The 54,470-nt window shown below is 75.6% G+C and carries 56 protein-coding genes (2 of these 56 cut by a window edge); 36 read left to right on the top strand and 20 right to left on the bottom strand.

What is annotated here, in order from left to right:
• The 6 genes from AB0I11_RS19070 to AB0I11_RS19095 form a co-directional block, all read left to right on the top strand.
• A protein-coding gene (locus AB0I11_RS19070) for a serine/threonine-protein kinase (protein ID WP_357321727.1) crosses the window boundary here: on the top strand, positions 1–821 show its end. Its footprint begins 847 nt before the window's first position; 821 of the gene's 1,668 nt are visible here — the last part of the coding sequence; its start codon lies off the left edge, out of view; it ends in the stop codon at positions 819–821.
• Between the two features lie 54 nt (positions 822–875).
• Positions 876–2,108, top strand: a complete 1,233-nt coding sequence (locus tag AB0I11_RS19075) for a hypothetical protein (RefSeq protein ID WP_357321729.1) — start codon at positions 876–878, stop codon at positions 2,106–2,108.
• Between the two features lie 72 nt (positions 2,109–2,180).
• Positions 2,181–3,182 (top strand): hypothetical protein, encoded by a 1,002-nt coding sequence (locus AB0I11_RS19080; protein ID WP_357321733.1) that lies wholly within the window; start codon positions 2,181–2,183, stop codon positions 3,180–3,182.
• Positions 3,183–3,420: 238 nt separating this feature from the next.
• Positions 3,421–4,710 (top strand): MFS transporter, encoded by a 1,290-nt coding sequence (locus AB0I11_RS19085; protein WP_357321735.1) that lies wholly within the window; start codon positions 3,421–3,423, stop codon positions 4,708–4,710.
• A 113-nt stretch (positions 4,711–4,823) separates the two neighbouring features.
• Positions 4,824–6,677 (top strand): transketolase, encoded by a 1,854-nt coding sequence (locus AB0I11_RS19090; protein ID WP_357321921.1) that lies wholly within the window; start codon positions 4,824–4,826, stop codon positions 6,675–6,677.
• An 81-nt stretch (positions 6,678–6,758) separates the two neighbouring features.
• Positions 6,759–7,148: a DUF2267 domain-containing protein gene (locus AB0I11_RS19095; protein ID WP_357321738.1), complete on the top strand. Its 390-nt coding sequence runs from the start codon at positions 6,759–6,761 to the stop codon at positions 7,146–7,148.
• 157 nt (positions 7,149–7,305) lie between these two features.
• Here AB0I11_RS19095 and AB0I11_RS19100 read toward each other — a convergent pair whose 3' ends face one another.
• Positions 7,306–8,070, bottom strand: a complete 765-nt coding sequence (locus tag AB0I11_RS19100; protein ID WP_357321741.1) for an FCD domain-containing protein — start codon at positions 8,068–8,070, stop codon at positions 7,306–7,308.
• Positions 8,071–8,254: 184 nt separating this feature from the next.
• On the opposite strand from AB0I11_RS19100, the gene AB0I11_RS19105 reads away from it, so the two are divergent.
• The 8 genes from AB0I11_RS19105 to AB0I11_RS19140 all read left to right on the top strand — a co-directional run bounded on the left by AB0I11_RS19105 (position 8,255) and on the right by AB0I11_RS19140 (position 15,910).
• Positions 8,255–9,493 (top strand): sugar ABC transporter substrate-binding protein, encoded by a 1,239-nt coding sequence (locus AB0I11_RS19105; protein ID WP_357321744.1) that lies wholly within the window; start codon positions 8,255–8,257, stop codon positions 9,491–9,493.
• A 77-nt stretch (positions 9,494–9,570) separates the two neighbouring features.
• Complete coding sequence (locus AB0I11_RS19110; RefSeq protein ID WP_357321747.1) at positions 9,571–10,518, top strand: sugar ABC transporter permease; 948 nt, start codon at positions 9,571–9,573, stop codon at positions 10,516–10,518.
• Positions 10,515–11,330: a carbohydrate ABC transporter permease gene (locus AB0I11_RS19115; protein WP_357321750.1), complete on the top strand. Its 816-nt coding sequence runs from the start codon at positions 10,515–10,517 to the stop codon at positions 11,328–11,330. Before AB0I11_RS19110 ends, AB0I11_RS19115 begins: the two co-directional genes overlap by 4 nt.
• A 7-nt stretch (positions 11,331–11,337) precedes the next feature.
• Positions 11,338–12,486, top strand: a complete 1,149-nt coding sequence (dgoD, locus tag AB0I11_RS19120) for a galactonate dehydratase (protein WP_357321753.1) — start codon at positions 11,338–11,340, stop codon at positions 12,484–12,486.
• A gap of 4 nt (positions 12,487–12,490) precedes the next feature.
• Positions 12,491–13,114, top strand: coding sequence for a bifunctional 4-hydroxy-2-oxoglutarate aldolase/2-dehydro-3-deoxy-phosphogluconate aldolase (locus AB0I11_RS19125; protein WP_357321758.1), 624 nt, complete (start codon positions 12,491–12,493; stop codon positions 13,112–13,114).
• A gap of 52 nt (positions 13,115–13,166) precedes the next feature.
• Positions 13,167–14,120 (top strand): sugar kinase, encoded by a 954-nt coding sequence (locus AB0I11_RS19130; protein ID WP_357321760.1) that lies wholly within the window; start codon positions 13,167–13,169, stop codon positions 14,118–14,120.
• Between the two features lie 25 nt (positions 14,121–14,145).
• Positions 14,146–15,375 carry a D-mannonate dehydratase ManD gene (gene manD, locus AB0I11_RS19135; protein ID WP_357321763.1) on the top strand — a complete coding sequence of 410 codons (1,230 nt, stop codon included), beginning with the start codon at positions 14,146–14,148 and terminating at the stop codon, positions 15,373–15,375.
• On the top strand, positions 15,365–15,910 hold the full coding sequence (locus AB0I11_RS19140; RefSeq protein ID WP_357321766.1) for a gluconokinase: 546 nt from the start codon (positions 15,365–15,367) through the stop codon (positions 15,908–15,910). The genes manD and AB0I11_RS19140 overlap by 11 nt, the downstream gene beginning before the upstream one ends.
• Before the next feature lie 7 nt (positions 15,911–15,917).
• Here the strand turns inward: AB0I11_RS19140 and AB0I11_RS19145 are convergent, their stop codons facing one another.
• Positions 15,918–16,334 carry a YchJ family metal-binding protein gene (locus AB0I11_RS19145; RefSeq protein ID WP_357321769.1) on the bottom strand — a complete coding sequence of 139 codons (417 nt, stop codon included), beginning with the start codon at positions 16,332–16,334 and terminating at the stop codon, positions 15,918–15,920.
• Between the two features lie 348 nt (positions 16,335–16,682).
• Here AB0I11_RS19145 and AB0I11_RS19150 point away from each other — a divergent pair, with 348 nt between their 5' ends.
• The 4 genes from AB0I11_RS19150 to AB0I11_RS19165 all read left to right on the top strand — a co-directional run bounded on the left by AB0I11_RS19150 (position 16,683) and on the right by AB0I11_RS19165 (position 20,624).
• Positions 16,683–17,474, top strand: a complete 792-nt coding sequence (locus AB0I11_RS19150) for a hypothetical protein (protein WP_357321772.1) — start codon at positions 16,683–16,685, stop codon at positions 17,472–17,474.
• Positions 17,475–17,565: 91 nt separating this feature from the next.
• Complete coding sequence (locus tag AB0I11_RS19155; protein WP_357321774.1) at positions 17,566–18,186, top strand: disulfide bond formation protein DsbA; 621 nt, start codon at positions 17,566–17,568, stop codon at positions 18,184–18,186.
• Between the two features lie 3 nt (positions 18,187–18,189).
• Positions 18,190–19,416, top strand: coding sequence for an MFS transporter (locus AB0I11_RS19160; RefSeq protein WP_357321777.1), 1,227 nt, complete (start codon positions 18,190–18,192; stop codon positions 19,414–19,416).
• A gap of 212 nt (positions 19,417–19,628) precedes the next feature.
• Positions 19,629–20,624 (top strand): aminoglycoside phosphotransferase family protein, encoded by a 996-nt coding sequence (locus AB0I11_RS19165; RefSeq protein ID WP_357321780.1) that lies wholly within the window; start codon positions 19,629–19,631, stop codon positions 20,622–20,624.
• Positions 20,625–20,665: 41 nt separating this feature from the next.
• Here AB0I11_RS19165 and AB0I11_RS19170 read toward each other — a convergent pair whose 3' ends face one another.
• Together AB0I11_RS19170 and AB0I11_RS19175 are read right to left on the bottom strand one after the other, a co-directional pair.
• On the bottom strand, positions 20,666–21,313 hold the full coding sequence (locus tag AB0I11_RS19170; RefSeq protein WP_357321924.1) for a class F sortase: 648 nt from the start codon (positions 21,311–21,313) through the stop codon (positions 20,666–20,668).
• An 89-nt stretch (positions 21,314–21,402) separates the two neighbouring features.
• Complete coding sequence (locus tag AB0I11_RS19175; RefSeq protein WP_357321783.1) at positions 21,403–21,894, bottom strand: hypothetical protein; 492 nt, start codon at positions 21,892–21,894, stop codon at positions 21,403–21,405.
• Positions 21,895–22,339: 445 nt separating this feature from the next.
• On the opposite strand from AB0I11_RS19175, the gene aceB reads away from it, so the two are divergent.
• The 6 genes from aceB to AB0I11_RS19205 all read left to right on the top strand — a co-directional run bounded on the left by aceB (position 22,340) and on the right by AB0I11_RS19205 (position 30,500).
• The gene (aceB, locus tag AB0I11_RS19180) at positions 22,340–23,923 is read left to right on the top strand and encodes a malate synthase A (protein WP_357321786.1); all 1,584 of its coding nucleotides are present in this window, start codon (positions 22,340–22,342) and stop codon (positions 23,921–23,923) included.
• 31 nt (positions 23,924–23,954) lie between these two features.
• Positions 23,955–25,427: an FAD-linked oxidase C-terminal domain-containing protein gene (locus AB0I11_RS19185; protein WP_357321789.1), complete on the top strand. Its 1,473-nt coding sequence runs from the start codon at positions 23,955–23,957 to the stop codon at positions 25,425–25,427.
• Positions 25,427–26,752 (top strand): FAD-binding oxidoreductase, encoded by a 1,326-nt coding sequence (locus tag AB0I11_RS19190; protein WP_357321792.1) that lies wholly within the window; start codon positions 25,427–25,429, stop codon positions 26,750–26,752. Before AB0I11_RS19185 ends, AB0I11_RS19190 begins: the two co-directional genes overlap by 1 nt.
• On the top strand, positions 26,752–28,329 hold the full coding sequence (locus AB0I11_RS19195; protein ID WP_357321796.1) for a heterodisulfide reductase-related iron-sulfur binding cluster: 1,578 nt from the start codon (positions 26,752–26,754) through the stop codon (positions 28,327–28,329). Before AB0I11_RS19190 ends, AB0I11_RS19195 begins: the two co-directional genes overlap by 1 nt.
• 3 nt (positions 28,330–28,332) lie before the next feature.
• The gene (locus AB0I11_RS19200; RefSeq protein WP_357321799.1) at positions 28,333–30,204 is read left to right on the top strand and encodes an L-lactate permease; all 1,872 of its coding nucleotides are present in this window, start codon (positions 28,333–28,335) and stop codon (positions 30,202–30,204) included.
• A 92-nt stretch (positions 30,205–30,296) separates the two neighbouring features.
• Complete coding sequence (locus AB0I11_RS19205) at positions 30,297–30,500, top strand: DUF6767 domain-containing protein (protein WP_357321801.1); 204 nt, start codon at positions 30,297–30,299, stop codon at positions 30,498–30,500.
• 52 nt (positions 30,501–30,552) lie between these two features.
• Here the strand turns inward: AB0I11_RS19205 and AB0I11_RS19210 are convergent, their stop codons facing one another.
• Together AB0I11_RS19210 and AB0I11_RS19215 are read right to left on the bottom strand one after the other, a co-directional pair.
• Complete coding sequence (locus AB0I11_RS19210; RefSeq protein ID WP_357321804.1) at positions 30,553–31,221, bottom strand: response regulator transcription factor; 669 nt, start codon at positions 31,219–31,221, stop codon at positions 30,553–30,555.
• A 55-nt stretch (positions 31,222–31,276) separates the two neighbouring features.
• The gene (locus tag AB0I11_RS19215) at positions 31,277–32,380 is read right to left on the bottom strand and encodes a histidine kinase (protein ID WP_357321807.1); all 1,104 of its coding nucleotides are present in this window, start codon (positions 32,378–32,380) and stop codon (positions 31,277–31,279) included.
• Positions 32,381–32,567: 187 nt separating this feature from the next.
• Between AB0I11_RS19215 and AB0I11_RS19220 the strand changes: the two genes are divergently transcribed.
• Positions 32,568–32,999 carry a DUF6069 family protein gene (locus tag AB0I11_RS19220; RefSeq protein ID WP_357321810.1) on the top strand — a complete coding sequence of 144 codons (432 nt, stop codon included), beginning with the start codon at positions 32,568–32,570 and terminating at the stop codon, positions 32,997–32,999.
• 162 nt (positions 33,000–33,161) lie between these two features.
• On the opposite strand, the gene AB0I11_RS19225 is transcribed toward AB0I11_RS19220, so the two are convergent.
• Entirely contained in the window at positions 33,162–33,671 is a 510-nt protein-coding gene (locus AB0I11_RS19225) for a DinB family protein (protein ID WP_357321813.1), read from the bottom strand.
• Between the two features lie 29 nt (positions 33,672–33,700).
• Complete coding sequence (locus tag AB0I11_RS19230) at positions 33,701–34,210, bottom strand: pyridoxamine 5'-phosphate oxidase family protein (RefSeq protein ID WP_357321816.1); 510 nt, start codon at positions 34,208–34,210, stop codon at positions 33,701–33,703.
• Between the two features lie 99 nt (positions 34,211–34,309).
• Between AB0I11_RS19230 and AB0I11_RS19235 the strand changes: the two genes are divergently transcribed.
• Complete coding sequence (locus AB0I11_RS19235) at positions 34,310–35,578, top strand: MFS transporter (RefSeq protein WP_357321819.1); 1,269 nt, start codon at positions 34,310–34,312, stop codon at positions 35,576–35,578.
• 10 nt (positions 35,579–35,588) lie between these two features.
• Here the strand turns inward: AB0I11_RS19235 and AB0I11_RS19240 are convergent, their stop codons facing one another.
• Complete coding sequence (locus AB0I11_RS19240; RefSeq protein WP_357321822.1) at positions 35,589–36,650, bottom strand: Gfo/Idh/MocA family oxidoreductase; 1,062 nt, start codon at positions 36,648–36,650, stop codon at positions 35,589–35,591.
• 87 nt (positions 36,651–36,737) lie between these two features.
• On the opposite strand from AB0I11_RS19240, the gene AB0I11_RS19245 reads away from it, so the two are divergent.
• Positions 36,738–37,994: a lycopene cyclase family protein gene (locus AB0I11_RS19245; protein ID WP_357321825.1), complete on the top strand. Its 1,257-nt coding sequence runs from the start codon at positions 36,738–36,740 to the stop codon at positions 37,992–37,994.
• Here the strand turns inward: AB0I11_RS19245 and AB0I11_RS19250 are convergent.
• Complete coding sequence (locus tag AB0I11_RS19250; RefSeq protein WP_357321828.1) at positions 37,979–39,091, bottom strand: serine hydrolase domain-containing protein; 1,113 nt, start codon at positions 39,089–39,091, stop codon at positions 37,979–37,981. The genes AB0I11_RS19245 and AB0I11_RS19250 overlap by 16 nt on opposite strands.
• An 87-nt stretch (positions 39,092–39,178) precedes the next feature.
• Complete coding sequence (locus AB0I11_RS19255) at positions 39,179–39,976, bottom strand: inositol monophosphatase family protein (RefSeq protein ID WP_357321831.1); 798 nt, start codon at positions 39,974–39,976, stop codon at positions 39,179–39,181.
• Between the two features lie 91 nt (positions 39,977–40,067).
• Between AB0I11_RS19255 and rnhA the strand changes: the two genes are divergently transcribed.
• Positions 40,068–40,544 carry a ribonuclease HI gene (gene rnhA / locus AB0I11_RS19260; protein WP_357321834.1) on the top strand — a complete coding sequence of 159 codons (477 nt, stop codon included), beginning with the start codon at positions 40,068–40,070 and terminating at the stop codon, positions 40,542–40,544.
• Between the two features lie 20 nt (positions 40,545–40,564).
• Here rnhA and AB0I11_RS19265 read toward each other — a convergent pair whose 3' ends face one another.
• The 3 genes from AB0I11_RS19265 to AB0I11_RS19275 form a co-directional block, all read right to left on the bottom strand.
• Positions 40,565–40,825, bottom strand: a complete 261-nt coding sequence (locus tag AB0I11_RS19265) for a hypothetical protein (RefSeq protein WP_046563851.1) — start codon at positions 40,823–40,825, stop codon at positions 40,565–40,567.
• 36 nt (positions 40,826–40,861) lie between these two features.
• Positions 40,862–41,065 (bottom strand): preprotein translocase YidC, encoded by a 204-nt coding sequence (locus tag AB0I11_RS19270; protein ID WP_231605508.1) that lies wholly within the window; start codon positions 41,063–41,065, stop codon positions 40,862–40,864.
• 157 nt (positions 41,066–41,222) lie between these two features.
• Positions 41,223–42,131, bottom strand: coding sequence for a pentapeptide repeat-containing protein (locus AB0I11_RS19275; RefSeq protein ID WP_357321838.1), 909 nt, complete (start codon positions 42,129–42,131; stop codon positions 41,223–41,225).
• A 267-nt stretch (positions 42,132–42,398) separates the two neighbouring features.
• Here AB0I11_RS19275 and AB0I11_RS19280 point away from each other — a divergent pair, with 267 nt between their 5' ends.
• Positions 42,399–43,007, top strand: a complete 609-nt coding sequence (locus tag AB0I11_RS19280; protein WP_357321841.1) for a hypothetical protein — start codon at positions 42,399–42,401, stop codon at positions 43,005–43,007.
• 39 nt (positions 43,008–43,046) lie between these two features.
• Here AB0I11_RS19280 and AB0I11_RS19285 read toward each other — a convergent pair whose 3' ends face one another.
• Positions 43,047–43,853 carry an SDR family oxidoreductase gene (locus AB0I11_RS19285; RefSeq protein WP_357321844.1) on the bottom strand — a complete coding sequence of 269 codons (807 nt, stop codon included), beginning with the start codon at positions 43,851–43,853 and terminating at the stop codon, positions 43,047–43,049.
• A 76-nt stretch (positions 43,854–43,929) separates the two neighbouring features.
• Here AB0I11_RS19285 and AB0I11_RS19290 point away from each other — a divergent pair, with 76 nt between their 5' ends.
• Positions 43,930–45,348, top strand: coding sequence for an RtcB family protein (locus AB0I11_RS19290; protein ID WP_357321847.1), 1,419 nt, complete (start codon positions 43,930–43,932; stop codon positions 45,346–45,348).
• A gap of 7 nt (positions 45,349–45,355) precedes the next feature.
• Here the strand turns inward: AB0I11_RS19290 and AB0I11_RS19295 are convergent, their stop codons facing one another.
• Complete coding sequence (locus tag AB0I11_RS19295; protein ID WP_357321850.1) at positions 45,356–45,784, bottom strand: archease; 429 nt, start codon at positions 45,782–45,784, stop codon at positions 45,356–45,358.
• Positions 45,785–45,913: 129 nt separating this feature from the next.
• Between AB0I11_RS19295 and AB0I11_RS19300 the strand changes: the two genes are divergently transcribed.
• Entirely contained in the window at positions 45,914–46,516 is a 603-nt protein-coding gene (locus AB0I11_RS19300; protein ID WP_357321853.1) for an MBL fold metallo-hydrolase, read from the top strand.
• Positions 46,517–46,646: 130 nt separating this feature from the next.
• Here the strand turns inward: AB0I11_RS19300 and AB0I11_RS19305 are convergent, their stop codons facing one another.
• Together AB0I11_RS19305 and AB0I11_RS19310 are read right to left on the bottom strand one after the other, a co-directional pair.
• Positions 46,647–47,339 (bottom strand): phenylalanine--tRNA ligase beta subunit-related protein, encoded by a 693-nt coding sequence (locus AB0I11_RS19305; RefSeq protein ID WP_357321856.1) that lies wholly within the window; start codon positions 47,337–47,339, stop codon positions 46,647–46,649.
• 10 nt (positions 47,340–47,349) lie between these two features.
• The gene (locus AB0I11_RS19310; RefSeq protein WP_357321859.1) at positions 47,350–47,961 is read right to left on the bottom strand and encodes a LysE family translocator; all 612 of its coding nucleotides are present in this window, start codon (positions 47,959–47,961) and stop codon (positions 47,350–47,352) included.
• A gap of 29 nt (positions 47,962–47,990) precedes the next feature.
• On the opposite strand from AB0I11_RS19310, the gene AB0I11_RS19315 reads away from it, so the two are divergent.
• Positions 47,991–49,466, top strand: a complete 1,476-nt coding sequence (locus AB0I11_RS19315; protein WP_357321861.1) for a PLP-dependent aminotransferase family protein — start codon at positions 47,991–47,993, stop codon at positions 49,464–49,466.
• Between the two features lie 109 nt (positions 49,467–49,575).
• Positions 49,576–50,793, top strand: a complete 1,218-nt coding sequence (locus AB0I11_RS19320) for an MFS transporter (protein ID WP_357321864.1) — start codon at positions 49,576–49,578, stop codon at positions 50,791–50,793.
• On the opposite strand, the gene AB0I11_RS19325 is transcribed toward AB0I11_RS19320, so the two are convergent.
• Positions 50,766–51,755: a transcriptional regulator gene (locus AB0I11_RS19325; protein ID WP_357321867.1), complete on the bottom strand. Its 990-nt coding sequence runs from the start codon at positions 51,753–51,755 to the stop codon at positions 50,766–50,768. The two genes, AB0I11_RS19320 and AB0I11_RS19325, sit on opposite strands and share 28 nt — an antisense overlap.
• Positions 51,756–51,799: 44 nt before the next feature.
• On the opposite strand from AB0I11_RS19325, the gene AB0I11_RS19330 reads away from it, so the two are divergent.
• Together AB0I11_RS19330 and AB0I11_RS19335 are read left to right on the top strand one after the other, a co-directional pair.
• Complete coding sequence (locus AB0I11_RS19330; RefSeq protein ID WP_357321870.1) at positions 51,800–52,276, top strand: hypothetical protein; 477 nt, start codon at positions 51,800–51,802, stop codon at positions 52,274–52,276.
• A complete protein-coding gene (locus AB0I11_RS19335) occupies positions 52,276–52,731 on the top strand; it encodes a hypothetical protein (RefSeq protein WP_357321873.1) in 456 nt (151 codons plus the stop codon). The genes AB0I11_RS19330 and AB0I11_RS19335 overlap by 1 nt, the downstream gene beginning before the upstream one ends.
• A gap of 28 nt (positions 52,732–52,759) precedes the next feature.
• Here the strand turns inward: AB0I11_RS19335 and AB0I11_RS19340 are convergent, their stop codons facing one another.
• Positions 52,760–53,422, bottom strand: coding sequence for a TetR/AcrR family transcriptional regulator (locus AB0I11_RS19340; RefSeq protein ID WP_357321876.1), 663 nt, complete (start codon positions 53,420–53,422; stop codon positions 52,760–52,762).
• A gap of 114 nt (positions 53,423–53,536) precedes the next feature.
• Between AB0I11_RS19340 and AB0I11_RS19345 the strand changes: the two genes are divergently transcribed.
• A protein-coding gene (locus tag AB0I11_RS19345) for an NAD(P)/FAD-dependent oxidoreductase (protein WP_357321879.1) crosses the window boundary here: on the top strand, positions 53,537–54,470 show its 5' portion. The gene runs 557 nt beyond the window's last position; only the first 934 of its 1,491 coding nucleotides appear in the window; the start codon lies at positions 53,537–53,539; the stop codon falls past the right edge of the window.

The following is a 54,470-nucleotide window of genomic DNA, read 5'->3' on the forward strand; positions in this document are numbered from 1 at the left end:
TGCTCGCCGCGCTGTGGCCGTTCCCGGACGGCAGCGGCGGCGCCACCAGCCTGGCCAGCACCGTGCTCGGCGCGGACCCAGGCCCGGCCCCGGCGCGCCGGGGCCTGGCCCACCGTGGCCGCACGCGGACCGCGCTGGTCGGCGGCGCGCTCGTCGCGGCCCTGCTGGTCGGCGGCGCCGGCTACCGCTACGCCGCGCAGGACGACCCCGCCGGCGCGGCCGGCGCGGCCGGACCACCCGCACCGCCCGGTCCGGCCGGTCCGGCCCCGAGCGGCCCACCGGCCACCGGCCCGACCGCCGCGCCGACCTCGACCCCGGTCCCCAGCCCGTCGGCGACCGGCACCCCGCCGGCCACCTCGGGCGGCACGCCCACCCGCACCGGCTCCGCCGCACCCACCGCGTCGACGGTCCGCACCAGCGCACCCGCGCCGACCCCGACGACCAGCACCTCGCCGCCGCCCCCGCCGGACGTCACCGCACCGGTCGTCGGCGGCGTCGGCGGCGACCCCGGCGAACTGGTCCCGGACGGCTGCCCCTACGGCTACCGGACCAGCACGATCAGCGTGACGGCCACCGACGACCGCACCGGCCCGGCCGCGCTGAAGGTGACCTTCCGCTATGCCCTGGCGGGCACCAACTCGACCGTCGCGATGAGCCCGGTCGGGCGGGGGGTGTTCCAGGGGACGCTCGGGCCGCTGCCGAAACCCGCGAAGAGCAGCCGCCTCCTGATCCAGGTCACCGCCGTCGACGCCGCCGGCAACACCGCCACCTCGGCCAGCCCGGCCTACGTGACGCTCTACGCAGACTGCCCCATCGGTTAGGAGTCACGACGTGACCGATGCCCACACCGCCGCCACGGCCCGGGGACGGCTCGGGTGACCCGGCCGGACGAGCCCACCGAGGCGCTGCCCACCCGCGCGCTGCCGGTCGACCTGTCGGCGACCGTCGACCTCGACCGCACCCTGCCGGTCGGCGGCGTCGAACCCACCGCACCCCGGCCCGCCACCGACGCGACCGTGCACCTCGCCGTCGCGGCCCCCACGGTCCGTCCGGGCTCGGCCGAGCCGACCGTGCACCTTCCCGCGTCGGACGCGACCGTGCGCCTCGCGGCGTCGGATGCGACCGTGCGCCTCGCGGCGTCGGATGCGACCGTGCGCCTCGCGGCGTCGGATGTGACCGCGCGTCTCGCGGCGTCGGATGCGACCGTGCATCTCGCGGCGTCGGATGCGACCGTGCATCTCGCGGCGTCGGATGCGACCGTGCACCTCGCGGCGTCGGATGCGACCGCGCGCCTCGCGGCGTCGGATGCGACCGCGCGCCTCGCCGCGCCGGACCGGACGGTGCCGTTCGGACAGTTCGGGGCCGGCTCCGGCAGCACCGGCGGAGCGTCGGGGATCACCCTGCCCGGCGGCCGGTTCACCGGCGCGGGCACGCCCACCCGGGCCGCCGGGGCGCCGGGTGGCACCTGGCCCGCCGGCCCGGTCACCGGCGCGGGCGTGCCGACCCAGGGCACCGGGCCGGCGGCCGGCCACGGCGCGACGACCGGCGCGTACCACGGGGAAGCGGCCGGGGCCCGGACCGCGGGTGACCCGGCCCGGCCGGCGTCCGGCGGGGAACTGCGCTTCGGGCCCGGCGTGCCGGCCACGCCGCCGCCCGCCCCGCCCTGGCCGGCCGGGATCCCGGCGCGCCGGCCCCGGCCGCGGTGGCGCCGGGTGGTCTCGGTGCTGTCCAGCCTGCTCACCGCCGCGCTGCTGCTGGTGGTCGCGCTCTACCTGTGGCAGCGGCTCAGCCCGCTGGAGGTCGAGGGCGTCACGGTGGCCGTGCCGCGGCCGGCCGGCGAGCGCTGCGACGTCACCGTCGACGTGGTGGCCACGGTGCACACGAACGGCCGGGGCGGGATCATCCGCTACCAGTGGTTCCGGTCGGACGCGCCGCCGGGCGCGCTGCTCACCGAGCGGGTCGGCCGGGGCGAGCGGACGGTGACGTTGACTCTCAAGTGGACGTTCAGCGGAGTGGGGGCCACCACCGAGACCGCCACCGTCAACCTCATCGAGCCGTCCCCGTTGCAGGCCGGTACGCAGGTCGCCTACCGCTGCGCCGGTGGCTGACCGGGTTTTCCGGGCGGACGGTCCGGGTAGGTCCAGGCGGACCGACCTGAACCCCTGCGTGGAGGCCCTTCGATGAGAGACAACTTCGGCGACGCGGTGGGCGACGCGTTCCGCTCGGTGATGCTGTTCCTGCCCAAGGCGGTCGCCTTCATCGCGATCCTGGTGGTCGGCTGGCTGATCGCCAAGGCCGTACGGAAGCTGGTCGACGCGGTCCTGGAGCGGGTGCACTTCGACCGTGCCGTGGAGCGCGGCGGCATCAAGACCGCCCTGGCCCGCTCCCGGTACGACGCCAGCGACATCGTCGCCAAGCTGGCGTACTACGCCGTGCTGCTGGTCACCCTCCAGCTCGCCTTCGGCATCTGGGGCCCGAACCCGATCTCGGACCTGATCGCCGGCGTCATCGCCTGGCTGCCCCGGGCGTTCGTGGCCATCGTCATCGTGGTGGTGGCCGCGGCCATCGCCAAGGCGGTCAAGGACATCATCTCCAGCGCGCTCGGCGGCCTCTCCTACGGCCGGATCCTGGCCAACATCGCCTCCGTCTTCATCCTCGGCCTGGGCATCATCGCCGCGCTCAACCAGATCGGCGTCGCCACCGCGGTCACCACCCCGGTGCTGATCGCCGTCCTGGCCACCGTGGGCGGCATCCTGGTCGTCGGCGTCGGCGGTGGGCTGGTCCGTCCGATGCAGAGCCGCTGGGAGAACTGGCTGACCCGGGCCGAGGAGGAGTCCCGCACCATCGCCACTCACGCCCGCGCCTACCAGGCCGGCCGGCGCGACGTCGAGGCGCGGCTGAGCCGGCCCGACCCGTACGCCGGGTCGGACCTGACCCAGCCGGTGGCGCGGGACGCCGAGGCCGACCGCACCCAGCCGGTGGCGCGGGACGCCGAGGCCGACCGCACCCAGCCGGTCCCGGCGTACGGTCCGGCGGAGGCCACCCAGCCGGTCCCCCCGTACGCCGAGGCCGAGCGCACCCAGCCCACGACCGCGCCGCGCCAGCCCACCGCCGAGCAGGCGGCGGACAGCGAGGCCACCATGGTCATCCCGGCGGCGGACGTGGAGAAGTTCCGCCGCTGAGCCGCCCGGACCGACGCACCGGGGTGGGACCCGACCGGGTCCCACCCCGGTGCGCGTTCCCGGCGTCGCTCACCCTCGCCGGCCGATGCCCGGCGTCGCCGGGGCACCCGGACCGGCCGCGCGCCGGATAGCATCGGCGCATGACCTGGCGATGTTGATCCTGCCCTGACGGCCGTGCCCGCGGGCCGCCACGGACACCGCACCTCCGGTGTCCGTCGCGTCCTCGTGGGAAGGCCTCATGATCATCACTCCGGCGCGCGCGCCCGGGACCCGGCCGCTGGCGGCCGCGCTCTACGGCTACGCGTTCCTCACCGACTTCGTCCTGCTCTATCCGCTGTACGCGCTGCTGTTCGCCGACGCCGGGCTGTCGGTCGGGCAGATCTCCGCGCTCTTCGTGCTCTGGTCGGCCACCGGCCTGGCGCTCGAGGTGCCCTCCGGCGCCTGGGCCGACGCGGTGTCCCGGCGGCTGCTGCTCGCCCTGGCCCCGCTGCTGCCGGCCGTCGCGTTCGCGCTCTGGGTGCTCGCCCCCTCGTACCCGGCCTTCGCGGTCGGTTTCGTGCTCTGGGGCGCGGGCGGGGCGCTGCGCTCCGGCGCCCTGGAGGCGCTGGTCTTCACCGAACTCGACCGGCTCGGCGCCACCGACCGGTACGCCCGGCTGATCGGCCGGGCCCGCACCGCCGGGGTGGCCGCCGCGGCGGGCGCGGGCGCCCTCGCCGGTCCGGTCTTCGCCGCCGGCGGCTACCGGGCGGTCGCGCTGGCCAGCGTCGGCGCGTGCCTGCTCGCCGCCGCCGTGGCGACCCGGTTCCCGGAGCACCGCCCGCCGCCGGCCGGCGGGACCGGGACGGCGGCCGGGGAGGGTGGTCCCGGCTGGCTGGGCAGCCTGCGGGCCGGCCTGGCCGAGGCCCGGGCCGACCGGAGGGTACGCGGGGCGCTGCTGCTCGTACCGGCGGTGAGCGCGGTCTGGGGTGGCCTCGACGAGTACACCGGGCTGCTGGCCCGGGACACCGGCGTGGGCGAGGCCAGCGTGCCGCTGCTGCTCCTGCTGCTGTGGGCCGGGATGACCGTGGGCGGGCTGCTCGCGCCGGCGGGGGAGCGGCTGCGCACCGGCGGGTACGCCGGCCTGCTGGTGCTCGCCGCGGTGGCGCTGGCGGCCGGTGCCCTGGTCGGGCACCCGGCGGGCTTCCTGCCGCTCGCGGTGGCGTTCGCCGCGTTCCAACTCGCCACGGTGCTGGCCGACGTGCGGTTGCAGGCCCGGATCACCGGCACCGCGCGGGCCACCGTGACCTCGGTGGCCGGGATGGCCACCGACCTGACCGTGATCGCCTGCTACGGCGGCTACGGCCTGGTCGCCGGCGCCACCGGCAACGCGGTCGCCTTCGCGCTGGCGGCGCTGCCCTACCTGGCGGTCGCGCTGTGCCTGCTGGCCCGGTCCCGGGCGTCCGGCGGCCGGGAGTCGCGCCCCGGTGCGGTTGGCGATCCGTCCGAGGGGACAAATAGCCAGTTACCGGAGAAAACTTCCACACCCTGATTACGGTAGGTGCGCAAGGCGGTCAGCGCCGCCGCCGCTCCGGGTCGTCCACCCGGTCTGCGCGGCGGCGGTCTGGCCCGGGCCGGGCGAGGACGGAGGCGATCCCGGTGACCATGGAAGCGGAGCGCACCCTGCGCGACGAGGAACTCGCCGGGCTGGCGGAGCTCGCCGCCCAACTGCGGGTGGACGCGATCCGGTGCAGCACCCGGGCCGGGTCCGGCCACCCGACCTCCAGCCTCTCCGCGGCCGACCTGCTCGCGGTGCTGATCTCCCGCCACCTGCGCTACGACTGGTCGTTCCCGGGCAACCGCGCCAACGACCACCTGATCTTCTCGAAGGGCCACGCGTCGCCGCTGCTGTACGCGGTGTTCCGGGCGGTCGGCGCGATCAGCGAGCAGGAGCTGCTGGACACCTACCGCCAGGCCGGCTCCCGCCTGCAGGGCCACCCCACCCCGGTCCTGCCCTGGGTGGACGTGGCCACCGGCTCGCTCGGCCAGGGGCTGCCGGCCGGCGTGGGCATCGCGCTGGCCGGGCGGTACCTGGACCGGCTGCCGTTCCACGTCTGGGTGCTCTGCGGCGACAGCGAGATGGCCGAGGGCTCCATCTGGGAGGCGCTGGACAAGGCCGGCCACTACGGGCTGCGCAACCTCACGGCGATCGTCGACGTCAACCGGCTCGGCCAGCGCGGCGCGACCGAGTTGGAGTGGGACCTGGACACCTACCGGCGGCGGGTCGAGGCGTTCGGCTGCCGGGGCATCGTGGTCGACGGCCATGACCTGGGCGCCATCGACGAGGCCCTGGGGCAGGCCCGGGCGGCGAGCGGGCCGACCGTGGTGCTCGCCCGGACCGTCAAGGGCAAGGGGGTGCCCGAGATCGAGGACAGCCCGGACTGGCACGGCAAGGCGCTGCCGCCGGACCTGGCCGAGCGGGCCGTGGCCGCGCTGGGCGGGGACCGCCGGATCCGGGTTCGCGCGCCACGGCCCGAGCCGGTCCCGTCCACCGGCGCCCCCACCGCACCGGAGCCGGCCCTGCCGCAGTACGCCAAGGGGGAGAAGGTCGCGGTCCGCAACGCGTACGGCGACGCGCTGCGCGCGGTCGGCGGCCGGCCGGACGTGGTCGTCCTCGACGGCGAGGTCAGCGACTCCACCCGCGCCGACAAGTTCGGCGAGGCGTACCCGGACCGGTTCTTCGAGATGTTCATCGCCGAGCAGCAGATGGTCGCCGCCGCGGTCGGCCTCCAGGTGCGCGGCTACCGACCGTTCGCGGCGACCTTCGCCGCGTTCCTCTCCCGCGCCTACGACTTCATCCGGATGGCCGCGATCTCGCAGGCCGACATCGTGCTGGCCGGCTCGCACGCCGGGGTCGAGATCGGCCCGGACGGCCCGTCGCAGATGGGGCTGGAGGACCTCGCCGCGCTGCGCGCCGTGCCCGGCTCCACCGTGCTCTGCCCCAGCGACGCGGTCTCCTGCGTCGCGCTGGTCGCCCAGCTGCTCGACCGGGAGGGGATCAGCTACCTGCGCAGCACCCGCGGCGCGTACCCGGTGCTGTACGACAACGGCGACACCTTCCCGATCGGCGGCAGCAAACTGCTCCGCGAGGGCGGCGACGTGGCGCTCATCGGCGCCGGGGTGACCGTGCACACCTGCCTCGCCGCCGCCGAGGAGCTGGCCCGCGAGGGCATCGACGCCCGGGTCGTCGACCTGTACTCGATCAAACCGGTGGACCGGCAGCGGCTGCTCGACACCGTGCGGGCCACCGGTGGCCGGCTCGTGGTGGTCGAGGACCACTACCCCGAGGGCGGCCTCGGCTCGGCGGTGCTCGAATCGCTGGCCGACCTCGCCGAGCCGGTGCGCGTCGCCCACCTGGCGGTGCGCGGGCTGCCCGGCTCGGGGACGCCGACCCAGCAGATGGACCGGGCCGGTATCGGGGTGACCGCGATCGTCGGGGCGGCGCGCGCCCTGGCCTGAGGGCGCGCTCGGGGTGACCCGACCGTTTGCGGCCGGCCGGGGCGGGTAGCCACGCTGCCTCCCGGACGGGAAGGGACGGACATGGCGGAGTTGGAGTTCTTCGAGAAGGTGGCCGCCCGCGCGGGCGTTTCGGCGGACACCGCGCGCTCGCTGACCGAGGCCACGCTGCGCACGCTCGGCGAGCGGATCAGCGGGGGTCAGGCGGCCGACCTGGCCGACCACGTGGCGCACGAGCTGCGACCGCTGCTGTCCCGGGCCCGCACCGAGGAGCCCGAGGCGTTCGGGCCCGAGGAGTTCCTGCGGCGGGTGGCCGAGCGCGCCGGGCAGGCGCCGGAGGTGGCCGAGCGGGGCGTGCGGGCGGTGCTGCAGACCCTGCACCGGGTGGTCGGGCACCGAAAGTTCGAGGGCGCGCTGGCGCAGCTGCCGCGCGAGATCGGCGCGCTGGCCCAACCGGTGCCCCGGGAGCCCTGACCGGCCCGCCGCCGCCCGGCGGCCCTTGATCGACCCGGCCGGTCTGCCGTCGCCCGGCGGCGCCTGATCGACCGGACCGGTCTGGCCGCCGGTGCGGTCGGTCCACCGCGGCGCGGTCGCGGCGGCCCGGCGCGGCGCCGGAACCCGCCGGGGCGGGTCAGCTCACCGGGTCGGGCTCGGCCGTCTGCTCCCAGAGCGACCGCATCTCCTCGAACGCCTGCTCCATGAGCTCCACCATGGCCCGCCGGGCGCGCTCGCCGTCGTGCCGCTGGATGGCCTGGGCCACCTCGGCGTGCAGGTGCAGCGCCTGCTCGTGCGGGTGGTGCGGCATGAGGTGGTGCTTGTGCCGGCCGGTGAGCACCTCGGCGACCAAATCCTGCAGGCGGACGAACATCTCGTTGCCGGAGGCGAGCAGCACCCGCCGGTGGAATTCGATGTCCAGCCGCAGGAAGCGCTCCTCGTCGCCGGCCTTGCCGGCGGCCCACATCTTGGCCGCGAGCCCGACGAGGTCGCTGGCCTCGTCGTGGCCGGCCCGGCTGGCGGCCAGCAGGGCGGCGTGCGGCTCGATGGCGGTGCGCAGCTCGGTGATGGACCGCAGCTGGGCGAGCCGGCTCGCCGAGGCGAGCCGCCACCGGATCACCTGCGGGTCGAAGACGTTCCAGTCGTGCGCGGGCCGGATCGTCACCCCGACCCGTCGGCGGGTCTCGATGAACCCGATCGACGCCAGGACACGCAGCACCTCACGGACCACCGAGCGGGAGACCTCGTACCGGTCGACCAGGTCGTCGATGTTGAGGACCGCCCCGGGGGCGAACTCCCCGCCGCAGATGGCGGTGCCGAGGTGTTCGAGGACGCGTGCGTGCAGCCCGACCTCGGCCGGAGCGGGCTGGGTGCCGACGGCCCCGGAGGAGTACGGTTCCACGCCAAGGATCGTATCAGTTGGGTCAACCCCTTGAATAAATCAGCTTTTTCGTCCTAGCATCCCCTGCTTAAGCGGACGTTACAGCGTTGTGGCGCTCTTCCCCCGGGGCGGCGACCACGAGAAATGGAGAGATGACGTGCGACGTCGATCGATAATCGGTACGTCTCTGGCCGTGGTGGTCGCCATGGGCCTGAGCGCCTGCGGCGGCGGAGAGGACGGCGGCGGTTCGAAGACCCTGCGCGTGACGCTGGTGAACCACGTCTGGACGGAGAACATCAAGAAGGCTCTGCCGGAGTTCGAGAAGCAGACCGGCCTCAAGGTCGAGGTCACCCAGCTCGGTGAGGACCAGCTCTCCGACCAGTACAACGTCAAGCTGAACGCGGGGTCCAGCGACCTCGACGTGATGATGTACCGGCCGCTGCAGGAGGGCAAGCAGTTCGGCAAGAACAAGTACCTCGCCGACCTGACCGAGCGGTCCAAGTCGGACAGTGCCTTCGAGTTCAGCGACTTCCAAGCCGGGCCGGTGCAGGCCACCACGTACGAGGACAAGGTGGTCGGCGTGCCGATCATCACCGAGTCGGAGGTCCTGTACTACCGCAAGGACCTGCTGAAGAAGTCCGGCTTCGACGCGCCGCCGAAGAGCCTGGACGAGCTCAAGGCGCAGGCCGCGAAGGTCGAGGCCGACAACCCGGGCGTCGCGGGCTTCGTCTCCCGTACCGGCAAGGCCGCCGCCGTCACCCAGTTCTCCAGCTTCCTGTTCAGCTTCGGCGGTGACTTCGTCGACGCCAACGGCAAGGCCTCGGTCAACACCGAGCAGGCCAAGCAGGCGTACGGCTACTACGGCGGGCTGCTGCGCGAGCACGGCCCGGAGAACATCAGCACCGACATGAGCTGGTCCGAGGCGATGGCCATCTTCACCCAGGGCAAGGCGGCCTTCTACACCGAGGCCAACTCGCTCTACAAGAACGCCACCGACCCGGCCAAGTCGAAGGTCTCCGACACCGTCGGCTTCGCGCCCTTCCCGGCCGGCCCGGCCGGCTCGAAGCCCTACAACATCCCGTCCTGGGCGCTCGGCATCAACGACCAGTCGAAGAACAAGGACAACGCCTGGAAGTTCATCCAGTGGGCGGCCGGCAAGGAGCAGTCGCTGGCGCAGCAGGAGGCCGGCGTCCCCGGCGCCCGCGCCTCGGTCTGGGCCAACCCGCAGGCCATCGCGACCTACCCGAAGGACCTCGCCGAGGCCACCACGGCCAGCACCGCCAACGGCGTCGGCCACGACCGTCCGCTGGTCGTGAAGGTCGCCCAGGCGCGCGAGATCGTCGGCCAGCCGATCGTCGACGCGATCACCGGCAAGGACCCGGCCGCCTCGGCGGACGCGGCGAACGAGGCGTTCCAGAAGTTCCTCGACGACGAGGCGAAGTAACCCGACCGCGGGACGGCGGGGCCCGACCGGCCCCGCCGTCCCGCGCCGGGTCCCGGCCCTGAGCACTCGGAGACCTCATGTCAGCCGTCACCACACCAGTCACCAGATCGCCGCAGGCCGGCGCGGGCCCGGCGGAGTCGGGCTGGTCGCGCTGGGCCAACGCGCACCGCAAGTGGCTCTTCGCGGCCCCCGCCATGGCGTTCGTCGCCGTGCTGATCATCTTTCCGGTGGCGTGGACCGGATACCTCAGCCTCACCGACGCCGAGGGTTCGGTCCGCGCCGAGAGCGAGTTCATCGGGTTCCAGAACTACCTCGACGTGCTCGCCGACACCGACCGGTTCTGGCCGGCGGTGTGGCGCACCGTCCTGTTCACCGGCGTGGTGCTCGCCGTCGAGGTCGCGCTCGGCATGGCGATCGCCCTGCTGCTGTGGCGGCCGTTCCGCGGTGAGCGCTGGGTCCGGGTCGCCATCCTGCTGCCCCTGGTCGCCACCCCGGTGGCGGTCGGCATGATGTGGCGGCTGATCTTCGATCCCACCATCGGCATGGCCAACGAGGTGCTCAGCTGGGTCGGCATCGGCCCGCAGCCCTGGCTGGCCGGACAGAGCAGCGCCCTGCCGACGACGATGTTCATCGACATCTGGCAGTGGACCCCGATGGTGGTGCTGATCCTGCTCGCCGGCCTCACGTCGCTGTCCGACGAGCCGCAGGAGGCCGCCCTCATCGACGGCGCCAGCACCTGGCAGCGGTTCCGGCACGTCACCCTGCCGCTGCTGATGCCCACCGTGATCGTGGCGATCCTGCTGCGCGGCATCGACGCGCTCAAGACCTTCGACATCCTCTACGCGACCAAGGGTCGCGGCGGCGGGTCGTTCCACGAGGTCGAGACGCTCAACGTCTACGCGTACGGGCTGAGCTTCGACTACAACGCCTACGGCGTCTCATCGACCGTCCTCATCATCTTCTTCCTGATCATCATCGGGGTGATGTGGGCCCTGACCTACCGCAAGAAGGGGCTGGACCGATGAAGCCGAGCAAGCCGTTCACGGTCTTCCGGTCAGTGGCCCTGGCCGTCGTGGTGCTGGCGCTGATCGCGCCGCTGCTCTGGATGATCGCCGCGTCGTTCAAGACCAACGTCGACATCTACGACACCGGCAAGGCCTTCGTCTTCTCGCCCACCCTGGACAACTACGACAACGTGCTCCAGCGGGCCAACTACGTCCAGTTCATCGGCAACAGCCTCTGGGTGGCGTTCGCCGCCACGGTGCTCTCGCTCCTCCTCGGGGTGCCCGCGGCCTACTCGATGAGCCGGTTCAACATGAAGAAGTCCGCGCTCGTGGTGCTCATGGCCCGGATCATCCCGGGCGTGTCGCTCCTGGTGCCCTGGTACTACGTCTTCTCGAACCTGCAGCTGGTCGGCGGGTACACCGTGCTGATCCTCAGCCACATGTTCGTGTCGCTGCCGTTGATCGTCTACATCATGATGGGCTTCTTCGACAGCCTGCCGGAGGACCTGGAGGAGGCGGCGCTGGTCGACGGGCTGACCCACATCGGCGCGTTCCGGCGGATCACCCTGCCGCTGTCCGTGCCCGGCATCGCCACGGCCGGCATCCTGTCCTTCATCTTCTCCTGGAACAACTTCATGTTCGCCCTGGTGCTCTCCGGCGCGGACACGAAGACCCTGCCCGTGGCGATCTTCGACTTCGTCGGCTACGCCAGCATCGACTGGGGCGGCCTGATGGCCGCGGCCACCGTGGTCACCCTGCCGATCATGGTGATCGCCCTGTTCGTGCAGAAGTACATCGTCTCCGGGCTCACCGCCGGCGCCACGAAGGGCTGAGGACGCCATGACAACGATCGCACGGCTGGAGACGTTCCTCGTCGCACCGCGGTGGCTGTTCGTCCGGGTCGAGACGTCCTCCGGGATCGTCGGCTGGGGCGAGGCGACCTGCGAGGGCCGCTCCGAGACCGTCCGCACCGCCGTCGAGCAGCTCAGCGAGCTGCTGATCGGCCGGGACGCGCTGCGGATCGAGGACCACTGGCAGGTCATGACGAAGGCCTCGTTCTACCGGGGCGGGCCGATCCTGGCCAGCGCCGTCGCCGGGCTGGACCAGGCGCTGTGGGACATCGCCGGCAAACATTTCGGCGCCCCGGTGCACCAGCTGCTCGGCGGCCCGGTCCGCGACCGGATCCGGGTCTACGGCTGGGTCGGCGGCGACGAGCCCGCCGAGGTGCGCGACCAGATCAGCGCCGCCGTCGAGACGGGGCTGACCGCGGTGAAGATGAACGCGTCCGGGCGGATGAGCCCGGTCGCCTCGGTCGCCGAGCTCGACGGCGTGGTCCAGCGGGTGGCTGCCGCCCGCGAGGTGCTCGGCGACGAGCGGGACGTCGCGGTCGACTTCCACGGCCGGTTCAGCCTGGCCACCGCCCGCCGGGTCGCCCCGCTGCTCGAGCCGTACCGGCCGTTCTTCCTGGAGGAACCGGTGGTGCCGGAGAACTCGCACCTGATCGGCGAGTTCGTGCGCGCCACGAGCACGCCGGTGTCCACCGGGGAACGCCTCTACAACCGGCAGGAGTTCCTGCCGGTGCTGCAGGCCGGCATCGCGGTCGCCCAGCCGGACCTGTCGCACGCCGGCGGCATCACCGAGGTCCGCAAGATCGCCGCGCTGGCCGAGGTGTACGACGTCCAACTCGCCCCGCACTGCCCGCTCGGCCCGATCGCCCTGGCCTCCTGCCTGCAGGTCGGCTTCGCCACGCCCAACTACCTGATCCAGGAACAGAGCATCGGCATCCACTACAACCTCGGCGCCGAGGTGCTCGACTACTGCCTCGACAAGACCCCGCTGACCTTCGTCGACGGGTACGTCGAGCGGCTCACCGCGCCCGGGCTCGGCATCGAGATCGACGAACACGCGGTGCGCGCCGCGGACAAGCGCGGCCACGCCTGGCGCAGTCCCACCTGGCGGCACCCCGACGGCTCCTATGCGGAATGGTGATCACATGAGCGTCAATCTCGCCACCGAACTGGCCGCCGCCCGGATCCTCGCGGTCATCCGGGGCACCGACACCGCCGGCGCCATCGCCGCCGGCACCGCCCTGCTGGAGGAGGGCGTCCGGATCGTGGAGGTGGCCCTCACCACCCCGGACGCGACGCGGGCCGTCGAGGCGCTGCGCGCGGTCGCGCCGGCCGGGTCCCTGGTCGGCGCCGGCACGGTGCTCACCGTCGCCGACGTCGCCGAGGTGGCCGCCGCCGGCGCGCAGTTCGTGGTGACGCCGGCGGTGGTCGAGTCGATCGCCGAGGCGGCCCGGCTCGGGCTGCCGGTCGCCGCCGGGGCGTTCACCCCGACCGAGGCGTACACCGCGATGCGGCTGGGCGCGTCAGCGATCAAGCTGTTCCCGGCGTCGGTGGGGGGCCCGGCGTACCTGAAGGCGGTGCGCGACCCGTTCCCGGACATCCCGTTCGTCGCCGTCGGTGGCGTCGGCCTGGCCGACCTGCCCGGCTACTTCGGCGCCGGGGCGATCGCGGTCGGCGTCGGCGGCCCGCTGGTCGGCGACGCCGCCTCCGGCGGTGACCTCGACGCCCTGCGCCGGCGGGCCCGGGCCTACCTCGCGGCCGTCGCATGAGCGCCGCCGACCCCGCCGCGCCGCGCCCGCGCGCCTGCCCCGCCGCCGCGTCATGAGCGCCGTCGACCTGCTCACCTTCGGCGAAGCCCTGGTGTCGCTGCGCGCGACCGGGCCCCTCCGCACCGGTGGGGCGCTCACCCCGCACCTGGCCGGGGCGGAGGCCAACGTGGCCATCGGGGTGGCCCGGCTCGGCCACCGCGCCGCCTACGCCGGCCGGATCAGCGACGACGAACTCGGCGAGTTCCTGCTGCGCCAGTTGCGCGCCGAGGGGGTACGGGTCGGGCACGTGGTCCGCGACCCGGACCGCCCGGCCGGACTGATGTTCCTGGAACGGCGTACCGCCGACCTGACCCGGGTGATCTACCAGCGGGCCGGCTCGGCCGGCTCGGCGCTGACCGTCGAGGACCTGCGGCCCGCCCTGGCCGCCGGCGCGCGGGTGCTGCACCTGACCGGGATCACCGCGGCGCTGTCCGACAGCGCCCGGGAGGCCACCCGGTGGGCGGCCGAGACCGCCGCCCGGGCCGGAACGCTGGTCTGCCTCGACGTCAACCACCGGACGAAACTGTGGAGCCGGGAGGCGGCCCGGGCCGCGCTCGCCGCCGTCGTCGGCCACGCCTCGATCGTGGTCGCCTCCGCCGACGAACTGGACCTGGTCGGCGCGCCGGGCGCGGACGAGCAGACCGTGGTCGCCGGGCTGCTGGACCGGGGCGTGTCCACGGTGCTGGTGAAGCTCGGCGGCGACGGCGCCCGCGCGTACACCCGGGAGGGCGTGCGGCAGACGGCGGCGCTGCCCGTGACGGCGGTGGACACCGTCGGCGCGGGGGACGCCTTCACCGCCGGCTACCTCTCCGGCCAGCTCGACGGTCTCGACCTGGCCGGACGACTGCGCCGCGCGGTCACGCTCGGGGCCTTCGCCGTCGCCGGCCACGGCGACTGGGAGTCCCTGCCGCGGCGTGACGAACTGTCCCTCCTGAACGACGTGCAGCCCGGCAGCACGCTGCGCTGACATCACCCGTGAGAAAGGCATCGGCATGAAGATCGTCGCCGCGGACGTCATCGTCTCCAGCCCCGACCGGAACTTCGTCACCCTCAAAATCACCACAGACGAAGGGCTCACCGGGCTGGGCGACGGCACCCTCAACGGGCGCGAACTGGCCGTCGCGTCGTACCTGGCCGACCACGTCGTCCCGCTGCTGATCGGGCGGGACCCGCACCAGATCGAGGACGCCTGGCAGTTCCTCTACCGGTCGGCGTACTGGCGGCGGGGACCGGTCACCATGGCCGCCATCGCGGCGGTGGACGTGGCGCTCTGGGACATCAAGGCCAAGGCCGCCGGGATGCCGCTCTACCAGCTCCTCGGCGGCGCCTCCCGGACCGGCATCCTGGCCTACGGGCACGCCTCCGGGCGGGACCTGCCCGAGCTGTTCGACTCCATCCGCCACCACCTGGAGCTGGGCTTCCGGGCCATCCGGGTGCAGACCTCGGTGCCCGGCATCAACGCCGTGTACGGCGTGGCCGCCCAGGCCGGCGTCGACGGCAAGCGCTACGACTACGAGCCCGCCCAGCGCACGCCGCTGCCCGCCGAGGAGGACTGGGACACCCGCTCGTACCTGCGCCACCTGCCGGGGGTCTTCGAGGCCGTCCGCAACGAGTTCGGCCCCGAGCTGCCCCTGCTGCACGACGGCCACCACCGGATGACCCCCATCCAGGCCGCCAAGCTGGGCAAGGCGCTCGAGCCGTACGACCTGTTCTGGCTGGAGGACTGCACCCCGGCGGAGAACCAGGAGGCGTTGCGGCTGGTCCGCCAGCACACCACCACCCCGCTGGCCATCGGCGAGGTGTTCAACACCGTCTGGGACTACCAGACGCTGATCCGGGAACAGCTCATCGACTACGTGCGGTCCGCGGTCACCCACACCGGCGGCATCACCGCCATGCGGAAGCTGCTCGACTACGCCGCCCAGTACCAGATCAAGTCCGGCATCCACGGCCCGACCGACATCTCCCCGGTCGGCATGGCCGCCGCGCTCCACCTCGACCTGGCCATCCACAACTTCGGCATCCAGGAGTACATGCGGCACGGCGCGCTCACCGACGAGGTGTTCCGTCAGTCGTTCACCTTCGCCGACGGGTACCTGCACCCGGGGGAGCAGCCGGGCCTCGGCGTGGAACTCGACGAGGCGGCCGCGGCCAGGTTCCCCTACCAGCCGGCGTACCTGCCGTTCAACCGGCTCAAGGACGGCACGGTCCATGACTGGTGACCGGCCGCCCACCCGGCACGTGATCGTGATGGGCGTGTCCGGGGCGGGCAAGACGACAGTGGCGCGGGGAATCAGCGAGCTGACCGAGCTGGTGTTCGCCGAGGCGGACGAGTTCCACCCGCCGGCCAACGTGGCCCGGATGCGCGCCGGCATCCCGCTGGACGACGCGGCGCGCTGGCCCTGGCTGAGCGACCTCGCGGCGTGGATGGCCGAACGGCACGCCGAGGGGGTGTCCACCGTGCTGGCCTGCTCGGCGTTGAAGCGCGCCTACCGGGACGTGCTGCGCCAGGGGCCGCCCACGGTGGAGTTCGTGCACCTGGCCGGCACCGCGGAGCTGATCCGGGACCGGATGACCCGGCGGGTCGGGCACTACATGCCGGCCAGCCTGCTCGACTCGCAGCGGGCGACCCTGGAGGAACTGGGGTCCGACGAACCCGGCGTGGTGCTGGACGTGTCGGCGTCACCGGAGGAGCTGGTCGCCGCGGCGGTCCGCCGGCTCGGCCTGCCCCGGCGGAGGTCCGTCCGGGCCGGCTGACCCCGACTCAGTCGGGTCGGGCGTCCAGGTAGACCCAGCGGCCGTCCTCCCGGACGAAGCGGCTGTGCTCGGTGAGGCTGCCGGGCCGCCCGGCCTCCCGGTAGTGGGCCCGGAACGCGACCGTGCCGGCGGTGTCGAACAGGCCACCCCGGTCGGTCTCCAGGATCTCCAGGCCGGTCCACCGGGTGCCCGGGTCCAGCCGCAGCCGGGCCGGCCGGGTGCGCGAGTGCCAGCTGCGTAGCAGGTAGTCGGCGTCGCCCACGGCGAAGGCGCTGTACCGGGAGCGCATCAGCGCCTCGGCGGTCGCCGCCGCCGACGCGCCCCGGTGCGCGGGCGCGCAGCAGTCCGCGTACGGCAGGCCGGTGCCGCAGGGGCAGGGCTGGATCTCGTCGGCCGCGCTTCGGCGGGCACCGCGTTTCGCCACCCGACCATTCTGGCCGACGGCTCGCGGGTGCCCGCCCCGGCTACGACGTCGTCACGCCACCCGGCCGGCCCCGGGACACCCCCATTTAGCGCACAACGGCCCCTCGCGGCGGGGCGTGGCGGCTTGATCGACCCGGCATGCGGTAAAGCGGCCCTTCAACGCCGATCGACACAACGACATGCCGCAACCCGGCCGCCACGTCGTCCACGGTCGCCCGCGCGTACAACCCGAGTCGATCAAGCGAGCGCGTCCAACCGGCTCAGCAGCTCGGTGGCGAGCTGGTCCCGCTCGCGCACGGGCGTCGGATGCGCGGGGCGCCCGCCTGGACTCGCCCCGGCGGGTCAGCGGGTGCCCGTCCGGGCGGTACGCCGGTTGCCGAACGACTCCATGGTGGTGGCCTTCTTCGCCGGGGTCCGGGTCGCGGCGACGGTCCGGGACCGGGCGGTGGCCGCCGCCTTCTTCGCGGTGGGCTTGCGGGCGATGCCCTGCTTCGCCGGCGCCTTGCGGGCCGGCGCCTTCTTCGCCGTGGTCCGGCTGGCCGGCGCCTTCTTCGCCGTGACCCTGGTCGCGGGCGCCTTCTTCGCCGTGGCCCGCGTCGCGGGCGCCTTCTTCGCCGCGGTCCGGGTGGCGGCCTTCTTCGCCGCCGCCGCCTTCTTCGCCGCCGCAGTCTTCGCGGGCGCCTTCTTCGCGGCGGCCGTCGTGGCCGGCGCCTTCCGGGCGGCGGTGGCCTTCTTCGCCGGGGCCGCCTGCTTGGCGGCGGTGGCCTTCGCCGTCGGCCGCCGGGCCGGGGTGGCGGTGGTGGCCGCGGTGTCCTTCTTCCGGGCGACCCGGGCGCTGGTCGGCGTCGGCTTCCCGCCCGGGGTCCTGGCGGCGGTCGCTCCGGTCGCCCGCCGGGTGGCGGTCGCGACCTTCTTCGCCGCCGTCCTCTTCGGCATCGGGGCCTTGCGCGCCCCGGTGGCCTTGCGGGCGCTGCTCGGTCTGCTGGCCGCCTGGGCCATCGCTCCTCCTCGCGATCCGTCGCGGCCGGACCGGCGTCGGGCCGCCGTCCGGCGAGTCGGGCCGATCGGCCCGGGCGGGTCTTCCCACCGCATGGGCGGGCAAACCCGGCGGGTGCCGGGCGGCTGGGTGCGCGGAAATTGACCCAACCAATGAGGCCCGGATCGGCTCTGCTGTTGGGCCGCTTCGGGCCTTAGCGTCGTTGTCGAGAACGCTTCCCGGAGGGACCGAAACGATGACGACCACCGCCGACATGTGGTTCGACCCGCGCTGCCCGTGGGCCTGGAACGCCTCCCGCTGGCTGCTGGAGGTGGAGCGGGTCCGCGACGTCCGGGTCCGGTTCCACGTGCTGAGCCTGTCCCTGCTCAACGAGGGCCGCGACGGGCTGGAGGAGTGGTACCAGGAGTGGCTGAAGCCCGGCCTGGGTCCGGTCCGGGTGTGCGCGGCCGCGGCACAGAAGTGCGGCCCCGAGGTGCTGCGCGACCTCTACACCGCGCTGGGCACCCGGATCCACCACGAGCGGGCGCCGATCGGCCGCGAGCTCTACCTGGCGGCGCTGGCCGAGGTCGACCTGCCCGCCGAGCTGGCCGACGCGGCCGACGTCACCGACCACGACGAGGCGCTGCGGGCCGGCAACCACGCCGGGCTGGCCCCGGTCGGCGAGGACCTCGGCACCCCGGCCATCCACGTGGCCGGCCCCGACGGCCGGGTCAACGCGTTCTTCGGGCCGGTCGTGGCGCCCATCCCGCGCGGCGAGGACGCCGGCCGGCTCTGGGACGGGGTGCTGCTGGTCGCCGGCACCGATGGGTTCTTCGAGCTGAAGCGGGCGCGTACCCGCCGGCCGATCGAGGGCTGAGCGATGGCACACCTGCTGCCCGCGCCCGGACCGGCGCGCACGCTCGCCCTGGCCCAGCTGGCCAACTCGATCGGGGACGGCGCGTTCCTGGTCACCTCGGCGCTCTACTTCACCCAGGTGGTCGGCCTGTCGCCCGGTCAGGTCGGGCTCGGGCTCTCCCTCGGCTGGGCGGCCGGCCTGCTCGCCGGGATCCCGGCCGGGCACGCCGCCGACCGGTGGGACGCCCGGCTGGTCGCCGCGCTGTTGGCCGCCGGCACCGGACTGGCCGTCGCGGCCTTCCTGGCCGTCCGCCAACCCGTCGCGTTCGTGCTGGTGGCCTGCCTCTACGCCGGCTGCCAGACCGGCCTGGCCGCGGTCCGCCAGGCGCTGCTGGCCCGGCTGGTGGAACCGGAGCGGCGCACCGAGGTGCGGGCCCGGTTGCAGGCGGTGGTCAACGCCGGGCTGGGCCTGGGCGCCGCGCTCGGTGGGCTGGCGCTGGCCGCGCACGCCGCCGGGGCGTACCGCGCGGTGCTGCTGCTGGACGCGGTGGCCTTCGGTGTCGCGGCGCTGCTGCTGCGGCGGTTGCCGGCCCGGCGCCGGCCGGTCGCCCGGCCGGAGGCGGCGGGCGCCCGGCGCGCGGTCTTCCAGGACCGGCGGTACGCGCTGCTCACCGCGCTGAACGCGGTGATGATGCTCTACCTGCCGCTGCTCAGCCTGGTGCTGCCGCTGTGGGTGGTCCAGCGCACCGCGGCGCCGTCCTGGCTGGCGGCGGCGCTGCTGGTGGTCAACACGGCGGCGGTGATGCTGGCTCAGGTGCGGGTGGCCCGGCGGGTGGTCGACCCGGCCGGCGCGGCCCGGTCGCTGCGCCGCGCCGGGGCCTGGATGGTCGTCGCGTGCGGGCTCTTCGCGCTGGCCGGCGTCGCCGGCACGCCCGCGCTGGCCGCGGGGATCCTGCTGCTCGGCGCCGGAGCCCAGGTGTACGCGGAGATGGCACACGGCGCCGGCGCGTGGCAGCTCAGCTTCGATCTCGCCCCGGCCGACCAGCACGGCCTGTACCAGGGCTTCTTCGGCAGCGGGGTGCCGGTCGCCCGGATGCTCGGCCCGGTGCTGCTGACCTGGCTGATCGTCGGTGGCGGAGCGCCGGGCTGGCTGGCCTTCGCCGGGCTCTACGCCGCCGCCGCGTTCGGCATCGGCCTCGTGGCGCGGCACGCCGGCCGGCCCGCCCCCCGGGCCCTGGTCGCCTGCGGCTGAGCCGGCGCGCTCCGCGCGGTGTGCGCCCGGCCGATTGCGACCGGGGCGCGCACCGCGCGGCCGGCATGGCCGGTGCGCGTGGCGTGGTGAGCGTGGCGTGGTGAGCGCGGCCCGCGGCGGCGGGGGACAGCGGGCGGCGGGTCCGATCAGTACCCTCGGCGGACGATGGACCAGAGCATGGTGATCCTCGCGCGCCGCCGGGGGCGGCCCGGATGAGCCCGACCCAACGCGCCCTCGACCCCGACCAGGTCCGCCGCTTCGTCGCCGCCTCGCTCGGCCCCGCGCCCACGGTCACCGAGTGCGGGCCGCTGGCCGGTGGTGGCTTCGCCGCCGTCTGGTGGGTGCACCTGGACGACGGCCGGCACGTCGTGCTCAAGGTCGGCCCGTTCCCGCATGTGCCGCTGCTGCGCTACGAGCTCGACATGATCGGCGCCGAGGCCCGCTACCTGCGCCTGGTCGCGGCGCGGGCGCCCGCCGTGCCGGTCCCGCCGCTGCTGCACCACGGCAGCGACCCGGAGCTGGGCGACTGGCTGCTCACCGGCCTGCTGCCCGGCCGCACCCTGTGGGACCTGACCCAGGACGGCGTCGACACCGACGAGGTCCGCGCCGAGCTGGGTGTGGCGCTCGCCGCGCTGCACCGGGTCACCGGCGAGTACTACGGCTACGACGGCGACCGGGCCAGCGGCGACACCTGGCGGGCCGCGTACACCGCCATGGTGGGCGACCTGCTCGCCGACGCGGCCGACTGGCGGGTGCCGCTGCCGCTGCCGGCGGAGCGGATCGCGGAGCTGGTGGGCCGGCAGGCCGCTGTCCTCGACGCCGTGCGCCGCCCGGCGCTGCTGCACTTCGACGGCTGGGCCGGCAACATCCTCGCCACCGCCGGGCCGGACGGCCGGCTCCGGTTCACCGGCCTGGTCGACGGCGAGCGCTACCTGTGGGGCGACCCGCTGATGGACCTGATCTCGCCGCTGCTCTACCGGCGGGTCGAGGACGAGCCGGACGACCCGCTGGTACGCGCCTACCGGGCGGCCGCGCCGTTCCCGTGGGACGTCGGGGTGCGCCGGCGGCTGGGCCTGTACCGGCTCTACCTGTACCTGCTGATGACCGTGGAGCAGCCCAGCCGGGGCATCACCGCCAGCGACGAACCCGCCCGCGCGGCCCGGCTCGCCGAGCTGCTCGGCCGGGAGCTGTCCGACCTGGACACCTGACCCGGGGCCGGGCCGGCCCGGCGGGACCGGCGCCGGCCGCCTCAGCCGGTGGCGGTGGCGAAGACCACGATGTTGTCGGGGTAGTTGCCGGTGTGCGGGTCGAACCGGCCGCCGCAGGTGATCAGGCGCAGCCGGGCCTCCCGGCCTGCGCCGTACACCCGCTCGGTGGGGAAGCGTTCCTTCGGGTACGCCCCGACACCGTCCACGGTGAACCTGGCGACCCGCCCGTCGGCCCGGCCGACCAGCACGGTGTCGCCGGGGCGCAGCCGGCCCAGCTCGAAGAAGACCGCCGGCCCGTTCTGCGAGTCGACGTGTCCGACCAGCACGGCGTTGCCCGCCTCGCCCGGCGTGGGGCCCCGGCGGTACCAGCCGGCGATCTCCGGGTGGTCCAGCGGCGGCACCTGCAGGGCGCCGTCGTCGTCGGTGGCCACCGGGACGATCTCCGCGTCGACGCCGATGCGGGGGATGCTGACCCGGACCGGCTCGGAGCGCGGCAGCACCGGACCGGGCGTGCCGGAGCGTTCCGCGGTGGGGGCGACCGACGCCCCCGGCTGCGGTGGCCGGGTCCCGGTGCTGCCGAGGCCGGCGGCGACCAGGCCGGCCCCGGTCGCGCCGGCCAGGGTGACCGCGGCGACGAGGGCGACCGTGCGGGCGCCGGGCCGGCTCGCGGGGCGGTGCGGCGACGACAGCTTCCCACCTCCGTCCGAACAGGGCGCGGTGTGCCCGCACCGGTCCGCACCGGCGCGGGCACCCGCCCAGGGATGGTCGTGCCGGCCCGTCAGGCCGGGCTGGTGGCGCGGCGCCGGCGGCGGACCAGCACGTACGTCCCGCCGGCGATGGCCGCGACGGCGAGCGCGCCGCCGGCGGCGAGCACCGTGGTGTCCCCGTCCCCGTCCGCGCCGCCCCCGCCGGCCTGGGCCCCGCCGATCGGGGTGACCGCGAAGGTGGCCGTGCCGCCGTTGCTGCCGTCGCCGCAGGTGGTGGTGACCGTGTAGGTGCCGAGGGTGAACCCGGCGGTGAAGAGTTCGGCGCTCAGGCCGCCTCCCGCGGCGGCCGTGGTGGACCGGACGTTCTGGTCCCGGTCGGGTCCGGTGACGCGGAAGAGCGCGTCGCCCGCGTTCGGGTTGCAGGTCGTGGTGAGTACGACGGTCCCGCCGACCGGCGTGGTGGCCGGCGAGACGGTGGTGTCCGCGAGCGCGGCGGCCGGAAGCAGCAGGGCGCCGAGGCCCACGCCGATCGCCGCCGAAGCGAGAACTGTCTGTGCCTTCATCCGCGTCTTCCCTCACTTTTCGTCCGCTGACTGCGTGGGACGCCGTTCGGGTGGCCAACTCCGTGACTAGCACCGGTGTGGCCAACACTAGGAGGGTTGCGGCGGTCACTCGGCGTAATTGAGAAATCTTCGTTGCCGTCCCGTGTTCCCGGTGCGGGCCCGCCGGTGCCGACATGCCCGGCCAGGCCGCCGCAACCCGGACGGCGGACCGGCCGGCAATCGCCCGCCCCGCGCCGGCTGGCGGGTACGTCCGGTTCGCCCCGCGACGCGCCGGCCGTGCCGGATCCGGCCGTTCGGCGTCCGGCACGGACCGCTCGCCGCACCGGGGCGACCACTCCCGGCGGCTGACCGGCCGCTCAACTCGCGGCGGTGAGCAGGGAGAACTACAGTCGGCAGGAACACCACCGGATAGATCGCCAGACATATCGCGGTGAGGAGCGAGCCGATGACCAACCCCACCGGAGTCGAGGTCACCGGGGCCGCCCACCCCCGGTACGACGAGATCCTCACCCCCGAGGCGCTGGCCTTCCTCGCCGCGTTGCACCGCGCCTTCGACCCCCGCCGGCGGGAGCTGCTGCGGCGCCGCCGGCACCGGGACGCCGAACTGGCCGCGGGTGCCACCCTGGACTTCCTGCCCGAGACCCGCGCGATCCGCGAGTCGGACTGGCGGGTCGCCGACCCGGCACCCGGGCTCGTCGACCGGCGGGTGGAGATCACCGGGCCCACCGACGCCAAGATGACCATCAACGCCCTCAACTCGGGCGCCCGGGTCTGGCTCGCCGACCTGGAGGACGCCAACACCCCGCGCTGGGAGAACGTCGTCTCCGGCCAGCTCAACCTGCGCGACGCGATCGACGGCAAGCTGGAGTTCACCTCGCCGGAGGGCAAGCGGTACGCCCTGCACGACGGCGAACTGGCCACCATCGTGGTCCGGCCGCGCGGCTGGCACCTCGACGAGAAGCACCTCCTCGTCGACGGCGAACGCACCTCCGGCAGCCTGGTCGACTTCGGCCTCTACCTCTTCCACTGCGCCCGCCGGCAGCTCGACCGGGGCGCCGGCCCGTACTTCTACCTGCCCAAACTGGAGAGCCACCTCGAGGCGCGACTGTGGAACGAGGTGTTCCTGTTCGCCCAGGACCAGCTCGGCATCCCGCGCGGCACGATCCGGGCCACCGTGCTCATCGAGACCTTTCCGGCCGCGTTCGAGATGGACGAGATCCTCCACGAGCTGCGCGAGCACTCCGCCGGGCTGAACGCCGGCCGGTGGGACTACATGTTCAGCGTGATCAAGAAGTTCCGTACCCGGGGGCAGGACTTCCTGCTGCCCGACCGCAACGCGGTCACCATGACCGTGCCGTTCATGCGGGCGTACACCGAGCTGCTGGTGCGTACCTGCCACCGGCGGGGCGCGCACGCCATCGGCGGGATGGCCGCGTTCATCCCGAGCCGGCGTGATCCGCAGGTCAACGAGACCGCGCTGGCCAAGGTGCGCGAGGACAAGACCCGCGAGGCCGGCGACGGCTTCGACGGCTCCTGGGTGGCCCACCCCGACCTGGTCCCGGTCTGCCGGGAGGTCTTCGACCAGGTCCTCGGCGACCGGCCCCACCAGCTGCACCGCACCCGCGACGAGGTCCGGGTGACCGCCGCCGAGCTGCTGAACGTGCGGGCCACCCCCGGCGGCCACACCGAGGCCGGGCTGCGCAACGCGGTCAGCGTCGGCGTGCAGTACCTGGCCGCCTGGCTGCGCGGCACCGGCGCGGTGGCCATCTTCAACCTGATGGAGGACGCCGCCACCGCCGAGATCTCCCGCAGCCAGGTCTGGCAGTGGCTGCACAACGAGGTCACCCTCGACGACACCGGCGAGCGGGTCACCCGCGACCTGGTCGAACGGATCGCCGACGAGGAGATCGCCGGGCTGCCCGGCGATCCGGGCGACTACGCCGAGGCCCGGGCCCTGTTCATGGCCGTCGCCGTCGCCGACGACTTCGTCGACTTCCTCACCGTGCCGGCGTACGAACGGATGCCCTGACCGACGACCGACCGCGACGCGGAGGTGGGCGATGAGCACGACCCCGACGGACCTCGACGCTCTCGCCGCCACCCTGCGCGCCGCCATCGGCGCCGAGCGGGTGATCAGCGACCGGCAGCAGCTGCGCACCTACGAGTGCGACGGGCTGGCCCGGTACCGGGTGGTGCCGGGGCTGGTCGCCCTGCCCGCCGACGCCGCGCAGTGCGCCGCCGTGGTCCGCGCCTGCGCGGCCGCCGGCACGCCGTTCGTCGCCCGCGGCGCCGGCACCGGGCTCTCCGGTGGGGCGCTGCCGCACGCCCACGGCGTGCTCGTGGTGACCTCCACGATGCGCGACATCGTCGAGGTCGCCCCCGACGACGAGCGGGCCGTGGTGCAGCCCGGCGTGATCAACCTGGCGGTCAGCCGGGCCGCGGCCCCGCACGGCTACTACTACGCCCCCGACCCGTCCAGCCAGCAGATCTGCTCGATCGGCGGCAACGTGGCGGAGAACTCCGGCGGCGCGCACTGCCTGAAGTACGGCTTCACCACCCACCACGTCACCGGGCTGGAGGTGGTCACCCCGGACGGGGAACGGGTGCGCCTCGGCGGCCGCGCCCCGGACACCCCCGGCTACGACCTGCTCGGCGCGTTCGTCGGCTCGGAGGGCACCCTGGGCATCGCCACCGAGGTCACCGTCCGGCTGACCCGGCTGCCCGAGTCGGTGCGGACCCTGCTGGCCGCGTTCGGCTCCACCGACCAGGCGGGCGCGGCCACCTCGGCGGTGATCGCGGCCGGCGTGGTGCCGGCGGCGGTGGAGATGATGGACGCGCTGGCCATCTCCGCCGCCGAGGCGGCCGTGCACTGTGGCTACCCGGCCGGTGCCGGGGCGGTGCTCATCGTCGAGCTGGACGGCCCGGCGCCGGAGGTCGACGCCCAGTTCGCCCAGGTGGAGGCGCTCTGCCGGGAGAACGGGGCGTTCGAGATCCGGATCGCCGCCGACGACGCCGAGCGGGCGCTGTTCTGGCGGGGACGCAAGTCCGCGTTCGCCGCCGTCGGGCGGATCAGCCCCGACTACATCGTCCAGGACGGGGTGATCCCGCGGACCGCCCTGCCGGAGGTGCTGCGGCGCATCGACGCGCTCTCCGCCGAACACGGCATCCGGGTGGCCAACGTCTTCCACGCCGGCGACGGCAACCTGCACCCGCTGGTCCTCTTCGACGCCGCCGTCGACGGGCAGGCCGAACGCGCCGAGGAGGTCTCCGGGGCGATCCTCGACCTCTGCGTCACCCACGGCGGCTCGATCACCGGCGAGCACGGCGTCGGCGTGGACAAGGCGAAGTACCTGCCGCGCATGTTCACCGACGACGACCTGGACACCATGCACCTGCTGCGCTGCGCGTTCGACCCGGACGGGCTGGCCAACCCGGGCAAGGTCTTCCCGACTCCGCGGCTCTGCGGGGAGGTCCCGGGCCGGCGCAGCGGCGTGCACCCGGCGCAGGCGGCCGGCCTCGCGGAGGTGTTCTGATGCCCGCCGACCGGATCCTCGACCGGCTCCGGGCGGCGGCCCGGGCCGCCGCCGCGGACCCGCCCCACCCGGTCCGGGTCCCGGGGCGGGCCGCCGCCGATCCCGGGCCGGACGGGGACGAGCCGGTCCGCCCCGCCGGCGCGCCCGACACGATCGCCGGGGTGCCGGCCCGCTACCTGGCCACCCCGCGCGACACCGCCCAGGCCGCCGCCGTGCTGCGGGCCGCGGCCGGGCTGGAGCTGGCGGTGACCGTGCGCGGCGGCGGCACCAAGCAGGACTGGGGCAACCCGCCCCGCCGCCTGGACCTGATCCTCGACACCACCGCCCTGGCCGGGGTGGTCGAGCACGCCGCCGGCGACCTGATCACCGTGGTCCGTGCCGGCACCGCGCTGGACCTGCTGGCCAGCACCCTGGCCGGCGCCGGCCAGCAGCTCGCCGTGGACCCGCCGGTCGCCGGCGGCACCGTCGGCGGGGCCGTCGCCACCAACACCGCGGGCCCCCGCCGCCTGCTCTACGGCACCCCCCGCGACCTGCTCATCGGGGTAACCCTGGTCCGTGCCGACGGGGTGGTCGCCCGGGCCGGCGGCAAGGTGGTCAAGAACGTCGCCGGCTACGACCTCGGCAAGCTCGTCGCCGGGGCGTACGGGACGCTGGGGCTGATCACCGAGTGCGCCTTCCGGCTGCACCCGCTGCCGGCGGCCGCCGCGTACGTGTCCCGGACGGTCGACGACCCCGCCGCGGCCGGCCGGCTCGCCGCGGCCGTACGTGCCGGCCAGCTCGTGCCGGCCGGGCTGGAGGTGGACGCCCCGCACGACGGCCCGGCCACGGTCACCGTGCTGATCGAGGGCACCCGGGCCGGGGTGGCCGCCCGGGCCGCGGCCGCCCGGCGGCTGCTCGGCGCCGGCGCGACGAGCACCGACCGGCCGCCCGGGGGGTGGGGGAGTCTGCCGTGGACGGCCGGCGGCACCGGGCTGAAGCTGACCGCCGCGCTCTCCGGCGTACCCCGGTTGCTCGCCGACGCCCGCGCGGCGGCCGAGCGGCACGGGCTGCCCCTGGCCCTGCGCGGCTCGGCCGGCGTCGGCGTCCTCTACGCGGGGCTGCCCGGCACGGCCGACCCGGACCGGGTAGCCGCCCTGGTGGACACGGTGCGGACGGCCACCGCCGCGGTGGCCGGGCACACCGTCGTGGTCACCGCGCCTCCGGCCGTGCGGGCGCGGGTCGACCTGTGGGGGCCGGTCGACGGCCTGGCGTTGATGCGCCGGATCAAGCAGCGCTTCGACCCGGACGCCCGGCTGGCGCCCGGCCGGTTCGTGGGAGGCATCTGATGGGCATCCCGCACCAGCCCGGCCGCGACCCGAGCACCGCGTCCGCCGCCGGCCGCCCGGCCGGCGACCCGGTCACCGCACCGGCCGGCGACCCGGTCGACGCGCCCGCCGGCAGCCGCCCGGTCGACGCGCCCGCCGGCAGCCGCCCGGTCGACGCGCCCGCCGGCAGCCGCCCGGTCGACGCGCTCGCCGCGGCCGCCCGCGAACCCGCCTTCGACGCCCACCACCCGCCCGCCGCCGAGCTGATCGCCGACTGCGTGCACTGCGGCTTCTGCCTGCCCACCTGCCCCACCTACGTGCTGTGGGGCGAGGAGATGGACTCGCCCCGGGGGCGGATCCACCTGATGAAGGTCGGCCTGGAGGGCGAGCCGCTGACCGACTCGATGGCCACCCACTTCGACCGCTGCCTCGGCTGCATGTCCTGCGTCACCGCCTGCCCGTCCGGGGTGCGCTACGACCGGCTGATCGCCGACACCCGGCAACAGGTGCACCGCCGGCACCGCCGCGGCCCGCGGGAACGGGCGCTGCACTCGGCCGTCTTCGCGCTCTTCCCGTACCCGAGGCGGCTGCGGCTGCTGCGCGGGCCGCTGCGCGCGTACCGGGCCAGCGGGCTGCGCCGGCTGCTGGCGCGGACCGGGCTGCTGGAGCGGCTCGCACCCACCCTCGCGGCGCTGGACCGGCTCACCCCGCCGCTGCGCCGGCGCCCCCGGCTGCCCGCCCGGCTGCCCGCCGCCGGCCCCCGGCGGGCGGTGGTCGGCATGCTCACCGGCTGCGTCCAGGACGCGTTCTTCCCCGAGGTCAACGCCGCCACCGCCCGGGTGCTCGCCGCCGAGGGCTGCGACGTGGTGATCGGGCCGGGGCGGCAGGGCTGCTGCGGGGCGCTGAGCGTGCACAACGGACGCGAGGAGGAGGCCCGCCGGTTCGCCCGCCGGCTGCTCGACACGTTCGCCACCGCCGGGCTGGACTTCTTCGTGGTCAACGCGGCCGGCTGCGGCTCCACCCTCAAGGAGTACGGCGAGCTGCTCCGGGACGACCCGCGCTACGCCGCGCTCGCCGCCGACTTCGCCGCCAAGGTCCGCGACCTGTCCGAGCTCCTCGACGAGCTGGGCCCGGTCGCCACCCGGCATCCGCTGCCGGTGACCGTCGCGTACCACGACGCCTGCCATCTGGCCCACGCCCAGGGCGTCCGGGAACAGCCGCGCCGGCTGCTGCGCGGCATCCCCGGGCTGGAGCTGCGGGAGATCGCCGACCCGGAGCTGTGCTGCGGCTCGGCGGGCGTGTGGAACGTGCTCAACCCCGGGCCGGCCGCCGAACTCGGCGACCGCAAGGCCCGCACCGTGCTGGCCACCGGGGCGCGGCTGCTCGTCACGGCCAACCCCGGTTGCCTGATGCAGGTCGCCGCCTCGGTGGCCCGCGCCGGCGGCGAGCTCGCGCTGGCACACACCGCACAGGTCCTCGACGCGTCCCTCCAGCACCGGGACGTCGAGGAGTTGCTCGGCGCAGGGTCCGCTCGCCCCGACCCGGGCCGGGCGGGCCCCGCGCACACCTCACCACCCGATCCAGAAGCGTCGAGGTGACCCATGTTCGACCAGTTCACCGTCGTCACCGACCCGGTCGGTGACTCCGTAGCGCTCTCGGCCATCTTCGCGGTCCTGCCCCTGCTCACCCTCTTCGTCCTGCTCGGCGTGCTCAAGGTGCGGGCCTGGCTGGCCGGGCTGATCTCCCTCGCCGTCGCGCTGGTCGTGGCGGTCGTCGTGTACGCCATGCCGGCCGGGCAGGCGCTGCTCTCGGCGACCGAGGGCGCCGCGTTCGGCTTCTTCCCGATCCTCTGGATCGTCATCAACGCGATCTGGGTCTACAACCTGACCGTCGAGAGCGGACACTTCGACGTGCTGCGCCGCTCCTTCGAGCGGGTCAGCCCGGACATGCGGATCCAGGCCATCATCATCGCGTTCTGCTTCGGCGCGCTGCTGGAGGCCCTCGCCGGTTTCGGCACCCCGGTGGCGATCACCGTGGTGATGCTGATGGCGCTCGGCTTCCGCCCGATCCACGCGGCCTCGGTGTCGCTGCTGGCCAACACCGCGCCGGTGGCGTTCGGCGCGCTCGCCACCCCGATCGTCACCCTGGCCAGCGTCAGCGGCGGCGCCAACCCGGACCCGCGGCTCACCGTGGACACCCTCGGCGCGATGGTCGGCCGGCAGACCCCGGTCCTCGCCGTGGTCGTGCCGCTGATGCTGGTCGCCCTGGTCGACGGGCGGCGCGGCATCCGGCAGACCTGGCCGGCCGCGCTGGTCGCGGGCGTGTCGTTCGGCCTCGCGCAGTTCGTCGCCGCGAACTACATCTCGGTGCCGCTGACCGACATCGTGGCGGCGCTGGTGTCGGCCGCCGCGGTGGTGCTGCTGGTCCGGGTCTGGCGTCCGCAGACCCCGGCCGACCTGGGCCGCGAGGCGGCCGTGGTGCCGGCGGCCCGGGAGCCCGCCGAGGCCGGGCTGGCCGGTCCGGGCGCCGTCCGCGCCGCCGCCGGCCCGTCCCGGGGTACGGCCGCCAGCACTGCGGCGCCGGGCCTGGACGGCACCGGTGGCGAGACTCCACCGGGTGAGCCGCGGGTCGACGTGGACCCGTCCAGTGGCCGGCACCGGGCCGGCGACGGGTTGGCGCCGCGCCCGGCCGACCAGGTCCCGGCCGCCGGCCCGCGCCTCGCCGACACCCCGGCCGAGGTGGCCCGCGCGTACGCCCCCTACCTGATCATCATCGCGATCTTCTCGATCGCGAACCTGGGTCCGGTCAAGGACGCCCTGGCCGAGGAGCCGTGGACGGTCAAGTTCGGCTGGCCGGGCCTGGACGTCCTGGCCGGCAACGGCAAGCCGCTCTCCTCGACCACCTTCGCGCTGAACTGGCTGCCCGCGGCCGGCACGCTGATGATCCTCGCCGGCGTCCTCACCGCGCTGGTGCTGCGGGTCTCCGCCGGCCGGGCCCTGCGGGCGTACGGGCGCACCTACGCCGAACTGCGCTACGCGATCGTCACGGTGATGGCGGTGCTGGCCCTGGCGTACGTGATGAACCAGTCCGGGCAGACGAACACGCTCGGCGCGTTCCTCGCCGCGGCCGGCGGGGCGTTCGTGTTCCTCTCCGCGATCCTCGGCTGGATCGGGGTGGCGGTGACCGGTTCGGACACCTCCTCCAACGCGCTCTTCGGTGCGTTGCAGGTGCAGACCGCGGCCCGGGCCGGGCTGGACCCGCTGCTGCTGGCCGCGGCCAACTCCTCCGGCGGGGTGCTCGGCAAGATGATCAGCCCGCAGAACCTGGCGATCGCCGCCGGCGCGGTCGGCATGGCCGGCCGGGAGGGGGAGATCTTCCGGAAGGTCTTCGGCTGGAGCCTGGTGCTGCTGCTGATCATGTGCGTGCTGGTGGCGTTGCAGGGCTCGCCGGTGCTGAGCTGGATGGTGCCCTGACCCGGCGCCCCGCCGCGCGGGCGCCCGGGGCGGCGCCGGGACAGGACCAACGGCCCTGACCGCGACCGCCCCGGGCGCGCCACGGTGGAACCATGAGCACCACAGCGCGTCCGGCCCGGCCCGCGCCGGCCTGCCCGATCCGCCCCGGCGAGCCGTGCACCCTCTGCCAGGTGGACGTGACCGGCCCGCAGGACTGCGGCCTGGTGTGGCTGGTGATGGGCGACGACGAGCTGCGCGAGGGCGTGCACCGTACCCGCCTGGCCACGGTCGGCACCCGGCCCCGCCGGGTCGGCTGACGGCGCTCATTGCCGCCGGCTGACGGCGGTGACCGCCGCCGGCGGACGGCGCTCACCCGGGCGGCGGCTCGGGCCGGACCAGGCCGGTGTCGTAGGCGAAGACGACGGCCTGGATCCGGTCCCGCAGGCCGAGCTTGGTGAGGACGGCCGAGACGTGCGTCTTCACCGTCGCGGTGCTCAGGTAGAGCCGCTCGGCGATCTCCGCGTTCGACAGCGCCCGCGCGGTCAACGTCAGCACCTCCACCTCCCGGGCGGTGAGCGTGGCGAGCTTCCCGGTGGCCACCGCGGGGCCGGGCAACTGGTCGGCGAACCGGTCCAGCAGCCGCCGGGTCACCGTGGGCGCCAGCAGCGCCTCGCCGCGGGCCACCACCCGGACCGCCTCCGCGAGGTCCCCGGGCCGGGTGTCCTTGAGCAGGAAGGCGCTGGCCCCCGCGCGCAGCGCCGCGAAGACGTGCTCGTCCAGGTCGAAGGTGGTGAGCATGATCACCCGGGCCGGGTTGCCGCCGGCCACCAGCTGTCGGGTGGCCGCGATGCCGTCCTGCCGGGGCATCCGGACGTCCATCAGCACCACGTCGGGGCGGGTGCGCTCGGCCACCGCGACCGCCTCGATGCCGTCGGCGGCCTGCCCGACGACGGTCAGGTCCGGCCGGGCCTCGATGATCATCGCGAGGCCCGCGCGGATCAGGTCCTGGTCGTCGGCGACCACCACGCGTACGGTCACGGTGCTACCTCTGTTCGCGGCTGCGGGGCGCGCAAAGTCGGCGCACTCCTCGCGCTCACGGTGCCACCCCGACCGGCAGCTGGGCGTGGACCCGGAACCCGCCGGCGGGCAGCGGGCCGGCGTCCAGCGTGCCGCCGAGCAGCCGGGCCCGCTCCCGCATCCCGACGATGCCGCGCCCCGCGTCGACCCCGGCGCGGCGCGGCGGCGCGGTGCCGTCGTCGACCACCTCCAGCCGCAGCACGCCGTCGGCGTACCGGACGCTGACCTCGGCCGTCGTGGCGTGGCTGTGCCGCAGCGCGTTGGTCAGCGACTCCTGCACGATCCGGTACGCCGAGAGCTGCACCCCGCCGGGCAGGTCCTCGGCGCCGTCGTCCCGGCTCATGGTCACCCGCAGGCCGACCGCCCGGACGGCGTCGGCGAGGGCGTCGAGCTGCGCCAGGCCGGGCTGGGGGCCGTCCGGGTCGGCGCCGTCGTCGACGGCCAGGGCGTGCAGCATGGCCCGCAGCTCGGCGAGCGCGGACCGGGCGGCCGCGCCGATCGAGCCGAGCGCGGCGCGGGCCCGCTCCGGCTGCTGGTCGAAGACGTCCTCGGCGGCGGCGGCCTGCACGGCGATGACGGCCACATGGTGGGCCACCACGTCGTGCAGCTCGCGGGAGATCCGCTCCCGCTCCCGGGCGAGCACCTGCCGCTGCCGGTCCCGCCGCCGCTGCGCGCGCCCCCGTTGCAGCTCGCCGAGCGCCCAGCCGAGGCTCACCGCGGTCACCGCCAGCAGCAGGTCCCGCCAGCCGCCGGTGACCAGCTCCCACGGCGTCGGGGCGAGCAGCAGCCCCAGCGCCACCAGGGAGACCCGGGGCGGGCGCAGCCGTGCGAGGTACGCCAGCGGGATGCCGATGAGGCCGAGCCAGCCGATGCCCGGGCAGAGCACCTCCAGCCCGATGCCGGCGAGCGCGGCCACCGCGAGGGCGTACTCCGGGCGCCGGCGGATCCACAGCAGGCAGCTGGCCTGCCCGGCGGCGAGGCCGACCGCGACGGTGGTCCCGGCCGCGCCGGCGGGGCGGGCCTGCGGGTCGAGGAGCGAGATGAGCAGCAGACCGAAGGTCAGGACGGCGAAGCCACCGTCGATCAGTGGCAGGACGCGGGCGCGGCACGGGTGGTTCACGACCCGGATGCTAGGCCGCCGACCCGTTCGGCCTCATCGGTCGCGAGACGGAGATCCGCCGCAACGCGGTCCTCGCGACGGAGCGGCGGACCCGTCCGCGGGGCGATCCGCGTGGCACCGGCCCCGGCCTAGCGTGACTGGCACGTCGGCCCCGCACCGGGTCCGCACAATCCTTGGAGGTACCGCGATGGAGACCATCACCACGCCGACCGGCCCGCCGGTGGCCGCCGCGCCGGCCGGGCGCCGCCGGGCGCGGCTGCTGGCGGTGCTCGCCGCCACCGTCGCCACCCTGGTCGTCTGGGTCGTCGCCGAGCCGATCGCCGGGGTGGAGCTGGCCGTCCAGGGCAGCGGCGGCGACCAGTCGGTCACCCCGGTGGCGGTCGCGGTCTCCACCGTGGTCGCCGGACTGGCCGGCTGGGCGCTGCTCGCGCTGCTGGAGCGGTTCACCACCCGCCCCCGGGCGGTGTGGACCGCCGTCGCGCTGGGCGCGCTCGTGGTGTCGCTGCTCGGGCCGCTGGGCGGGGGAGTGGGTACGGCGGCCACCGTGACCCTGGTGGTCATGCACCTGGCCGCCGCCGCCGTGCTGGTCCCGCTGCTGCGCCGCACCGCCGGCCGCTGACCGGCCGGCGCGGTGCCACGCCGCGCCGCGCTGGACCCCGTCGCACCCGCGCCCCGCCGCGTCGGACCGCGTCGGGCCGGCGCCGAAAAACTAGCCTCCTAGGATGCCATAGAGGGTGTGCGGTGCCCGGCGCGCGCCGCGATCACCGTCGACGGGCGGCGTTCACTCGCCGGTCCGGCCGTCGGTCAGCTCACGGGCGATGTCGAGGTGGCCGGCGTGCCGGGCGTACTCCTGGAGGACGTGGAACAGGATCGCGGCGAGGGTGGGGCGACGGGCCGGGTCGGTGAACCGGCCACCCAGCGCGGCGGGGGTGTCCAGCGGGTGGCCCGTGACGATCTCCCGGGTCCGCTGCCCGCCCTGGCGCAGGGCGGCCAGCACGTCGTCGACGCGCTCGGCCGGATCGACGTGCCAGCGGTCGTCGGCGTCGTCGCCCCACGGGTCCGGCACCGGTTCGCCGAGGAAGCCCCAGACCAACCAGCGCCGCTCCATGAAGGTCAGGTGGTTGACCAACTCGACCGGGGTCCAGCCGGACGGTACCCGGCTGCCGCGCGCCTGCGCGTCGGTCAGTCCGGCTACCCGGTCGGCCACCGTGTCCCGGTAGTAGTCCAGGTAGGTGAGGAAGAGCGCCGGCACGTCGGACGACGGCCCGGGCTCGGGGAACGGCACGCGCATGCCGGCAGTGTGCCCCCTGGGGGCGACGGTCACGCCCGCCAGAACTGGCGGGGGGCGTAGCCCTCGCGGCGCAGCCAGTGCTCGGTGTAGACGATCCGCTCGGCCGGCACCACCACCAGCGGCCCGGTGGGCGGCTCGGCCAGCGACCGAGACCGCTCCACGTGGTCGGACTGCCAGCGGTACGCCGGCCAGTGCTGGGCGAAGTCGGGGTCACCGGGGTGCAGCACCCGGGCCCGGCCGAAGACCTGCGCGCCGCGGCTGCTGGCCTGGCCGACCAGCGGCGCGAAGATCCCGATCGAGACGCGCGGGTCGGCGGCGAGGTTGCGCATCTTCGGCGAGTCGGCGACCGCGGTGAACATCAGCGTGAGGTCCAGGTGGAAGTAGCGCACCGGGGTGGCCAGCGGACCGTCCGGGCCGGCGGTGGCGAGCACGCACATGTTCTGCGAGGAGAGCAGGTTGAGGATGCGCTCCCGCAGCCGGTCGCGGTCGAGGCGGGCGGTGGGGGCGGGACCGGCGAGCCAGGGGTTGGTGACGGGCATGGGTGATCTTCCCATGCCCCCGGCCGGCGGCTGACCGGGCGTACCCGGGCGGGAAAACTCGCTCGGCCCGGGCCGCCGTGGCTGGTAGCTTCGCTCGCCGTGACGACGGGGACGACGGGGGACCGGCTCGACGGGCGCTTCGCCCGGCTCTGGGCGGCCAGCACCATGTCGGCGCTGGGCAGCGGGATGGCGACCGTGGCCGCGCCGCTGTACGTGGCGTCGCGGACCGACGATCCGCTCGTGGTGGCGGCCGGCGCCGCCGTGGGCTGGCTGCCCTGGCTGCTCTTCGCGCTGCCCGGCGGGGTGCTGGTGGACCGGGTCGACCGGCGCCGGCTGATGGTGGTCATCGACTGGGTCCGGGTGGTCGTGCTGGTCGTGCTGGCCGCCGCGATGTTCGCCGACCGGGCCGGGATCGTCCTGCTCTACGCGGTGCTGTTCGTGGTCAACGCCGGCGAGGTGGTGTTCCGCACCGCCGCCCAGGCGGTCGTGCCCGCGGTGGTGCCCCGGTCCCGGCTGGAACGGGCCAACGGCTGGCTGGGCGGCGGCACCCAGGTCATGCAGAACATGGTCGCCGGCCCGCTCGGCGGCCTGCTGTTCGTGCTGGCCGCGGCCATCCCGTTCGCGGTCAACGCCGGCACGTACGCGCTCAGCGCCGTGCTGGTCGGGCTGGTCGCCGGGTCGTTCCGGACCGGGCCGGACCGGGGTGCGCGTCGTTCGGTGCGCGCGGAGGTGGCCGACGGTTTCCGCTGGCTGCTGGGGCACCGGCTGCTGCGCACCATGACCCTGCTGATCGGCCTGCTCAACGTCACCCTCACCGCCGCCCTCGCGGTGCTGGTGCTGCTCGCCACCGACCGCCTGGGCCTCGGCTCGGTGGGCTACGGCGCGCTCTTCACCTGCCTGGCCGTGGGCGGGCTGCTCGGCGCGGCCGCCGGGGACCGGCTGGTCGCCGCGATCACCGCCACCTGGACGGTCCGGGTCGGCCTGCTCATCGAGGCCGGCCTGCACCTGGCCCTGGCCGCGTCGCGCAGCGCCGTGGTGGTCGGGGTGGCGCTGTTCGCGTTCGGGGTGCACTCCTCGCTGTGGAACATCGTGGCGAACTCGCTGCGCCAGCGGCTCACCCCGCCCGCCCTGCTGGGCCGGGTGGGCAGCACGAACCTGTTCCTCGCCGCCGGCGGCAACTGCGTCGGCGCCCTGCTCGGCGGGGTGGTCGCCGGCCGGTTCGGGATCACCGCGCCGTACTGGGTGGGGTTTGTGGTGGCGGTCGCGGTGATCGTGGCGACCTGGCGGGTGTTCGACCGGGCCACCGTCGCCGCCGCGTACGCCGATCCGGCCCCGGACGCCCCGGAGCCGGCCGCGACCGCCCGTTGAGCGGGGCCGGTCAGTCCGGCACCGGCAGGGTCGCGCCCTGCGCGGCGGCCTGGTGCGCCAGTTCGATCAGGGCCACCACGTGCGCCGAGTCGGCCGGGTCCACCGGCATCGGCGTGCCGTCCCGCAGCGCCGCCTCGACCTGGGCGTAGAAGTCCTGGTAGCGGCCGGCCTCGGTGGGGACGGCCCGGAGGTCGCCGTCGACGCCGAGCTGCCCGTACCGGTCGGGGGTGACCTCGCCCCAGCCGGGGGTGCCGGGCCGGCCGCCGTCGCGCAGCGCCGCCTCCTGCGGGTCGAGGCCGTAGCTGGTGTAGGCGGCGCGGTCGCCGAGCACCCGGAACCGGGGTCCGAGCTGCGCGGTCACCGCGCCCATCCAGAGCTGGGACCGCACGCCGTTGGTGTGGGTGAGCGCGACGAACGCGTCGTCGTCCACCTCGGCGCCGGGCCGGCGCCGGTCCACCTCGGCGTAGACCCGCGCGACCGGACCGAACAGCTGCACCGCCTGGTCGATCAGGTGCGCGCCGAGGTCGAACAGCGCCCCGCCGGCCCCGCCCGGGGCGGCGCTCTCCCGCCAGCCCGGCTTGATCGCCGGCCGCCACCGCTCGAACCGCGACTCGAACCGGGTCACCCGGCCCAGCTCGCCGGCCTCGACCAGGCGGCGCACGGTCCGGAAGTCGCCGTCCCAGCGCCGGTTCTGGAAGGCGGTGAGCGGTAGGCCCGCGGCGGCGGCCGCCGCGATCAGCGCGTGTGCCTCCGCCGAGGTCGGCGCGAGTGGCTTGTCCACCACGACCGGCAGCCCGGCGGCCAGCGCGGCCCGGGCCATCGGCACGTGCTGCCGGTTCGGCGTGGCCACCACGACCAGGTCCAGGTCGGCCGGGGCCGACCAGAGCTGCTCGGGGGCGTCGAGCAGGTGGGCGTCGGGGTGTTCGGCGCCGGCCTGCGCGCGGCGCCGCGGGTCGCCGGTGACCACGGCGGCCAGCCGTAGCCCGGGTGTCGCGGCGACCAGCGGGGCGTGGAACACCCGCCCGGCGGTCCCGTACCCCAGCAGCCCCACCCGCAGCGGTTCCCGCGCCATGCCGCCCCCGTTCTCGATGATCCCCTGCGAATCTACGCGCCGCGCCGGGGCCGGGACGGCGGGTCCGGTGCGCCGGCGCGCGGCGGGGTGTGGCAGCGTGGGCGGGTGCCCTCGTCCCCGCTCGACGTCGACCTCGCGCTGGTGGGCGGCGGTGGTGCCGCCTGCCTGGTGCTGGCCGCCCTCGGCCGGCACGAGCTGGCCGGCCTGCGGGTCGCCGTGGTCGATCCGGTGCGCAAGCGCGGCCAGGACCGTACCTGGGCGTTCTGGGGCGTCCCGGGCTCCGACCTCGATCCGCTGCTGAGCGCCAGCTGGTCGCGGGTGGAGGTGGTCACGCCGGCCGCCCGCCGCGTGCTGTCGCTGGACCCGCTGCGGTACGCGATGCTCCGGTCCGCCCCGGTCTACGACCGGGCGGCCGCGGCGGAACGGCGGCTGGGCGCGGTGCGGATCGAGGTGCCCGCCGGGCGGCTGCGCGACGACGGCGACCGGGTGACCGTGCACGATCCGGCCGGGCGGGTACTGCTGCGGGCCGGCTGGGTGCTCGACTCGCGGCCCCGACCGCCGGCGCGGCCCGGGCGGACCAACTGGTTGCAGCACTTCCGCGGCTGGTGGCTGGCCGCCGACCGGCCCACCTTCGACCCGGACCGGGCGGTGCTGATGGACTTCCGCACCCCGCAGCCCGACCGTGGGGTCTCCTTCGGCTACGTGCTGCCGGTCGACGACCGGTACGCGCTGGTCGAGTACACCGAGTTCTCCGCCGCCCCGCTCGGCGACGCCGGGTACGACCGGGCGCTGCGCGGCTACGCCGGGCTGCTCGGCCTGGACCTGGCCGGGCTGCGGGTGCGGGAGGTCGAGAACGGGGTGATCCCGATGACCGACGGGCCGTTCGTCGGCCGCCCGTCGCCCCGGGTGGTCCGCCTCGGCACCGCCGGCGGGGCCACCCGCCCGTCCACCGGGTTCACCTTCTCGGCGATGCTGCGGCAGGCCGACCAGGTGGCCCGGGCGCTGGCCGCCGGCCGGCCGCCGGTGCCGGCGCCCGCGTACCCGGCCCGGCACCGGTGGATGGACGCGGTGGCGCTGCGCGCCCTGGACCGGGGGCACGTGGGTGGGGTGGCGTTCTTCGACCGGCTGTTCGCGCGCAACCCGGCGGAGCGGGTGCTGCGCTTCCTCGACGGGGCCACCTCGCCGGCCGAGGAGCTGGCGGTGATGCGGTCCAGCCCGCTGCTGCCGATGACCGGCGCGGTGCTCGGTGACGCCGCCGGCCGGCTGCGCGCCCGGCTGCGCCGTCCGCCGGCCGACCCCGGGCCCGAGGGCGGGCCGGGGGCCGCCGGTCAGGCTGGTTCGTAGCCGGCCACCGCGTCGCGGACCAGCCGGCGCAGGCCCTCCATCGGGTCGCCGTCGCCCGCACCGAGCCGGTTGCGCAGCGCCGCCACCGTCAACCCCAGTCGGGGGTACGCGAAGGCGAGGCTGCCGCCGCTGCCGGCGGTGCCGAACGAGCCGTCGGTGTCGACCGCGTAGCCGAGGCCGAAGGTCACCTCGGCGCCGAAGACCCAGTCCGCGCCGCGCGCCGCGACCGCGGACACCTCGCTGAGGCGGGCCGGGGAGATCAGCCGCACCCCGTCGACCGGGCCGAGCAGCGCCGCGTACATCCGGGCGATCCCGCGCGCGGTCATCGTGCCGACCGCCGGCACGTCGGCGCGCAGCACGTCTGGGCGGCTGCCGATGGTGGCGTCCGGACGCACCGCGGGTGGGGCGACGGCGTCGAAGTTCGGCAGGTTCTCGCCGGCGTACGTCATCAGCGCCGCCAGGCCGGCGTCCTCGAGCCGGGCCAGCCGGGGCAGTTGCGCCTCGGGTACGCCCAGGAACAGCTCGTCGGCCAGCCCGAGCGGCCCGGCGACCTCCTCGACCAGCACCTGCGAGACCGGTTTGCCGGTGACCCGCCGGACCACCTCGCCGACCAGCCAGCCCCACGTCCAGGCGTGGTACGCGACCTGCTCACCGGGTGCCCAGCGGGGCGTGGCGTCGGCGAGCAGCGCGCACATCCGGTCCCAGTCGGTGAAGTCCGCGGGGGTGATGTCGGGCGGCAGGGCCGGCAGCCCGGCGGTGTGGGTGAGGGCGTGCCGCAGGGTGATGCGGTCCTTGCCGTGCCGGGCGAACTCCGGCCACACCTCGGCGATGCGCAGGTCGTAGTCGAGCCGACCGCGCTCGGCCAGCACGTGCACCGCGGTGGCGGTGAGCGCCTTGCCGGTGGAGACCGCGTGGATCGGGGTGTCGGCGGTCAGCGGTCGGCCGGTGCTGGCGTCGGCCAGGCCGGCCTGCTCCTCGATCAGCGGCGCGCCGTGCAGGTAGGCGGCCACCTGCACCCCGGTCTCGCGGCCGGAGCCGACCAGTTCGCCGATCGTGGCGCGTACCTCGGCCCGCAGGCCGTCCCAGCGTCCGTCCATGATCGGTGAGCCTGCCAGGCCGGCGGGGGGATGTCGCGCGAATTCCGGGACGGCGCGCCACGACCGTCCGGCCCGGCCCGGGGGCGCTCAGCTCCGGTCGTGGATCAGCGCCAGGAGCCGGCCGTGGGTCTCGGCGTCCGCCGCCGCGACCAGACCCCGGCTGCCCGGCCCGGGTCGGGCTCCGTCGAGGCCGGTGACCACGCAGCCGGCGGCCCGGCACAGCGCGATGCCCGCGGCGAAGTGCACGCTGGCGGACAGGTCGGCGCCGTCGGTGACGTACCCGGCGCGCCGGCCGGCGGCCACCCAGGCCAGCGCCAGCGTGGTGGACACCACCCGGGGCCGGAAGCCGGCGATGAAGTCCGGGTGCGCGAGCAGGTCGACGGCCCGGAACCCGGGGGCGCTCGGAAACGGCGGATCCAGGTTGACGTCCACCAGGCCGGTGGCGGGCGTCGGGGTCAGCGGGGTGTCGGTCCCGGCGTGCCGCACCCGGGCGGTCACCCCGTCGGTGAAGAAGACCTCGCCGGCGAACGGGTCGGCGACCGCCGCCGCGCCCTCGGCCAGCGCCACGTTGACGGCCACCAGCATGCCGCCGGAGGCGTAGTTCAGCGTGCCGCAGAGGGGATCCACCAGCCAGCGGCGGGCGGCGTCGGCGCGGCCCTGCTGCCCGCCCTCCTCGCCGAGCACCGCGTCGTCCGGGCGCGCCGCCTTCAGGACGGCCAGGATGGCCTGCTCGGCCGCCAGGTCGGCGCTGGTGGCGAAGTCCCCGCCGCCCTTGTCGACGCGGTCGAGCCGCTGGCCGTACTGCTCGCGCACCACGTCCGCCCCGGCGGCCGCCGCGGCGACCGCGACGCCGGCGTCGTCCAGCCCGGCATGGGAATCGATCATGGTGGCAGGGTATCCGGCCCGCACGGTGCCCGACGGCCCGCACGGCGGGTCGGGTGGTCCCGGCGGCGAGTGCTGCCGGTAGGTTGCCGGCATGACGGAGGCGGCGACCGGCGGGATCGTGGAGATCTGGACGGACGGGGCGTGCAGCGGCAATCCCGGCCCGGGTGGCTGGGGTGCGCTGCTGCGCTGGGGCGGGCACGAGCGCGAGCTGTGCGGCGGCGAGGCGAGCCCGACGACGAACAACCGGATGGAGCTGACCGCCGCGATCCGCGCGCTGGAGAGCCTGACCCGGCCGGTCACCGTGCGCCTGCACACCGACAGCACGTACGTGCGCAACGGCATCACCGGCTGGCTGGCCGGGTGGCGGCGCAACGGCTGGCTGACCGCGGCGAAGCAGCCGGTGAAGAACGCCGACCTGTGGCAGCGGCTGGAGGCGGCCTGTGCCCGGCACGAGGTGACCTGGTTGTGGGTGAAGGGCCACAGCGGGCATCCGGAGAACGACCGGGCCGACGCGCTGGCCAACCGGGGCATGGCCGAGGCCCGGGCGGCGGCGGTCACCGCCGGCTGAGCGTGCCCGGGCCGGCCGGCCTACCGTTCGGGTCGTCCCGGCTCGATCTCCTCCGGCTCGTTCGCCGGGTCGGCGGTGCCGGAGACCGCGTCGACGTCGTAGCCGGCGCGGCTGACCTCCCGTGCCGAGCGCCGGTCCTCGGCCGGCAGGTCGGCGAAGTCGTCGCCGGTGTCGTCGGTGCTGTGCAGCGACTCGCCCGGCGGGCGCAGCGACGCCTCGTACGCGGTGGCGCCGTCCGGTTCGTCGGTGGACGCGCGGCCGAAGGACTCTTCACTCGTCATGTGGCACTCCTGCCCAGCCGTTCCGGCGGCAAACGCTCAGCGTGCCGCGTCGGGGTGCGTCGGCATCGAGGAGCCGCCGGAGCTGCTGCCCGACGCCCCGCCGGCCATCCCGGAACCGTCATCCTCGGTCACCTCGTCCGGTTTCGGCGCGCCCGGCTGCGGGGCCGGTACGTCCGTGTCGGCCTCGACCTGGACCAGCGGGGTCTGCCCGGCCTCGTCCTCGGCGTATGCCGGATCCATCGGCTGCTCGCTCTGCCGTACCCGATATCTCACCCGTCCGCCTCCCGTTCCGTGGTCGCGGTGCCACCGGCTACCCGACGGCACCGCGGCGAAACGTCGGGCCACCGCCCGCCGGGCACCGACCCGGTCGGTCCGCGCCGGCCGGTGCGGGGCGCCGTCAGCGCCTGCGGCGGCCGGCGCGCCCACCGGCGGAACGGACACCGGGGCGGCCGCCGGACGCCGGGACCGGGGTGACGGTCAGCGACCAGTGGGCGGGGCGGCGCAGCCGGGGCGGCAGCCCGGTCCGCAGGTCGCCCCGGGCGGCGTCGAGCTGGGACTGGTGCACGAACAGGCAGCGGCTCAGGTCCGCCCCGCGCAGGTCGGCGCCGCGCAGGTCCGCCCCGGTCAGGTCGGCCGCGCCGAGGTCCACCCCGCGCAGGTCCGCGCCGATCAGGCAGGCGCCCCGCAGGTTCGCCCCGGACAGCCCGGCCCGGCGCAGGTCGGCCCCGAGCAGCATGGCGCCCCGCCGGTCGGCGCCCGCCCGGCCGGCCCGGGCCGCCGCGCCGGCCTCGGCGAGCAGCGGGTTGACCCGGTCCCGGTGGGCGTCGACGTCCACCGCCAGCAGCTCCTCCGGTGTGCCGTCGGCGAGCCGGCCGGTCTGCGCCAGCGCCGCGGCCAGATCGTCGCGCAACGGGCCGGCCGGGGTCAACGCGACCGCCTCGGTCAGGTACCAGAGCAGCTCGTGCAACGGCCGCAGCACCGCGAACGTGTCGAACATCCGCCGCGCGAGCGCCGGGTCGTCCCGCCAGTGCCGGCCGCCGAAGGTCTCCTGCACCAGGTGCTGACCGGCGCCGAAGCAGTCGAACACGGTGCAGCCGGGGAAACCCCGCGCCCGCAGGTCGCGGTGGATGCCGCAGCGGGAGTCGGGGCGCAGGTTGGGGCAGGGCTGGCCGGCCGGCTTGTCGAGGGCGAAGTCGGCGGAGGCGGCGAACGCCGGGGCCACGCAGCACAACCCGACGCAGCGGGAGCAGTCGGCGGCGAGCTCCCGGCCCGCCCCGGCCGCCTGCCGCCGGACCGTCTCCGCCATGCCCTGCTCCCCGTTCCGGTACCGGTGGCGCCCCTCGCCCCCGGCACCATTCTCCGCCGCCCGGCGGCCCGGCCCTGGCCGGGGTGGGCCGGCACCATCCTCCGTCGCCTGGGGGGCCGGTCCCGGCGGGGGCGGGGCCGGCGCCATGCTCCGCCGCCCGGGGGCCGGTCCCGGCCGGGGGCGGGCCGGCGGCGGGTCGACCGCCTCGGTTCCGACCCCGGGTGCCGCCCGGCTCCGTATCGTGACGGTGACCGGAAGGAGACGGGGTTGGACGAGGACGCTCGGGAGCAGGCGCTGCTGACCGCCCTCACCACCGAGCACTTCGTGCTCCAGACCTCGCGCGGGGCCACGGTCGCCGAGTCGGTCGGGCGGGCCACCCTGTTCCTGTCGCTGCTCTCCGCCGCGCTGATCGGGCTGGGCTTCGTCTCCGGCAGCGAGCACCTGCTGCGGCCGTACCTCGGGGCGGTGCTGCCGACCCTGCTGATCACCGGGCTGCTCACCTTCGGCCGGTTGACCCAGAACATGGTGGAGAACTCGCTGGACCTGCAACGGATCCGGCGCATCCGTGCCTACTACCACCGGCGCTTCGGCGGCGATTCGGACTTCTTCGCCGACGCGGTGGCCGGCGGGGGCGAGGTCTCCGCGACCTGGGGCCAGGTCGGCGCCCGCCCCGGCCGCCGGCACCTGCTGCTCACCGCGGCCGCGCTGGTGGGCGCGGTGAACGCGGTGCTGCTGGGGTTGGGCGGCACCCTGCTGGCCGGGTTGCTCGGGGCCGCGCTGGGGCCGGCGATCGGGGTCGGCGTCGTGGTGGCGCTGGCCGGCTTCGCCGCCCAGCTCGCGTACCTCGACCGGACCTCGATCGCCCAGCTGCCCTGACCGGCCCGGCGTGCGGCACGTCGTCGGAACCCCGGGCGGTCAGCCGTCGCGCCAGCCGTCGTCGGGCAGCGCGGCCGCCTGCGGGCCCATCAGCAGCATCCCGCCGTCCACCGGCCACGACGCCCCGGTGACGTACGCCGCGGCGGGCGAGGCCAGCAGCGCCACCACGGCGGCGACCTCGCGGGCGTCGCCGGGCCGCCCCACCGGCACGCCGGGCCGGGCCTGGGTGAACGGGTCGACGTCCTCCTGCCCGGTCATCGGGGTGGCGATCTCCCCGGGCGCGACCGCGTTGACGGTGATCCCGTCGGCGGCCAGCTCCTGGGCCATCACCTTGGTGAGCAGGCCCAGCCCGCCCTTCGCGGCGCAGTACGCCGAGGAGCCGACCCGCGGCGCGTGCTCGTGCACGCTGGTGATGCTGATGATCCGGCCGCCGCGCCCGGCCGCCCGCATCCGGCGCGCGGCGCGCTGGGCGCAGAGGAACGGGCCGTCCAGGTCCACCGAGAGCACCTCCCGCCACTGCTGCCAGGACACCTCGACGAACGGGGTGGCGAGGCCGGTGCCGGCGTTGTTGACCAGCACGCCGAGCCCGCCGAGCTGGTCGGCCAGCTCGTCGATGACCGCGGCGGCGTCCGGCAGCCGGGTCAGGTCCAGTTCGGCCGTCGCGCAGCGGCGGCCGGTGGCGCGCACCTCGGCGGCGGTGCGTTCGGCGCCGTCCGGGTCGCCGTACCAGGTGAAGCCGATGTCGAAGCCGGCCTCGGCCAGCGCGACGGCGCACGCCTTGCCGATGCCGGAGTCCGCGCCGGTGATGACCGCGATCCGGTCGTAGTCCTCGTATCGCTGGGGCATGGTCGGCCACTACCCGGATCGGGCGGGGCGGAACCCGGCCGGGTGTAGCCGCCGCCGGCCCGGGTAGCCGGGCGGGATGGACCTGGTCGAGGAGTCGCCGTACCGGTTCCGCATCGACCGGCACGACCCGATGCGGGTGCCCGGGGTGGTCTTCGCGTCCCGGTCGTTGCTGCCCGACGCGGGCGCGGACCGGTCGCTGGAGCAGGTGGCGAACGTGGCCACCCTGCCCGGCATCGTCGACGCCTCCTACGCCATGCCGGACGTGCACTGGGGTTACGGCTTCCCGATCGGCGGGGTGGCGGCCACCGACGTCGAGAACGGGGGAGTGGTCTCCCCGGGCGGGGTCGGCTTCGACATCTCCTGCGGGGTCCGGCTGCTCGCCGCCGACCTGGACCGCGACGCGCTGCGGCCCCGGCTCGACGCGCTGATGGACGGCCTGGGCGAGGCCACCCCGCGGGGTATGGGCACCGGCGCGGTGTGGCACCTGACCGGCGGCGACGAGCTGGACGCGGTGCTGCGCGGCGGCTCCCGGTACGCCGTCGAGCGGGGGTTCGGGGTGCGCCGGGACCTCGACCGTTGCGAGGACTTCGGTGCGGTCGACGACGCCAACCCGGCGCAGGTCAGCCAGCGGGCGGTGGAGCGCGGCGCGCGCCAGGTCGGCAGCCTCGGCTCCGGCAACCACTTCCTCGAGGTGCAGGCCGTGGCGGAGCTCTACGACGAGCCGGTCGCGGCCGCGTTCGGGCTCCGTGCCGGCCAGGTCTGCGTCATGATCCACTGTGGCTCGCGGGGGCTCGGCCACCAGATCTGCACCGACTACGTACGCGAGCTGGAGAAGGTGATGCCCGGCTACGGCATCCGGGTGCCGGACCGGCAGCTCGCCTGCGCGCCGGTCTCGTCCCACGAGGGGCGGGCCTACCTGGGTGCGATGGCCGCGGCGGCCAACTACGCCCGGGCCAACCGGCAACTGCTCGCCCACGCGGCCCGGCAGGTCTTCACCCGGGTCACCGGCTGCGACCTGGACCTGGTGTACGACATCTCGCACAACCTCGCCAAGATCGAGCCGCATGACGTGGCCGGATCGCCCCGCCGGCTCTGCGTGCACCGCAAGGGCGCCACCCGGGCGCTGCCGCCCGGGCACCCGGACCTGCCGGCGGACCTGCGCCCGGTCGGGCAGCCGGTGCTCATCCCCGGCTCGATGGGCACCGGCTCGTACGTGCTCACCGGCGTGCCCGGCGCGCCGGCCTGGGCGTCCACCTGCCACGGCGCCGGGCGGGTGCAGAGCCGCAAGCAGGCCACCCGGGCGGTGCGGGGGCACGACCCGCGCCGCGAGCTGGAGGCTCAGGGCGTCGCGGTCCGGGGGGCGTCGCGGCGCGGGCTGGCCGAGGAGATGCCGGCCGCGTACAAGGACATCACCGCGGTGGTCGCGGCGGCCGAGGGGGCCGGGCTGTGCCGGCGGGTGGCCAGGCTGGTTCCGCTGGGCGTGGTGAAGGGCTGAGTCCGGCTCAGACGTCCAGCGTCACCGCGCAGGACCAGCCGGCGTCGTCGCGGCCGAAGCGCAGCTCGTGCAGCGCCACCGCCTTGGGGACCGCGCCGATCGCCTCCACCGCGTCGGTGCTCGCCACCTGCCAGCGCACGAGCAGGCCGCCGTCCCCGGCTGGCCGCACCTCGGTCGCCAGCGGCACCGCGCCCTCGGTGTCCAGCCGGAAGATCACCTCGTCGAGGACGGCGACCAGCAGGTCGGGGTCGTCGGCGGGCGGAGCCCGGTACCCGGTCTCCTGCGCGGGGGTGACGCCGGTGGCGTCCACGAAGCTGTCCACCAGCGCGGTCACCGCCTCGGCCAGGCAGCCCTCCCGGTCCGGGGCCCACGCCTCGAACCGGACGTCGGCGGTGTGCGGCACGTTGCGGTGTCCGCGCGGCGGTCGTCGGTCCATGTCCCGATGATGCCGGCCGGGACGGCCGCGCCGCCGGGTTCTCCCGCACGGGCGGTGACCCCGCCGGACCCGGGCGGGGCGGCCCTCGAGGGGCGCCGCGGACGCCGCCGAGCGCCTAGGTTCGACCGGGTGAAGATTGTCAAGTGGACCCACGCCTGCGTCCGGATCGAACACGAGGGTCGCGTCCTGGTCATCGACCCGGGCACCTGGAGCGAGCCGCGGGCCCTGGTCGGGGCCGACGCGGTGCTGCTCACCCATGAGCACACCGACCATGTCGACGTGCTGCGGCTGGCGGGTCTCGGCGTCCCGGTCTTCGCGCCGCAGGGGGCGCGGCTGCCGGACCTGGCGCCGCTGCCGGTGACCCGGGTGGCGGCCGGCGACCGGTTCGACGCCGCCGGCTTCGCGGTCACCGCGGCCGGTGGCCGGCACGCGACGATCCATGACGGGCAGCCGGACTGCGCCAACCTCGGCTACCTCGTCGACGACGCGGTCTACCACCCCGGCGACTCGCTGGCGCTGCCCGGCACCCCGGTGGAGACCCTGCTGGTGCCGGCCCAGGGGTCCTGGTTGAAGCTGACCGAGGCGATCACCTTCGCCACGACGGTCGGCGCCCGGCGGGTCGTCCCGATCCACGACGCCCAGCTCAACGACCGGGGCCTGGCCGGCGTGAACGGCTGGTTCGGCGAGACCGTCCCCGGCTACCGGTATCTCGCCCCGGGCGAGACGGTCTGACCACCGCCGCGACGGCGCTCCCGGGCCGCCGCGACGGCGCTGCCGGGCCGGCACGAGGGCGCTCCCGCGCCGGCACGCGGGCGGTTCCGGGCCGCCGCGACGGCGGTGGCGGGGCCGCCGGGAGCGCCGGTCAGCGGGCCGGCGCGTACGCGAACTCCGGGGCGTCGGCCGTGAGCAGCGCGGTCCGGGACGGCACGGGCAGGGCGTCGGCCAGTTCGGTGAGCATCCGGCGTACCGTCGCCGCCCCGCCCGCGTGCATCGCCTCGATCACCACGAGCACCTCGGTGGTCCCGGGGCGCACCGCCGACGCGCCGCTCTGCCGGTGGGTCCAGCGCCGGGAGTGCGCCCCGCCGGCCGCGTCGGCGAAGACGACCTCGCCGGGCTCGGGGTGTTCCGCCTCCCCGCCGAGGGTCAGGTAGGTCTCCGCGCCGGTGGCCGGGCGCACCGTCAGGTCCCCGGCGATCCGGTCGAGGTCCAGCACGGCCACCGGGACCGCGTAGCCGATGGAGAGGGCGTTGCCCAGCTCGACCAGGGGGTGCAGCGCGGGCAGCGCGCCGTCGCGGCGGAACCGGCGCAGCAGCGACTCCGCGGCGCACCGGTAGCGGGTCGGCGGCAGCCCCATCCGGGCGAAGGCGCGCCGCCACGCCTGGATCTCCGGGAAGCCGCCCTCCGGGCCGCCGGCGAGGCGGGCCCGGGCCGCGTCGGCGTACCGGTCGAGGCGGGGTCCCACCTCGACGGCGCCGTCGACGCCGGTGGCGTGCAGGACGCCGCAGCTCAGCTCGGGAAAGGTCGACCAGATCTCGGGGGAGTGCCGGAAGCGCACGGGAGGACTCCTATCGGGCGGTCAGGGCCAGGCCGAGGCCGAGGGCGAGGAAGCTGCCGGCGAAGCCGTGCCGCAGCAGCGTGGTGAGCCGCGGCCGGGCCAGCACCCGGCGGCGTAGCGCGCCGGCCAGCACGGCGTATCCGGCGAAGACGACCAGGGTGAGCAGCACGAAGACGGTGCCGTGCAGCAGCATCCGGGCCGCTGCGGCGGGCGCGTCGGGCGGGACGAACTGCGGCAGGAACGCCACGAAGAAGACGGTCACCTTGGGGTTGAGCAGATTCATCAGCAGCCCGTCGCGGATCACCCGTCCGGCCGCCGGGGCGGGGCGTCCGTCGTCGACCCGCAGCGCGTCCCGGTCGCGCAGCGCGGACCAGGCCATCCAGAGCAGGTACGCGACGCCGAGCCAGGTCACCACGCGGAAGGCCGGCGTGCCGGCGCGCAGCACCGCGGCCAGGCCGGTGACCGCGGCGGCGAGGTGGGGCAGCAGGCTGACCGTGCAGCCGAGCGCGGCGAGCAGCCCGGCCCGGCGGCCGGCGGCCAGGGCGGTGGAGATCGTGTAGACCACCCCGGTCCCCGGGGTGAGGACGACCACCAGGGCGGTCACCAGGAAAGCGATACTCATGCGGTCCAGCCTCCGACCATAATGGTCCGGTGGACAGGGCCAAACTGGGCGCGACTGACGGGTCCATATCGTCCGGCGCCGATTTCCTTCAGCTCGACGTCGGCGACGCCCCACCCGGTGGGCGGGCCGACTGGCTCGCCGGGCGGCTGCGCGCCGCGATCGCCGACGGCCGGGTGCCGGTGGGGGCGCGGCTGCCGGCCAGCCGGGTCCTCGCGGCCGAACTGGGCGTGTCCCGGGGCGTGGTGACCGAGGCGTACCAGCGGTTGACCGAGGACGGGCACGTGGTCGGGCGGGGCCGCGCCGGCACGGTCGTGCTGGCCACCCCGGCCGCCGTGGCCAGCCGCCCGCCGGTGCCGCGCCGCCCGCCGGAGGTGTTCGCCGCGCGTCCGGACACCGCCGTGTTCGACGCGTTGCGTACCGCGCCCGCGGCGCTGGACCTGACGCCCGGCGTACCCGATCTGGCGGCCTTTCCCCGCGCGGCCTGGCTGCGCGCCGAACGCGCGGTGCTGCACCGGCTGGCCCCCGCCGACTTCGGGTACGGCGAGCCGGCCGGCACCCCCGCGCTGCGCCTGGCGGTCGCCACCTGGCTGGCCCGCAACCGCGGCATCCGGGTCGACCCGGCCGAGGTGGTGGTCGTGGCCGGGGTCTCCCAGGCGCTCGGCCTGCTCGCCCAGGTGCTGCACGCCGACGGCGTGCACACCGTCGCCGTGGAGGACCCCGGCTCGCTCGGGGTACGCCAGCACCTGAACAACTGGCGGCTGGCCACCCCGCCGGTGCCGGTGGACGCCCAGGGTCTGCGGGTGGACCGGCTGGCGGCCGGCGGCGCCCGGGCGGTGATGCTGACCCCGGCACACCAGTTCCCGACCGGCGTGGTGCTCGACGGCGACCGGCGGCGGGCGCTGCTGCGCTGGGCGGAGCGGGGCGGCCTGGTCATCGAGGACGACTACGACGCCGAGCACCGCTACGATCGTCCGCCGGTGCCGGCGCTGCGCGGCATGCTGCCGGACCGCGTCTGCTACACCGGCAGCGTCTCGAAGCTGCTGGCCCCGGCGTTGCGGATCGGCTGGGTGCTGGTCCCGCCCCGGCTGCACGCCGACCTGGTCGCGGCGAAGCGGATGGCCGACCTCGGCAACGCCGCCCTGCCGCAGCTGGTGCTGGCCGAGCTGATGGGCTCCGGGGCGCTGGAGCGCCACCTGCGGCTGCTGCGGCGCCGGCACGTACGCCGCCGGGACGCGATGATCCGGGCGGTCCGCGCCCACCTGCCCGGCGCGGTGGTGCACGGCGCCGCCGCCGGCCTGCACCTGCTCATCACCCTGCCCGGCGACGTGGACGACACGGCGCTGGCCGCGGCGGCCCTGCGCCGGGGCGTCAAGGTGCAGCCGCTCTCCTGGCACGGCCAGCGGCCACAACCACCCGGCCTGGTGCTCGGCTACGCCGCCAACCCGCCCCACGACATCGAGCGGGCCGTCGCCACCCTCGCCGCCGCCCGGCACGACCTCCGCTGACCGCGACTGCCCACCAGCAGCGCGGCCCACCGCTCCCGTCGGACGCCGGTCCCGGCGAGATCGACTCCGGCGCGCGTGAGCGGCGGGTGGGCGGGGTAGGGGACTGCGGGTGGGGACGGACGGGGGACGGGCGCGGGGGGCGCTCGCCCGGTACACAGCGGGCGCGGTGCTGGTGCGGCTGGCCGACGAGGGCGCGCGGGTCGCCCTGGTGCTGCTCGCGGTCGAGCGCACGGGCAGCGCCGGCTACGGCGGGCTGCTGGTGGCGGCGCTGATGGTGCCGCACGTTCTCGCCGGGCCGGTGGTGGGCGCGATCGCCGACACGGTCCGGCGCCGCCGGCTCTGCTACTGCCTGACCCTGCTCGGGTACGGCGGGGCGCTCCTCGCCGCGGTGCTGTCCGCCGCGGTGTCCCGGCCGCTGTCGGTCGCCCTGGTCGTGCTGGCCGGCTGCCTCGCGCCGATCATGCTGGGCGGGCTGACCAGCCTGCTGCGTGACCTGGCGCCGGACCGGTTGGACACCGCGTTCGGCCTCGACGCGACCTCGTACAACCTGGCCGGCATCGCCGGTCCGGCGATCGCGGCGGTGACCGCCGGGCCGGCCGGGGCGACCGCCGCGACGGTGGTCCTGGTCGCGCTGGTGGCCGTGGGCACCCTGGTGCTGTCGACGCTGCCGATCCGGGACCGGCCGGCGCGCGTGCACCGCCACGGCGCGGCCGGCCGGCGCGCGCCGCTGGGTGCGGTGCCGCTGCTGTGGCGGCGGCCCCGGCTCGGCGCGGTGACCCTGGCCAGCAGCGTCGGCTACCTCGGCGTCGGCGCCCTGCCGGTGGTCGCGGCGCTGCTCGCCGCGCGGTTCCACCACACCGCCTACACGGGCCTGTTCCTGGCCGCCGCGTCGCTCGGCGGGCTGGCCGGATCGCTGTGGTACGCGCGGTTCCCGATCCGGTCCCGCCCGCCCGAGCGGGTGGTGCTGGCCAGCCTGCTCGTCATGGCGGTGCCGTTCGCCCTGGTGCCGCTGGCCCCGTCGGTCTGGGTCACGCTGCCGCTGTTCGTCCTCGTCGGCGTGCTGAACGGCCCGCTGTTCTGCGCCGTGCTCGCGGTGCGCGACCAGGAGGCGCCGCCGGCGGCGCACACCCAGGTGTTCACCATCGGCGCCGGGCTGAAGACCACCTCGGCCGCCGCCGGCTCGGCGCTGGCCGGCGCGGTCACCGGCGCGGGCGTCGGCGTGCTGCTGCTCGGCATCGCCGCCTGCCAGGCGCTCGGCGCGGTCGCGGGAGCGGCGGTCCTGGCGACGCCGCGACGCCGTCAGCCGGTCGGCGCCGGCGGCCGCTGATAGAGGGCGGCCAGCGCGGCGGCCGTGCCGGCGAGCCGGTCGCGCAGCGCGGCGGGGGAGAGGACCTCCACCTCGGCGCCGAGGCGCAGCAGGTCACCGTGCGCGTGGGTGAGCGACTCGATCGGTACGGCGGCCCGGATCCACCCGTCGGCCCCGGGCGGCCCGGCGGTGGCGTCGACGGCGGCGACCACGGTGTCGCTGGCAATCTCCCGCAGCCGTTCCCGGCCGCGCGGGGAGAGCCGGATCGTCGCCTGGTCCCGGTGCAGCCGGGACCGGAACTCCACGACGTGCTGCCGCCACCAACCCGGCAGGTCGAACTCGGGCCGGTCGAACGGCTCGTCCAGCGGGGTCAGGTCGAGGATCTGGTTGACCCGGTAGGTGGCCGGCTCGGGCCGGTCCGGGCGAGCGGCGACCAGGTACCAGCGGCCGCCCTTGAGCACCAGCCCGTACGGTTCGAGCACCCGGTCCACCTCGCCGGTCCAGCTGCGGTAGCGCACCCGGATCCGATGCTGCCGCCACACCGCGTCGGCGGCCGGCGTCAGGTGCGGCGACGGGTCGCCGTCGGAGTACCAGCCGGGGGTGTCCAGGTGGAACCGTTCCTGGAGCCGGGCGGCCCGGTCGGCGAGCGGTGCCGGCAGCGCGGCGCGCAGCTTGAGCTGCACGGTGGCGGCCACCGACTGGTAGCCCAGTTCGGCGGCGGGCCCGGGCAGCCCGGCGAAGAGCAGCCGGTCGGCCTCCTCGGCGGTCAGCCCGGTCAGCCGGGTCCGCCAGCCGTCGACCAGCCGGTACCCACCGGCGTGCCCGGCCGCTCCGTAGAGCGGGATGCCGGCCGCGTGCAGCGACTCGACGTCCCGGTAGACGGTGCGTACCGACACCTCCAGGCGGCGGGCCAGCTCGGCGGCGGTGAGCCGGCCGTGCGCCTGGAGCAGCAACAGGATGGAAAGGAGGCGACTGGCCCGCATTCCACTGACACTAGCTGTCAGGGGAGCGGCCCTACCGTCTCGGCATGGCATTCCAGAACAAGGACCTGACCGTGCCGGGGACCATCGAGGTCGCCGGCCGGCACGTCAAGCGTTACCACCTCGACCAACCCGACCGCCGCCTCGAACCGGAGGTGGTCGAGGCCGCCTACGCGTACCTGCCGAAGCTGCTGCCCGCACCGGACGGCGACACCCCGCCGGCCAGCTGGGTGGTGCTGCACCGGGGCGCGGACACCGGCAGCTACCTGCTGGCGTACACCTGGTTCTTCGACAACGTGGTGGAGTGCCGGATCGCGATCGCCGGCCAGCCGGCGCTGGACTGCCCGGACGACGACCCGGCGCACTTCGTCCCGCTGGACCGGCCCGGGGTGGGCTGCGTCTGGGAGCTGGGCGTGCTGGAGCACGAGCGGGCCGCCTGGGTCCGGCACGTGCTCGCGCCGGACCAGCCCGACCTGGCCGGCTACCTGGCCGACCAGCGGACCGAGGGAACGGTGGGCTTCTGATGGGCGACTTCGACTTCTACGTCGGCACCTGGCAGGTGACCAACCGGCGGCTGCGGGAGCGGCACGTCGGCAGCGACGACTGGGACGAGTTCCCCGGCATCTCGGTGGCGCACACCTTCTTCGACGGGGCGGGCAGCTTCGACGAGATCCGCTTCCCGACCCGGGACTTCGCCGGCGCCACCGTCCGCATCCGGGACGCGGAGACCGACCTCTGGTCGATCTACTGGATGAACAGCCAGCGCGGTGTCCTGGAGCAACCGCCGATGGTGGGCCGCTTCGTCGACGGGGTCGGCACCTTCTACGCCGACGACAGCGACGAGGGGCGGCCGATCCGCTGCCGGTTCATCTGGTCCCGGATCACCCCGACCTCGTGCCGCTGGGAGCAGGCGTTCTCCACCGACGGCGAGCAGACCTGGGAGACGAACTGGATCATGGACTCCGTCCGGACCGCCTGACGGTGCGGGGCCGTACGGCGGGCGCCGCTCAGGCCGGTGGGGGCGTGGTGGTCCGGTAGATCGCGGTCAGCCAGACGTCGAGCAGCACGTCGACCACGTCCCGCTCGGCCACCGCCGGCCCGTCACCGGCGAAGGTGGCGTACCAGACCCGCTCGTTCATCGAGTTCAGCGCGATGGCCAGGTCCCGGGCGGGCACCCCGTCCGGGGCCGCGCCGCGCGCGCGTTCCCCCTCGATGGCCGCCTGCACCGCGCGGACCCAGCGTTCGAGGACCTCGGCCCAGAGCCGGCGTACCTCGGTGTTGGTGCCGCGCACCTGGGCGCAGGCCAGCACCACGGCCCGGTGCCCGCCGAAGGCGGCGTGGAACCGGGCGATCAGCTCCCGCCAGCGGGCCCGCGGGTCCTCGGCGAGCCGGTCCAGCGCGTCGCCCGCGGCGGCGTTCGCCATCTCGGTGACCCGGTCCAGCAGGGTGAGCAGCACCGCGTCCTTGGACGGAAAGTAGAAGTAGAACGTCGGCCGGGAGATGCCGGCGCCCCGGGCCAGGTCGTCGATGGAGATGTCGCCGAAGGCACGCTGCTCCAGCAGCCGCTCGGCGGTGGCCAGGATGGCCAGCTCCCGGTCGTCGCCGGCGGAGCGCCCCGGGCGCCGCCCGCGCGTCGGCCCGGCTCCGGTCGGCGTACGGGCGGCGGTCATGTGGGCTGATGCTACACCCGCTCAACACCGTGTCGATTCGAGTCGACAGGGTGTTGACCGGTGTCGACGGTGGTGGATAGGGTCCGGACCACCACCGCCGAACCGGGAGCCGCCATGCCCACCGACCACGTCGACGTCCTCATCGTCGGTGCCGGGCTCTCCGGCGTCGGCGCCGCCGTGCACCTGCAACGCGAGTGCCCCGGCAAGACGTACGCGGTGCTCGAGGCCCGCGGCGCGATCGGCGGCACCTGGGACCTGTTCCGCTACCCGGGTGTCCGCTCCGACTCCGACATGTTCACCCTCGGCTACTCCTTCAAGCCGTGGACCGACGCGAAGGCCATCGCCGACGGCGACGCCATCCGAAAGTACGTCCGGGAGACCGCCCGCGAGTACGGCGTGCAGCAGCACATCCGCTTCCATCACCGGGTGGTACGCGCCGAGTGGGACAGCGGCACCGCCCGCTGGACGGTGACCGCGCACCGCGACGACACCGCCGAGGACGTCGTGCTGACCTGCGCGTTCCTCTTCACCAACTCCGGCTACTACCGCTACGACGAGGGCTACACGCCCGACTTCCCCGGCATCGAGCGCTACACCGGCCGGCTCGTGCACCCCCAGCACTGGCCGGCGGACCTCGACTACACCGGCAAACGGGTGGTGGTGATCGGCAGCGGCGCCACCGCCGTCACCCTGGTGCCCGCGATGGCCGAGCGCGCGGCGCACGTCACCATGCTCCAGCGCTCGCCGACGTACGTCATCTCGCTGCCCTCGCGCGACCCGCTCGCCGACGCCGCGCGGCGCTGGCTGCCCGCGAAGGCCGCGTACGCGGTGGCCCGGTGGAAGAACGTCGCGCTCGGGGTGGCCAACTTCCAGCTCAGCCGGCGCGCCCCCACGCTGGTGAAGAACTTCCTGCGCCGGGCCGCCAAGGGCAAGCTACCCACCGGGTACGACATCGACCGGCACTTCTCGCCCCGCTACAACCCCTGGGACCAGCGGCTCTGCGTGGTGCCCGACGGCGACCTGTTCGCCGCGGTCAGCGCCGGCCGGG

It is taken from the genome of Micromonospora sp. NPDC050495, from assembly GCF_040655175.1.
GTDB lineage: Bacteria > Actinomycetota > Actinomycetes > Mycobacteriales > Micromonosporaceae > Micromonospora.

What these genes read in the sequence shown, in the direction of transcription:
- manD (WP_357321763.1), top strand. Translation starts at nt 14,146, where the DNA reads ATGAAGATCGTCGCCGCGGACGTCATCGTCTCCAGCCCCGACCGGAAC.
- rnhA (WP_357321834.1), top strand. Translation starts at nt 40,068, where the DNA reads ATGACGGAGGCGGCGACCGGCGGGATCGTGGAGATCTGGACGGACGGG.
- AB0I11_RS19265 (WP_046563851.1), bottom strand. Translation starts at nt 40,825, where the DNA reads ATGACGAGTGAAGAGTCCTTCGGCCGCGCGTCCACCGACGAACCGGAC.
- dgoD (WP_357321753.1), top strand. Translation starts at nt 11,338, where the DNA reads ATGACAACGATCGCACGGCTGGAGACGTTCCTCGTCGCACCGCGGTGG.
- AB0I11_RS19325 (WP_357321867.1), bottom strand. Translation starts at nt 51,755, where the DNA reads ATGCGGGCCAGTCGCCTCCTTTCCATCCTGTTGCTGCTCCAGGCGCAC.
- AB0I11_RS19090 (WP_357321921.1), top strand. Translation starts at nt 4,824, where the DNA reads ATGGAAGCGGAGCGCACCCTGCGCGACGAGGAACTCGCCGGGCTGGCG.
- AB0I11_RS19220 (WP_357321810.1), top strand. Translation starts at nt 32,568, where the DNA reads ATGGAGACCATCACCACGCCGACCGGCCCGCCGGTGGCCGCCGCGCCG.
- AB0I11_RS19330 (WP_357321870.1), top strand. Translation starts at nt 51,800, where the DNA reads ATGGCATTCCAGAACAAGGACCTGACCGTGCCGGGGACCATCGAGGTC.
- AB0I11_RS19285 (WP_357321844.1), bottom strand. Translation starts at nt 43,853, where the DNA reads ATGCCCCAGCGATACGAGGACTACGACCGGATCGCGGTCATCACCGGC.
- AB0I11_RS19250 (WP_357321828.1), bottom strand. Translation starts at nt 39,091, where the DNA reads ATGGACGGACGCTGGGACGGCCTGCGGGCCGAGGTACGCGCCACGATC.
- AB0I11_RS19110 (WP_357321747.1), top strand. Translation starts at nt 9,571, where the DNA reads ATGTCAGCCGTCACCACACCAGTCACCAGATCGCCGCAGGCCGGCGCG.
- AB0I11_RS19130 (WP_357321760.1), top strand. Translation starts at nt 13,167, where the DNA reads ATGAGCGCCGTCGACCTGCTCACCTTCGGCGAAGCCCTGGTGTCGCTG.
- AB0I11_RS19080 (WP_357321733.1), top strand. Translation starts at nt 2,181, where the DNA reads ATGAGAGACAACTTCGGCGACGCGGTGGGCGACGCGTTCCGCTCGGTG.
- AB0I11_RS19295 (WP_357321850.1), bottom strand. Translation starts at nt 45,784, where the DNA reads ATGGACCGACGACCGCCGCGCGGACACCGCAACGTGCCGCACACCGCC.
- AB0I11_RS19340 (WP_357321876.1), bottom strand. Translation starts at nt 53,422, where the DNA reads ATGACCGCCGCCCGTACGCCGACCGGAGCCGGGCCGACGCGCGGGCGG.
- AB0I11_RS19190 (WP_357321792.1), top strand. Translation starts at nt 25,427, where the DNA reads ATGCCCGCCGACCGGATCCTCGACCGGCTCCGGGCGGCGGCCCGGGCC.
- AB0I11_RS19185 (WP_357321789.1), top strand. Translation starts at nt 23,955, where the DNA reads ATGAGCACGACCCCGACGGACCTCGACGCTCTCGCCGCCACCCTGCGC.
- AB0I11_RS19195 (WP_357321796.1), top strand. Translation starts at nt 26,752, where the DNA reads ATGGGCATCCCGCACCAGCCCGGCCGCGACCCGAGCACCGCGTCCGCC.
- AB0I11_RS19200 (WP_357321799.1), top strand. Translation starts at nt 28,333, where the DNA reads ATGTTCGACCAGTTCACCGTCGTCACCGACCCGGTCGGTGACTCCGTA.
- AB0I11_RS19175 (WP_357321783.1), bottom strand. Translation starts at nt 21,894, where the DNA reads ATGAAGGCACAGACAGTTCTCGCTTCGGCGGCGATCGGCGTGGGCCTC.
- AB0I11_RS19155 (WP_357321774.1), top strand. Translation starts at nt 17,566, where the DNA reads ATGACGACCACCGCCGACATGTGGTTCGACCCGCGCTGCCCGTGGGCC.
- AB0I11_RS19225 (WP_357321813.1), bottom strand. Translation starts at nt 33,671, where the DNA reads ATGCGCGTGCCGTTCCCCGAGCCCGGGCCGTCGTCCGACGTGCCGGCG.
- AB0I11_RS19230 (WP_357321816.1), bottom strand. Translation starts at nt 34,210, where the DNA reads ATGCCCGTCACCAACCCCTGGCTCGCCGGTCCCGCCCCCACCGCCCGC.
- AB0I11_RS19115 (WP_357321750.1), top strand. Translation starts at nt 10,515, where the DNA reads ATGAAGCCGAGCAAGCCGTTCACGGTCTTCCGGTCAGTGGCCCTGGCC.
- AB0I11_RS19290 (WP_357321847.1), top strand. Translation starts at nt 43,930, where the DNA reads ATGGACCTGGTCGAGGAGTCGCCGTACCGGTTCCGCATCGACCGGCAC.
- AB0I11_RS19125 (WP_357321758.1), top strand. Translation starts at nt 12,491, where the DNA reads ATGAGCGTCAATCTCGCCACCGAACTGGCCGCCGCCCGGATCCTCGCG.
- AB0I11_RS19095 (WP_357321738.1), top strand. Translation starts at nt 6,759, where the DNA reads ATGGCGGAGTTGGAGTTCTTCGAGAAGGTGGCCGCCCGCGCGGGCGTT.
- AB0I11_RS19140 (WP_357321766.1), top strand. Translation starts at nt 15,365, where the DNA reads ATGACTGGTGACCGGCCGCCCACCCGGCACGTGATCGTGATGGGCGTG.
- AB0I11_RS19165 (WP_357321780.1), top strand. Translation starts at nt 19,629, where the DNA reads ATGAGCCCGACCCAACGCGCCCTCGACCCCGACCAGGTCCGCCGCTTC.
- AB0I11_RS19255 (WP_357321831.1), bottom strand. Translation starts at nt 39,976, where the DNA reads ATGATCGATTCCCATGCCGGGCTGGACGACGCCGGCGTCGCGGTCGCC.
- AB0I11_RS19275 (WP_357321838.1), bottom strand. Translation starts at nt 42,131, where the DNA reads ATGGCGGAGACGGTCCGGCGGCAGGCGGCCGGGGCGGGCCGGGAGCTC.
- AB0I11_RS19240 (WP_357321822.1), bottom strand. Translation starts at nt 36,650, where the DNA reads ATGGCGCGGGAACCGCTGCGGGTGGGGCTGCTGGGGTACGGGACCGCC.
- AB0I11_RS19335 (WP_357321873.1), top strand. Translation starts at nt 52,276, where the DNA reads ATGGGCGACTTCGACTTCTACGTCGGCACCTGGCAGGTGACCAACCGG.
- AB0I11_RS19205 (WP_357321801.1), top strand. Translation starts at nt 30,297, where the DNA reads ATGAGCACCACAGCGCGTCCGGCCCGGCCCGCGCCGGCCTGCCCGATC.
- AB0I11_RS19310 (WP_357321859.1), bottom strand. Translation starts at nt 47,961, where the DNA reads ATGAGTATCGCTTTCCTGGTGACCGCCCTGGTGGTCGTCCTCACCCCG.
- aceB (WP_357321786.1), top strand. Translation starts at nt 22,340, where the DNA reads ATGACCAACCCCACCGGAGTCGAGGTCACCGGGGCCGCCCACCCCCGG.
- AB0I11_RS19270 (WP_231605508.1), bottom strand. Translation starts at nt 41,065, where the DNA reads ATGGATCCGGCATACGCCGAGGACGAGGCCGGGCAGACCCCGCTGGTC.
- AB0I11_RS19085 (WP_357321735.1), top strand. Translation starts at nt 3,421, where the DNA reads ATGATCATCACTCCGGCGCGCGCGCCCGGGACCCGGCCGCTGGCGGCC.
- AB0I11_RS19160 (WP_357321777.1), top strand. Translation starts at nt 18,190, where the DNA reads ATGGCACACCTGCTGCCCGCGCCCGGACCGGCGCGCACGCTCGCCCTG.
- AB0I11_RS19105 (WP_357321744.1), top strand. Translation starts at nt 8,255, where the DNA reads ATGGGCCTGAGCGCCTGCGGCGGCGGAGAGGACGGCGGCGGTTCGAAG.